Below are 57,671 nucleotides of genomic sequence, written 5' to 3'. Positions count from 1 at the left end.
GGGTGTTGCTGCGCGTGTACTTACAAACTTGGGGGTAAGCCTAAATAAGGCCAGACAGCAGGTATTGCAATTACTAGGCAGTAATGAATCCCAAGCAGGCAGACAAAACCGTGGACAGGTACCAAATGCAAATACGCCAACATTGGATTCTTTGGCTAGAGATTTAACAGCCAGTGCAAAAGAGGGCAATGTGGATCCGGTAATAGGTCGCAGCAAGGAAATTGAACGCGTTATTCAAGTATTAAGCCGACGTACGAAAAACAATCCCGTTTTAATCGGTGAGCCTGGTGTCGGTAAAACGGCTGTTGCTGAGGGTCTTGCACAGCAGGTTGTCCATAACGAAGTACCTGAAATCCTACGAGATAAACGAGTGATGACTTTAGATATGGGGACGGTCGTTGCAGGCACGAAATACCGGGGTGAGTTTGAGGATCGTCTTAAAAAAGTAATGGAAGAAATTCGCCAAGCAGGAAATATCATCTTATTCATTGATGAGCTTCATACATTGATTGGTGCAGGTGGTGCAGAGGGTGCGATTGATGCGTCCAATATTTTAAAACCATCCCTTGCACGAGGCGAGCTGCAATGTATTGGGGCAACAACGTTAGATGAGTATCGTAAATACATTGAAAAAGATGCAGCACTTGAACGACGCTTCCAACCCATCCAAGTGGATGAACCATCAATTGAGGAGACCATTTTAATCTTAAAAGGGTTACGTGATCGTTATGAAGCACATCATCGTGTAACGATAACTGATGATGCCATCGATGCTGCGGCTAATTTATCGAGCCGATATATTACGGACCGCTTTTTGCCAGATAAAGCAATAGATTTAATTGATGAAGCTGGCTCTAAAGTGCGATTAAAATCTTATACGATTCCACCAAATTTAAAGGAATTGGAGCATAAATTAGAAGAGGTTCGTAAAGAAAAGGATGCAGCTGTCCAAGGACAGGAATTTGAAAAAGCGGCAGCATTACGTGATTCTGAGCAACGTCTTCGGGAGCAGCTGGAAACAACGAAAAATGAGTGGAAAGAAAAGCAGGGACAAGAGGATTCCCGTGTGACTGTTGAGGACATTGCGAGTGTCGTATCAGCTTGGACTGGTGTTCCTGTGTCGAAGCTGACAAAGGATGAAAGTAATCGTTTGCTGAATATGGAAGAAATTCTTCATAAACGAGTCATTGGTCAAAAAGAGGCAGTCAATGCCGTTTCGAAAGCAATCCGTCGTGCACGAGCAGGATTGAAGGATCCGAAGCGACCAATTGGTTCTTTTATCTTCTTAGGTCCAACAGGTGTTGGTAAAACAGAATTAGCTCGCGCGCTAGCAGAGGCAATGTTTGCTGATGAGGATGCGATGATACGAATTGATATGTCCGAATACATGGAGAAGCATTCCACTTCACGTCTTGTTGGCTCTCCTCCGGGCTATGTCGGCTTTGAAGAAGGTGGTCAATTAACTGAAAAAGTCCGTCGTAAGCCTTATTCTGTTGTTTTACTGGATGAGGTAGAAAAGGCGCATCCAGATGTCTTTAATATTTTACTGCAAGTGTTGGAGGATGGTCGATTAACCGATTCTAAAGGCCGTTTAGTAGATTTTCGTAATACGGTCTTGATCATGACCTCAAACGTAGGTGCAAGTGAATTGCGTCGAAACAAATATGTTGGCTTCAATCTTGGTGAAGAGGGCCAGGAATACACGGATATGAAGGATAAGGTAACGGCAGAAATGAAAAAAGCATTTCGACCTGAATTCCTCAATCGGATTGATGAAACGATTGTATTCCACTCCTTAGAGAAAAAGCATATGAAAGAAATTGTCGTGCTGATGGTGAATCAACTGAAACAACGTCTGCAAGAGCAGGAGATAGATTTCTCACTAACAGATAAGGCGTTGGAAAAGATTGCTGATGAAGGCTTCGAGCCCGAGTATGGCGCAAGGCCATTACGCCGGTCCATTCAGAAGCATGTAGAAGATTTACTTTCTGAAGCCTTATTAAAGGGTACCATTTCAAAAGGTCAAAAAGTAAAAATAGGGCTAAACAATAAAGGAGAATTCATTGTTTTACCTTAACAAAAAACAATTTTTCTATCATTTTGAACCGAAGAGCACCTGCTTTTCGGTTTTTCCTTATCTTCATTCTCCATGATAAAATAACAATTGTGGCATAAAGATGGAAAAACTATTGTTAAATTGATAGAAACCTGTAACTTTACGGTTATTATTATCGTATACAATAGAGATAGTGAAAGGATAGGGTAGAATGGCCAAGCGCAAATCAAAATTTGTTTGTCAGGAATGTGGATATGAATCTCCGAGATGGATGGGGAAATGTCCCGGCTGCCATACGTGGAATACGATGGTAGAAGAGCTGGATGCTTCCAGCTCAAAAAATAGACATACATTTGTAACAGGAACAAAAAGTAATAAACCAGAAAAAATAACAGCCATTGCATCTCAGAAGGAACCCCGTATTACAACGAGTATGAAGGAATTTAATCGGGTTCTTGGGGGAGGTATTGTTCCGGGCTCCCTTGTATTAATTGGGGGCGATCCAGGGATTGGGAAATCGACTCTGTTACTGCAAATCTCATCTCAGCTGGCAGATAAGGATTTATCCGTTTTGTATATTTCCGGTGAGGAATCTACAAGGCAGACAAAGCTGCGTGCAGATCGGCTTGGTGTAACAGCAGATTCTCTCTATGTTCTTTCCGAAACCAATCTATTAGATATTTCGAATCAGATTGAGGCAATTAAGCCTTCGTTTATCGTCATTGACTCCATTCAAACGATTTATCGAGATGAGGTTACAAGTGCTCCTGGTAGTGTTGCACAAGTTCGCGAGTGTACAAGTGAATTAATGCGGCTGGCGAAAACACTCCATATCCCTATTTTTATTGTGGGGCATGTAACGAAGGAAGGCGCGATTGCCGGACCGCGTATGTTGGAGCATATGGTTGACGTTGTCTTATATTTTGAAGGGGAGCGGCACCATGCTTTTCGGATCCTGCGCGGGGTGAAAAATCGTTTTGGCAGCACCAATGAAATGGGTATCTTTGAAATGAAAGAAGAAGGCTTGCGTGAGGTGCTGAATCCGTCTGAAATCTTTCTGGAAGAACGTTCAGAGGGAGCAGCAGGTTCTACGATTGTTGCATCCATGGAAGGAACAAGACCTGTTTTAGTTGAAATACAAGCACTTATTTCACCTTCCAGCTTTGGCAACCCAAGAAGAATGGCTACAGGAATTGACCATAACCGTGTGCCGCTGCTGATGGCCGTTTTGGAGAAACGGGTTGGGTTAATGCTGCAAAATCAAGATGCATATATTAAAGTAGCGGGTGGCGTTAAACTGGATGAACCAGCAATTGATTTGGCGGTTGCAGTAAGTATTGCTTCGAGCTTCCGTGATCAGGCAACAAACGCAGAAGATATCTTCATTGGTGAGGTTGGCTTAACCGGAGAAGTACGCCGGGTATCGCGCATCGAACAACGGGTGCAGGAGGCGGCTAAGCTAGGCTTTAAGCGTGTTATTTGTCCACAAAAAAATATGGATGGTTGGACAGTGCCAAAAGGAATTACGGTAATTGGTGTAGATACGGTGCAAGAGGCATTGGAGATAGGCTTAACCAGATAGGTGAATTTCTTGTCTACAACGTTCGAGCATATTTGACATTCTACGCGCTGTATGATAAAATTTTATATTTTGAAAATTTGAATGTTTAGAATCGCTATGCTACTATTTATTGTAAGTATTTGTGTATTTTATAAAATCGGTTATCTTTTTTATGCTTTTGGCAATAATAATAGACAGGAGGTGATGCTGGTGCTAAAAAAGATTGTTCATCTATTTTTCATCATAACGGGTGGGACAGTAGGATACCTGTATATACCAGATCTGATTTCATTTTTTAATTTTACAGAAGCGAAATGGGTATTGTCCCCTTACTTTGGCTCCATTTTGGGTGCTATTATCTTTTTTCTTATTTCGTACTGGCTAGTAGATTATATCGTGGGGTTCTTAAAATGGATTGAGGAAGCTTTGATTAAGGTGCCTGTAGGTGATTTGTTTTTTGGTAGTCTTGGGCTGATTATTGGTTTGGTCATTGCATATTTAATCAATATTACCATTCAAGATATCAATATCAAATTTGTATCTCAGGTCATACCATTGTTCATTACCATTTTACTAGGTTATTTTGGTTTTCAGGTTGGTTTTAGGAGACGTGAGGAATTTGTTAATCTCCTGAATAAAAAAGACCGAGATAAAAAACGTGCGCATACAGCGGAAGCAGATGGCGTGGAACAAGGGCAACCAAAGGCAAAAATTTTGGACACGAGTGTTATTATTGATGGCAGAATAGCAGATATTTGCCAGACAAGCTTTTTGGAAGGAACCATTGTGATTCCGCAGTTTGTACTAGGTGAATTGCAGCATATAGCCGACTCATCTGATGCATTAAAGCGAAACCGTGGTCGTCGAGGGTTGGATGTGCTAAACAGAATCCAAAAGGAATTACCTGTTCATGTGGAAATTTATGAGGGTGATTTTGAGGATATTCCAGAGGTCGATAGTAAGCTGATTAAGCTTGCTAAAGTCATCCATGGTGTTGTGGTCACAAATGACTTTAACTTGAATAAGGTTTGTGATCTACAGGGTGTCCCTGTGTTAAATATTAATGACTTGGCAAATGCGGTGAAGCCGGTTGTGCTTCCTGGTGAAGAACTGATGGTTCAGGTGATTAAAGATGGGAAAGAACAGAATCAAGGGATTGCCTATTTAGATGATGGTACGATGATTGTTGTGGAAGAGGGACGCAATTATATTGGCAAAACCATCGAAGTACTCATTACGAGTGTACTGCAGACATCTGCGGGCAGAATGATTTTTGCCAAACCAAAGCTACTCGAAAAAGCTTTATGAAATAACCGGGATACGTAATAAAGATTGATTTCAGGCTGCCTATGTATGCAGCCTGATTGCCTTATCCCGTCGTAATTGATATAATTTCCAAGGATGGATTGAAAAGTGATAACGAAATTGGTTATCGCTTTTTGTTCTACTTGGAAAACTGGTAGTTCGGATGCTGCCTATTTATAATTTTTGATTCGAAATGAGAGGGGAACCATCATGACAAATGAAGTTCGTGTTCGTTACGCACCAAGCCCAACAGGTCATTTGCATATTGGCAACGCGCGTACGGCATTATTCAACTATTTATATGCAAAGCATTTTAACGGAAAATTTATTATTCGTATTGAAGACACGGATGACAAACGAAATGTTGCTGGCGGTGAAGAAAGTCAGTTGAAGTTTTTGAAATGGCTTGGAATCGAATGGGATGAAGGCGCTGACGTTGGTGGTTCCTATGGCCCGTACCGACAAATGGAACGCTTGGATTTATATCAAAAATACGTAGACGAGCTATTGGAGCGTAATCTTGCTTATAAATGTTATATGACTTCGGAAGAATTAGAGCAGGAGCGTGAGGAGCAGCGTGCAAAGGGACAGGTTCCTAAATACGCAGGTGCCCATAGTAATTTAACAGAAGAGGAAATCGCTGCATTTGAAAAAGAAGGTCGTAAACCGAGCATTCGTATGCGAGTGCCACAGGACACGACATTTACTTTTAATGATATTGTTCGCGGCGAAATCACCTTCGATTCCAGTGATTTTGGGGACTGGGTTATTGTCAAACAGAATGGTATTCCAACCTATAACTTTGCTGTTGCAGTAGATGATCATCATATGCAAATCACCCATGTGCTGCGCGGGGAAGAACATATTTCCAATACGCCGAGACAGATGATGGTATATCAAGCGTTTGGTTGGGAACCTCCAACATTTGGCCATATGACATTGATTTTGAATGAGCAACGGAAAAAACTGAGCAAACGCGATCAGCATATTTTGCAATTTATTGAGCAATATCATGACCTTGGCTATCTACCGGAAGCATTGTTTAATTTTATTACCTTGCTTGGATGGTCACCAGTCGGCGAAGAGGAAATTTTTGATAAGGAAACGTTAATTTCCATCTTTGATCCGGAGCGTTTGTCTACATCCGCAGCAATTTTTGATGCGCAAAAACTTAAATGGATGAACAACGAATATATTAAAGCGACAGATTTAGACAAAATTATTTCCCTGGCAATGCCATACTTAGTGGAGGCAGGTAAATTGCCAAAGGATATGGATGAACAAACACGGAATTGGGCAGAGCGCGTAATTGGCTTGTACCGCGAACAGCTCCGTTATGGTCAGGAAATTGTAGAACTAACAGATTTGTTCTTTAAACAATCGATTGTGTATGATGATGCGGCACTGGCTATTTTGGAAGAGGAGCAGGTTCCAGAAGTACTGCAGGTATTAACCGATAAGCTGATTCATTTGGATAGCTTTGATCAGGATTCTATTAAAGCGCAGATTAAAGCAACCCAAAAGGAAACAGGACATCGTGGGAAAAAGCTATTCATGCCAATTCGTGTAGCGACTACCGGCCAGGCACATGGTCCAGAGCTGCCGCTTGCGATTGAATTACTTGGTAAAGATGTTATCATTGCGCGTTTGGATGAAGTATTAAAGAAACTAAACGCATAATACCTTTTGGTTCACAATTCATGAAGAATATAATATAGTAGTAATACCATATAGAACGTTGATAAGGGAAAGTAGGAAGTGCACTGCCTACACAGAGAGAATTGCCATCGGCTGTAAGCAATTCTAGGCATCATTTGTGAAGTGCCCCTTGGAGTCTGACATGGAAGTAGAAGTACATGCCAGCGGTTTCGCTACCGTTAATAAGCTGAAGCTGGAGAGATTCATCTCTCAAACAGGGTGGAACCGCGCCAACCAAGCGTCTCTGTGTAATAATTTATTGCACAGGGACGCTTTGTTTATTTTTTACAAAAATCATCTGGATTGTCTTTGGATTCATGGCGATTATTTCAACCATTCATGTAGCGAAGGTTGTCCGTTTGAATACGTATCATAGAAGGGGGAGGCTGTAATGGGGTTTTTTAAACGGATGAAGGAAGATATGGATGTTGTATTTGAACAGGATCCTGCCGCGAGAACGTATATCGAAGTCTTTTTAACGTATTCCGGATTACATGCTATTTGGTGGCATCGAGTTGCACATGTGTTTTTTAAATGGAGACTTTTTTTCATTGCCCGGGCAATTTCGCAAATAAGTCGATTTTTGACAGGTATTGAAATTCATCCCGGCGCTAAAATAGGCAGACGCTTTTTCATTGATCATGGAATGGGCGTTGTTATTGGGGAAACCTGTGAGATTGGAAATGATGTGACTGTTTTCCAAGGCGTTACCTTAGGCGGTACAGGGAAGGAAAAGGGGAAACGGCATCCGACAATTAAAGATCATGCATTGATTGCGACTGGTGCAAAGGTACTTGGATCCATTACCATTGGGGAATACTCAAAAGTAGGAGCGGGATCTGTTGTCCTCAAGGATGTTCCGGATCATTCAACAGTAGTTGGCATACCAGGTAGAGTCGTTATTCAAAATGGTGAAAAAGTACAGCAACGACTAGATCACCATCGACTGCCAGACCCAATTGATGAGCGATGTAAGCAGCTACAAACAGAAATTGATGCTTTAAAACAAGAGCTTGCTCAGTATAAGGAGGAATCACCATGACGATAAAATTGTATAATACGCTAACGCGGCAAAAGGAAACCTTCCAGCCAATTGAAACGGGAAAGGTAAGCATGTATGTGTGCGGGCCAACCGTTTATAATTATATTCATATTGGTAACGCACGTCCGCCAATTGTCTTTGATACCGTTCGTCGTTATTTTGAATACAAAGGTTATGATGTCGATTATGTTCTGAACTTTACGGATGTGGACGATAAAATTATTCGTGTTGCTAAGGAGCTGGGAGAAGAAATTGGTGAAGTTTCCAACCGTTTTATCCAGGCTTATCAAGAGGATGTGCAGGCACTTGGTGTCAAAAAAGCAACCCATCATCCGCGTGTTACCGAAACAATGGAGGATATTATTACATTTATTGATTCGCTCATTGCCAAAGGATTTGCATATGAAGCGGATGGAGATGTTTATTTTAAACCACGTGCATTTGAAGGCTATGGAAAGCTATCGCATCAGTCCATTGATGAGCTGCGTTCCGGAGCTAGAATTCAGGTGGGAGAAAAGAAATCAGATCCACTGGATTTTGCACTTTGGAAGCGAGCGAAGGATGGCGAGATAAGCTGGGATTCACCATGGGGCAAAGGGCGACCGGGCTGGCATATTGAATGCTCAGCTATGGCAAAAAAGTATTTAGGTGAAACAATCGATATTCACGCTGGTGGTCAAGACCTTGCCTTTCCCCATCATGAAAATGAGATCGCCCAATCGGAAGCTAATAATGGAAAGACCTTTGCAAACTACTGGATGCATAATGGTTATATAAATATTAATAACGAAAAAATGTCCAAATCACTAGGAAACTTTGTTTTGACACGTGATTTAATTGCGGCTCATGATCCCCAGGTATTACGATTTTTTATGCTTAGCGTACATTATCGCCATCCAATCAATTTCTCGGAGGAGCTTTTGGAGGCAGCGAAAAACAGTTTGGACCGTGTACGGACAGCATATGAAAACCTAGCGCATCGTAAGGCGGCCAGCCTGGATTTACAGAATGATACATCCGAGTGGCTGGAAAAGATATCAGATTATCAACAACGTTTTGAAGCAGAAATGGATGATGATTTTAATACCGCAAATGCCATATCTGTGCTATTTGATTTAACGAAAGAGGCTAATACCTATATGCAGCAGGATCAAACATCCACTGCCGTTATTGAAGCATTCCAAGAAACAATCGGATTGCTTGCCGGTGTGTTAGGTATTGAGTTCAATCAGGATGCAACCTTATTGGATGAGGAGATAGAAGCCTTGATTGAGGAGCGGAATGAAGCACGGAAGAATCGTGATTTCGCACGGGCAGATGCCATTCGTGATCAGTTGAAGGATCAAGGGATTGTGCTCGAGGATACAGCACAAGGTGTCCGCTGGAAAAGAGGATAATGATGGATGTCAAACAGATGAAAAGTCTGGCCCTAGCGTATATGGGAGATGCTGTATATGAAGTGTTTGTTCGGGAGCATCTCCTAAAAACCGGGCAAGTGAAACCGAATGATCTCCACCAGCATGCCATTGCCTATGTTTCCGCGAAAGGACAAGCAGCGGTCATTCGCATGTGGCTGGAGGAAGATTTATTATCCGAGGAGGAACAACGGATTGTTTCTCGGGGGCGGAATGCAAAATCCGGTTCCGTCCCAAAAAATACGAGCATTCAAACGTATCGATATAGTACAGCTTTTGAAGCATTAATTGGCTACCACTATTTAATGAAGCATGAAGATAGATTGATGGAATTAATGTCGGCAGCCGTATCCGCATTGGAGAACGAATAAGGAACACAGGGAATGGCGGAAAATGCCGTTTAAGATGAAAGGAGGAAGGTTAACTATGGATCAAGAAATGATTATTGGAAAAAACCCAGTCATTGAGGCACTTCAGTCTGGACGTTCGATCAATAAATTATTGCTGCAGGAGCAGCTCAATCCACATACACTTCGACAGTTGCAACAGCTTGGAAAGAAGGCCGGTGCAGTAACCCAGCGCGTACCAAAAAGTAAATTGGATCAGCTTACAAAGCAAAATCATCAAGGGATTATTGCTTATGTGGCGGCTTATCAATATGCGTCACTGGAGGATTTGTTTGCAGCCGCTGCAGCAAAGGAGGAGGATCCTTTTTTTATTATTTTGGACGGACTGGAGGATCCACATAATTTAGGTTCCATTCTAAGAACCGCTGATGCAGTTGGTGCGCATGGTGTCATTATACCGAAGCATCGTTCCGTTGGCTTAACTGCAACAGTTGCCAAAACTGCCGCAGGAGCAATGGAGCACATCCCTGTTGTACGTGTTACCAATATTGCAGCTACAATAGAAGAATTAAAGGCAAGGAATGTATGGGTGGCTGGAACGGAGGCAGAAGGGTCTATCGATTACCGCAGCCTGGACGGAACGATGCCGCTTGCAATTGTGGTTGGCAATGAAGGAAAGGGAATAAGTCGCCTCGTTCGCGAAAAATGTGATTGGACGGTAAGTCTCCCGATGGCTGGTCAAGTATCCTCTCTCAATGCTTCCGTTGCATGCAGTTTACTTTTATATGAAGTTTTTCGTAAAAGGCATCCATTGGGAGAGTAGATATGAATGTACTTGTAGTCGATGGATACAATATTATCGGTGCATGGGATGACTTACAGCAGCTTAAAGAGATAGAAATGGGACAAGCACGCGATAAACTGATTGAAAAAATGTCCGAATACCAAGTTCATACAGGAAATCGTGTGATTATTGTTTTCGATGCTTATTATGTCCGCGGGATTGAAAGTAAGCTGAAACGAAGTAATTTAGAAATTATCTTTACGCGGGAAAAGGAAACAGCTGATGAATGCATTGAGCGCCTCGTAAAGGGATTGAAAAATGTCCGTAATCAAGTGTATGTCGCTACATCGGATTATGCAGAGCAACGGACGATATTTGGTCGAGGTGCCTTACGGATTTCTGCACGAGAATTGCAAATTGAGCTGGATAATATGCAGCGGGAAATAAGTGAAAGTATTGAAAATCATAAAAAAATAAAACCCCAACGTTCGATTATTTTAGATGAGGATGTGTTGGAGGTTTTTGAGAAATGGCGGAGAGGTCACTAATCTGGATGAATGCAGTGCTTTTCCGCCAAGCACTCTACATTAAAAAAATATGTAAAAATGTAAAATACGACTATATTTGACCCTCATAATGGCGAAATCCGCGTTAGAATTTTCAAAAATTAAATCGAAATACGCGCCACTACGCACTTTTAGCCTATTGAGTAATATCTATGACTGTTGTATAATGTTCTCTATATCGCTAGACATAGTCAGGGGGGCTTTCTGGGTGAACGTCAAGCAATTGGTAAAAGAAAATAATGACATACGCCTGCTTGATGATGACGAGATACTCGTCAGGATTCATCAGGGAGACAGCCAGGCATTAGATTATCTGATTCATAAATACAAGAATTTTGTTCGTGCCAAAGCACGCACCTATTTCTTGATTGGAGCTGATCGCGAGGATATTATTCAAGAAGGCATGATTGGTCTATACAAAGCTATTCGGGATTTTGATGGAGAAAAGCTTGCTTCCTTCAAAGCTTTTGCTGAGCTTTGTATTACGAGGCAAATTATTACAGCCATTAAAACCGCGACTAGACAAAAGCATATGCCGTTGAATTCCTATATTTCATTGGACAAGCCGATTTACGATGAAGAGTCTGATCGGACGTTATTGGATGTAATTGCAGGATCACGGGCGATTGATCCGCAAGAGATGCTTATCAATCGTGAAAAGTATGGTGATTTGGAATCCAAATTATCGGAATTATTAAGCGAATTAGAGAAAAAAGTACTAGCGCTTTACTTGGAAGGATGTAGCTATCAGGAGATTTCTGAAAAAATTAACCGCCACGTGAAGTCAATTGACAACGCTTTACAACGCGTGAAACGCAAATTGGAGCAGCTCATAGAATCGAAGCAGCTGACGATTTGAGTATATTCGCAAATGAAATCGAATATTGACATAAGATGGCAACCGTGCTACATTAAAATGAGGAAAAAATCGATAATGGTGTGATTGACATGAATAAAAAAGTTAGTTTAGCATGTTCGGTCTGTTCAAGTAGAAACTATACGACAACCAAAAACCTTTCGGCAAACCCGGAACGTATGGAGGTTCGTAAATATTGTAAAACATGTGGACAGCATACCATACATCGCGAAACAAAATAAAAAAACGTGCTTTCAAGATAGAGTGTAGGGTAGACTTTGGGGGGTACAAGGATGTTCAAGTTTTTTAAAAACGTATCACGTGAAATGAAAAAGGTTAGCTGGCCGAAACGTAAGGAATTAACGGGATATACCATTACAGTAGTTGCAACCGTTGCGTTTGTTACGATATTTTTCGCTGTGGTCGATCAGTTGATTACACTTGTTCTAAATCTACTATAAGGTTTTTATTGAATAATTTATGCGTACTTATGCTATAATGAAAATAATAGAAATGAGCCAAAAAAACCCGGATACCACGGGTTTTTTAATATTGATTAAAATAAATGATCAAAGAAAACACCATTCTTTACCATATAATGAATGAAAGGGAGGGAAAGGGCAGCTTAATTGTCCGGTTTAAATGGAGAAAAATTGGTATGTTGTTCATACGTATTCAGGGTATGAAAACAAAGTAAAAACAAATTTAGAAAAACGTGTAGAAACGATGCGTATGGAGGACAAAATTTTTCGGGTGTTGGTTCCGGAAGATGAGGAAACAGAAATCAAGGATGGTAAGAAAAAAGTATCGAAAAAGAAATTTTTCCCAGGCTATGTGCTTGCAGAAATGATTATGACAGATGATTCTTGGTACGTTGTCCGTAATACACCAGGTGTAACAGGATTTATTGGTTCTAGCGGCGGTGGAACGAAGCCGACACCATTACTGCCTGAAGAAGTAGATGCCATCTTGAAACGTATGGGAATGGCAGACCGGGTCGTACAGATTGATTTTGAATTAAAGGAAAATGTTCGTGTTACTGACGGACCATTCTCGAACTTTACTGGAACCATTGAACATATTGATGTAGACAAGCAAAAGGTGAAGGTACATGTTAATATGTTTGGCCGTGATACCCCAGTAGAGCTTGATTTCTCACAAATTGAGAAGCTATAATTTCAATAAATATGTTTGTGTAGCTTGCAATTTACTTTAATACATGCTAAAATTCTTTTGTTATTCATGCACTCGAATAGAGTGGAATGGCAATAAAAGTGGGAGGGGAAAAATAACCCCTATTACCACATCACGGACTTAAGGAGGTGTGTCTCGTGGCTAAAAAAGTTATCAAAATGGTAAAATTGCAAATTCCAGCTGGAAAAGCGAACCCAGCACCACCGGTAGGACCGGCACTAGGTCAAGCGGGTGTCAACATCATGGGATTTTGTAAGGAGTTTAACGCGAAAACACAGGATCAGGCTGGTTTAATTATTCCGGTTGAAATTACCGTGTTTGAAGACCGTTCATTTACTTTTATTACAAAAACTCCACCGGCTGCAGTTCTTCTAAAGAAAGCAGCAGGTATTGACAAGGCTTCTGGTGAACCAAACAAAAACAAAGTTGCTACTGTGAAGCGTGATCAAGTAAAAGAAATCGCTGAAACAAAAATGCAAGACTTGAACGCAGCGGACGTGGAAGCGGCTATGCGTATGGTTGAAGGTACTGCAAGAAGCATGGGTATTGCAATCGAAGACTGATTCTAGTATGAATTTAATATGCAGGGTTGCGGAAGGTTCCATTATCTTTCGCAACCTTTTGGTATTATTAGTATACGGATTCCAGTGTATTGCCAATTAGCAGTTAACGACATGAATATGATGAATAAATAGGAATACCCTATAAATAAAATCATCATCGAATGCTTGTGTGAAAGCATGGTGCTTTTATAAGTGGGAGGTATTACCGTTATTACCACAATAGAGGAGGATATAAATTGGTTAAAAAAGGTAAAAAGTACGAAGAAGCTTTGAAGCTTGTTGATCGTACAAAAACGTATGATATTAAAGAAGCAATTGCGCTTTTAAAGCAAACAGCGAAAGCTAAATTTGATGAAACAGTTGAGGTTGCATATCGCCTTGGTGTTGATCCTAAGAAAGCAGACCAGCAAATCCGCGGTGCAATGGTATTACCGCACGGAACTGGTAAAACACAGCGTGTGCTTGTGTTTGCAAAAGGTGACAAGCTTAAAGAAGCAGAAGCTGCTGGAGCAGACTATGTTGGCGATCAGGATTTAATCAATAAAATCAACCAAGGCTGGTTTGATTTTGACGTAATCGTTGCAACTCCAGACATGATGGGAGAGGTTGGTAAGCTTGGTCGTGTGCTAGGACCAAAAGGACTTATGCCGAACCCGAAAACTGGTACGGTTACATTTGAAGTGGAGAAGGCAGTTAAAGATATTAAAGCCGGTAAGGTTGAATATCGCGTAGACAAGTCTTCCAACATCCACGTGCCAATTGGTAAAGTTTCATTCGACGATGCTAAGCTTGTTGAAAACTTTGAAGCTATTACAGATACATTGGTGCGCGTGAAGCCACAATCTTCAAAAGGAACTTATATGAAGAACGTTTCTGTTTCTTCAACAATGGGTCCTGGTATTAAAGTCGACACATCCAGCTTCGCACGTCGATAAAAATAACTTGACGAGCAGGGAACATTCCGCTATAATAAGTCACGTTATGGAATTGAATACGTTATACCGTAGACAGCAGGTGCCAGCAGGCTTAATATCCCGCCGAGGTGTTTTGAAACAAATATACGCTATTTGTGAAAAGCCTCCGTGTGTCTAATGGGGGCTTTTTTCTATCTCATAAAAACCCAACATGTTGAACGGTATGATGAATCTTACAGGAGGTGGAACCATGTCAGGTGTAATCGAGAAGAAACAACAGCTTGTAGAAGAAATTACAGAGAAATTCCGCGAAAGCCAAACAACTGTACTAGTTGACTATCGTGGATTAGACGTTGCTTCTGTTACAGAACTACGTAAACAACTTCGTGATGCAGGCATCGACTTCAAGGTATACAAAAACACCATGTCACGTCGTGCTGCTGAAGCTGCTGAGCTTAGTGAACTATCTGAGTCTCTTGTTGGTCCAACAGCAATTGCATTCAGCAAAGATGATGCTGTTGCACCGGCTAGAATTCTAAATGACTTCGCAAAAGAAAATGAAGCATTGGAAATCAAAGGCGGCGTTATCGAAGGAAAGATTGCTACACTAGAGCAAATCAAAGAGCTTGCTGGTCTTCCAAACTACGAAGGTATGCTTTCTATGCTGCTTAGCGTATTGCAAGCACCAGTTCGTAACTTTGCATATGCTGCAAAAGCAATCGCAGAACAAAAAGAAGAACAAGGCGCGTAAGGTAAATTGCCTCATTGCGACTTGATCGGTAGACGGTTGATAAAAACAATTAAAAATTAGGAGGAAACAATCATGACGAAGGAACAAATTATTGAAGCGATCAAAGAAATGTCCGTATTGGACCTAAATGATCTTGTTAAAGCAATTGAAGAAGAGTTTGGAGTAACAGCTGCAGCACCAGTTGCAGTAGCAGGTGGAGCAGGTGGCGGTGAAGCTGCTGAAGAAAAAACTGAATTTGACGTTGTGCTTGAAAATGCTGGCGCATCTAAAATCAAAGTTGTTAAAGCAGTTCGTGAAATCACTGGTCTTGGCTTAAAAGACGCTAAAGACATGGTAGATAACGCTCCTAAAGCAATCAAAGAAGGCGTTTCTAAAGACGAAGCTGAAGAAGTTAAAGCGAAGTTGGAAGAAGCTGGAGCTACAGTAGAAGTAAAATAATAAGCTTTTAAAAAAATATGAGCTCGTCGTGAATTTATAACGACGGGCTCTTATTTACACAATTTTATACCGTTTTCGCGTAGATTACTGTATAAACTTCTTATCACTAGTTAAAAAGTAGGTGCCAAATGACAGAGCATTACTTTTCAAATAAACCCCAATCTGAAAGTTCTCCCAAGACATGGAAATACCGACTCCGTCAGAAAGAATATACATTTACAAGTGATGTCGGTGTATTTTCCAAGCATGAAGTTGATTTTGGGTCTAAGTTACTCATCGAACAGTTCTCCGCCCCGGATGTGGATGGTGGAATCCTGGACGTTGGATGTGGCTATGGACCGATTGGAATTGTGCTAGCGGATCAGTTTCCGGAACGTCAGATATTGATGATTGATGTAAACGAACGAGCCGTGAAGCTGGCTGAAAAGAACGCAGCACAAAATGCAGTGCATAACGTGGCCTTTCAAGAAAGCAATTTATTTTCTGGAATTAAGGAGAAACAATTTGCAGCAATTGTTACCAATCCCCCCATTCGAGCCGGCAAAAAAATTGTGCATGCAATTTTGGATGAAAGCTATCATGCGCTATTAGAAGGCGGAGCGCTATGGGTTGTCATTCAAAAAAAACAAGGCGCACCCTCGGCAAAAGAAAAGCTAAAAGAACGGTTTGGTCACGTGGACATCATTGCCCGAAACAAGGGCTATTATCTATTGCGGTCAGTTAAATATAGTTGACCTGTATTTTTGGTTGTGGTAGTATAATATAATGCTAAGATGGGATTTCTTTTGTCAAGAGGAAGTTTTAGGAGAGAAATGTATATTTCATCTGCAAACGGTAAGAATGTTAAAATGAGGTAATATGGCTGTTTCTGAGTATGTATTCCATTTTAATCAAGTAGGACGGATTTGAAAGGGGATGCTTTTATTTTCATCTGAAAAAACCTCAGATACCACATCATTTGCAGTTTGAAAAAATAAGCGAGGAAGGTTTGTTAAAAACCTTTTTTCTATTCATCATCGCGCTGGAAACAAGCAAGTAAAAGGTGTACCAGGCGGCTTTGTCATGTCTTGTCGAAGTGAGTTGTATTTTGCCAACTTTTCTTTAAAAATGATAACCTATTATCTTTAAGATGGCAAGTGCTGAAATGATTTATTCAGGAAACATCTGGGAAGGGCTAGTAACCCAAGATTTCACCGGAAGAGATTGAAAAATCAGCTGGCTCGTTCCTCGTATGACAACAGGAAATTATCTTAGATTGTACGATCCATATAGTCATGGAAGACTATATACAGTTAGTGGATAAGAAAAACAAAGGATATGTAGGCAAACTGGGTCTGCGTTGCCTTCGTTTTTCTGATATAGCATTACATTCCCCATGTGAAACATCCGATTTCACAAATAAAAATGTTTGAGATTTGAGAGGTGAAGCAGTTGACAGGTCAACTAGTTCAGTATGGACGGCACCGCCAACGCAGAAGTTATGCTCGCATCAGCGAAGTATTGGAATTGCCAAATCTAATCGAAATTCAAACCGCTTCTTACCAATGGTTTTTAGAAGAAGGTTTGAAAGAGATGTTTCAGGACATTTCACCAATTGAGGATTTCACAGGTAATCTATCGTTAGAGTTTGTAGATTATAGTCTCAGCGAACCGAAGTACCCTGTGGATGAGTCGAAAGAAAGGGACGTAACCTATAATGCTCCCCTTCGCGTGAAAGTTCGTTTAATCAATAATGAGACTGGTGAAGTAAAAGAGCAGGAAGTATTCATGGGTGATTTCCCGCTGATGACAGATACGGGAACCTTTATCATCAATGGTGCAGAGCGTGTTATCGTATCACAGCTTGTTCGTTCACCAAGTGTTTATTATAACGAGAAAATCGATAAAAATGGTAAAAGAGGTGTAACTGCTACTGTTATTCCTAACCGTGGTGCATGGCTTGAGTTTGAAACGGATGCGAGGGACGTTGTCTATGTCCGTATCGACCGCACACGTAAATTACCAATTACCGTGCTATTGCGCGCTCTGGGTTTTGGCTCAGATCAGGAAATTATTGATCTCCTTGGAGAAAACGAATACCTGACAAATACATTGGAAAAAGACAATACAGAAACAACTGAAAAAGCATTGTTGGAAATTTACGAGCGTTTGCGTCCAGGTGAACCACCAACCGTTGACAACGCAAAAAGCCTCCTGATTTCCCGCTTTTTCGATCCGAAGCGTTATGACTTAGCACATGTTGGACGCTATAAAATGAATAAAAAATTAAACATCAAAAACCGCTTGTTTAACCAAGTTCTGGCCGAGTCAGTCGTTGATCCGGAAACAGGTGAAGTTTTGGCTCAAAAAGGGGATAAATTAGAACGTAAAGTGCTTAATCGCCTTATCCCTTATTTAGAAAAAGAAACAAACAAGCTTGGCGAAAATTATTTGGAGCTGGATGAAGGTATTCTGGAAGAACCGATCAAGCTACAAACGATTAAGATTATGGACCCTACAGATCCAGAGGGTGAAAGGGTATTACACGTAACTGGAAATGCAGAGGTAGATTCCAACATTAAAAACGTAACACCTTCTGATATTTTGTCATCCATTAGTTATTTCTTTAATTTATTACATCGTGTGGGTAACACGGATGACATCGATCACTTAGGAAATAGAAGACTTCGTTCCGTTGGTGAGCTTTTGCAAAACCAGTTCCGTATCGGTCTTTCCCGTATGGAACGAGTTGTGCGTGAACGGATGTCCATTCAGGATACATCTAGTATTACCCCACAACAGTTGATAAACATTCGACCAGTGATTGCGTCGATTAAAGAATTTTTTGGAAGCTCACAGCTTTCACAATTTATGGATCAGACGAATCCATTAGCAGAATTAACGCATAAGCGCCGTCTATCAGCGCTTGGACCTGGTGGTTTAACAAGGGAACGTGCAGGGATGGAAGTGCGTGACGTACACTATTCCCACTATGGAAGAATGTGTCCGATTGAAACACCGGAAGGCCCGAACATTGGATTGATTAACTCCTTGTCGAGCTTTGCGAAAGTAAATAAATTTGGATTTATTGAAACACCATATCGTCGAGTCGATCCAGATACTGGTAAAGTAACGACACAAATTGATTACTTGACTGCTGACGAAGAAGATAACTATGTAGTGGCTCAGGCAAATGCTAGATTAAGCGATGATGGAAGCTTTATTGATGATGAAGTTATTGCACGCTTCCGTGGAGAGAACACCATTGTACCTCGTGCGCAATTGGATTACATGGATGTATCTCCTAAACAGGTTGTTTCTGCTGCTACAGCTTGTATTCCGTTCTTGGAGAATGATGACTCTAACCGTGCGCTTATGGGAGCAAACATGCAGCGTCAAGCAGTACCGTTGATGAACCCGGAAGCACCAATAGTTGGTACGGGAATGGAGTATGTATCTGGTAAAGATTCCGGTGCAGCGATTATTTGCCGTAACGAAGGAATCGTGGAACGCGTCGAAGCAAAAGAAATCTTGGTTCGACGTATTTCAGAAGTAGATGGTAAAGAAGTAGAAGGTGACTTGGATCGCTATCGCATGCAAAAGTTTGTCCGTTCCAACCAAGGAACTTGCTATAACCAGCGTCCAATTGTTAGCAAAGGTGATCGCGTTACAAAAGGTGAAATCCTTGCTGATGGACCTTCCATGGAAAATGGCGAGTTGGCATTAGGGCGTAACGTATTGATTGGCTTTATGACTTGGGAAGGCTTTAACTATGAGGATGCAATCATCATGAGTGAGCGTCTCGTCAAGGATGATGTGTATACATCTATCCATATTGAAGAGTATGAGGCGGAAGCGCGGGATACGAAGCTTGGACCGGAAGAAATCACGAGAGATATTCCAAACGTTGGGGAAGAAGCATTGAAAAACCTGAATGAACATGGAATTATTCGTATCGGTGCAGAAGTGAAAGATGGCGATATTCTTGTTGGTAAAGTAACTCCAAAAGGTGTAACAGAGCTGTCGGCAGAAGAACGTTTACTACATGCGATTTTCGGTGAGAAAGCACGTGAAGTACGTGATACATCCCTACGAGTACCGCATGGTGCGGGTGGAATTGTTCTGGATGTTAAAATCTTTAACCGAGAAGATGGAGATGAACTACCTCCAGGTGTGAACCAGCTTGTTCGTGCTTATATTGTCCAAAAACGGAAAATTTCCGAAGGGGACAAAATGGCGGGACGTCATGGTAACAAAGGTGTTATTTCAAAAATCCTTCCGGAAGAGGATATGCCATTCCTTCCAGATGGTACGCCAATTGATATCATGCTGAACCCATTGGGTGTTCCGTCACGTATGAATATCGGACAGGTATTTGAATTGCATCTTGGTATGGCTGCAAGACAACTCGGCCTCCATGTGGCATCACCTGTGTTTGATGGTGCGACTGAGCAGGACGTATGGGACACGTTAGAAGAAGCTGGCATGCCAAGAGATGCGAAAACAGTATTGTACGACGGAAGAACGGGAGAGCCGTTTGATAACCGTGTGTCTGTTGGAATTATGTATATGATTAAACTGGCGCACATGGTAGATGACAAGCTCCACGCACGTTCTACTGGTCCATACTCACTTGTTACACAGCAGCCATTAGGTGGTAAAGCACAGTTTGGTGGACAGCGTTTCGGTGAGATGGAGGTTTGGGCACTAGAAGCCTACGGTGCGGCGTATACACTTCAGGAAATCCTGACCGTGAAGTCGGATGACGTTGTTGGACGTGTGAAGACATACGAAGCCATCGTTAAAGGTGATAATGTACCAGAACCAGGTGTACCAGAATCATTTAAGGTACTCATTAAGGAATTGCAAAGTCTTGGTATGGATGTAAAAATCCTTTCCAGTGACGAAACGGAGATTGAAATGCGCGACTTGGAGAATGAGGAAACACAAGCCGCAAGCAAACTCAATTTAGAGATTGAAGAAAGTGAATAATGGGGAAGGCCGGTGTGAACACTGGCTTCACCCCTTTAATATATTTTTTCAGCCCTCACAGCTGAAGAAGCAGCTAGGTGCATGAACAGCAAAATCGCACATTAAAAAGGGAGGTAGACCCTTGTTAGATGTAAATAATTTTGAGTCTATGAAAATCGGTTTAGCTTCACCGGAAAAAATCCGCTCGTGGTCATATGGAGAAGTAAAAAAACCGGAAACGATAAACTATCGTACGCTGAAGCCTGAAAAAGATGGTTTATTCTGTGAACGTATTTTTGGTCCACAAAAGGACTGGGAATGTCATTGTGGAAAATACAAGCGTGTCCGTTATAAAGGGGTCGTTTGTGATCGATGCGGTGTTGAAGTAACAAAGGCGAAGGTTCGTCGTGAACGCATGGGACATATTGAGCTGGCAGCTCCAGTTTCCCATATTTGGTACTTCAAAGGAATTCCATCCAGAATGGGTCTTGTTTTGGATATGTCACCACGTGCATTGGAGGAAGTAATCTACTTCGCTGCTTATATTGTGACAGAGCCAGGAAGTACGCCGCTTGAAAAGAAACAATTGTTATCTGAAAAAGAATATCGTGCTTACTATGACAAGTACGGAAATACGTTTAAAGCACAAATGGGTGCAGAAGCAATTCGTAAGCTCTTGCAGGATATTGATCTCGAAAAAGAGGTTGAAGCACTGAAAGAGGAATTGAAAACAGCACAAGGTCAGCGCAGAACCCGCGCGATTAGAAGATTGGAAGTCATGGAAGCATTCCGTAATTCCGGAAATGATACATCATGGATGGTGTTGGATGTTCTTCCAGTTATCCCACCGGAAATCAGACCAATGGTTCAGTTGGATGGTGGACGATTCGCAACTTCAGATTTAAATGATCTTTACCGTCGTGTAATTAACCGTAACAACCGTTTGAAGCGTCTGCTTGATTTAGGTGCACCAAGTATTATTGTTCAAAACGAAAAGCGGATGCTGCAAGAAGCAGTTGATGCATTAATTGATAATGGTCGTCGCGGACGTCCAGTAACCGGTCCGGGTAACCGTCCATTAAAGTCACTATCCCATATGCTGAAAGGTAAGCAAGGTCGCTTCCGTCAAAACTTGCTTGGAAAGCGTGTTGACTACTCCGGACGTTCTGTTATCGTCGTAGGTCCGAACTTAAAAATGTACCAGTGCGGTTTACCGAAAGAAATGGCATTGGAATTGTTCAAGCCTTTCATTATGAAAGAGCTGGTTGAGAAAGGTATTTCTCATAATATCAAGTCTGCAAAACGTAAAATTGAAAGATTGCACCCGGAAGTGTGGGACGTTCTGGAAGAAGTGATTAAGGAGCATCCGGTACTATTAAACCGGGCACCGACATTGCACCGCTTGGGTATTCAAGCTTTCGAACCAACGTTGGTAGAGGGACGTGCGATTCGTCTGCACCCACTTGTGTGTACAGCATATAACGCTGACTTTGACGGTGACCAAATGGCTGTTCACGTGCCGCTTTCAGCAGAAGCACAAGCAGAAGCACGCATTTTAATGCTGGCAGCGCAAAATATTCTTAACCCGAAAGACGGTAAACCAGTTGTAACACCTTCACAGGATATGGTTCTAGGTAACTATTACCTAACGATGGAACGTGATGGTGCGGTTGGAGAAGGCAGCGTCTTTAAGGATGTTAATGAAGCATTGATTGCCTATCAAAATGGCTATGTGCATTTACACACACGTGTAGCAGTGCAAGCATCTGGTTTGCATAATCAAACATTTACAGAGGAAGAGCAGGGACAACTGCTGCTAACTACTGTTGGAAAACTCGTTTTCAACGAAATACTTCCGGATTCATTCCCGTATATCAATGAACCGACTCGTGTGAATCTGGAAAGTCATACGCCTAAAACTTATTTCGTTGATCATGGTACAGATATTAAAGCAGAAATTGAAAAGCGAGAGCTTGGCAAACCATTCCGTAAAGGATTCCTTGGAGATATTATTGCAGAGGTATTTAAACGATTTAAAATCAGTGAAACCTCTAAAATGCTAGACCGTATGAAGGATCTAGGTTTCAAATACTCCACAAAAGCTGGTATGACAGTTGGTATTTCCGACATTGTTGTATTGGCTGAGAAGGAACAAATTTTAGAAGAAGCACAGCATAAAGTGGATAACGTTCTGAAGCAATTCCGCCGCGGTTTAATTACCGAAGAAGAACGCTATGACCGAGTGATTGCTATTTGGTCAGCAGCAAAAGACGATATCCAAGATAAGCTGATGGAATCACTGGATAACCGCAACCCAATCTTCATGATGAGTGATTCGGGAGCACGTGGTAACGCATCTAACTTTACCCAGCTTGCTGGTATGCGTGGGCTAATGGCCAATCCGGCTGGACGTATTATTGAACTACCAATCAAGTCCAGCTTCCGTGAAGGATTAACGGTATTGGAGTACTTTATCTCCACACACGGTGCACGTAAAGGACTTGCGGATACTGCGCTGAAAACAGCAGACTCAGGATACTTGACCAGAAGACTTGTAGATGTGGCGCAGGACGTTATCGTTAGAGAAACGGATTGCGGTACAGATCGTGGCCTAACCGTCTCCGCATTAATGGATGGTACTGAAATGATTGAGCCGTTGCTGGATCGTCTTGTTGGTCGTACCGTTTTCGAAACGGTTAAACATCCAGAGACTGAAGCAATCATTATTGAAGCAGATCAGGTTATTTCCGAAGATCAGGCAAAAACAATTGTTGATGCAGGTATCGAAAGTGTAACGATTCGTACGGTGTTTACGTGTAATACGAAGCACGGCGTATGTAAGAAGTGCTATGGTCGTAACCTAGCTACTGGTGATGAAGTAGAAGTGGGCGAAGCGGTTGGAATTATTGCCGCTCAGTCTATTGGTGAGCCAGGAACACAGTTAACCATGCGTACATTCCACACAGGTGGGGTAGCGGGTGATGATATTACACAAGGTTTGCCTCGTATTCAAGAGCTATTTGAAGCACGTAATCCGAAAGGGCAAGCAGTCATTAGTGAATTGCCTGGTAAAGTAGTTGAAGTTAGAGAAGTGAAGGATAAACAAGAAATTGTTGTCCAGGGTGAAGTGGAACAAAAAGCTTATGCAGTACCATATAATGCCCGCCTGAAGGTCGCAGTAGATGATGAAGTTATTGCTGGTCAAGAACTGACCGAGGGTTCTGTTGATCCAAAAGAATTACTACGCGTCCAAGGCGTTCAAGGCGTTCAGGACTACCTGCTTCGCGAAGTACAACGCGTATATCGTTTGCAAGGTGTTGAAATTGGTGACAAGCACGTTGAAGTGATGGTTCGCCAAATGCTGCGCAAGATTCGCGTCATTGATTCTGGTGACACAGATGTACTTCCAGGTTCATTGCTGGAAATTCACCAATTCCGCGATGCAAACCAGAAAGTACTTTCCGAAGGGCTGCAGCCAGCGGTTGGTAAACCAATCCTACTCGGAATTACTAAAGCGTCACTTGAGACGGATTCATTCCTATCAGCAGCTTCCTTCCAGGAAACAACACGTGTCCTTACAGATGCAGCTATCAAAGGTAAACGTGATGACTTACTTGGTCTGAAGGAAAACGTCATTATCGGTAAGCTTGTACCGGCAGGAACTGGTATGCAGCGTTACCGCAAGATTCAAGCACCTGCCCCTGAGGTAGAAGAAACAGAAGAACTGGAAGAAGAAACGGTTCAATGAATCGTTTAAAAAACAAGTAAAAAGAAGGGTGAGCCAAAAGCCCTTCCGGTTATAACTTTCTCGTCTGAAAATGGGCTTATCAAGCTGCCATTTTCAGACGGAAGCTTATGCCGAAAAAAATCTGAAGCGAATGAAAAAAATCATCGATTCCAGTTGACATTAAAAAGCGGGAATGATAATATATTCAAGGTGCTTCTGATTTACTTGTTACTTTGGAGGATATGGGAATGTCTTATGATAAGGTGACACAGGTTAAATCACGAATAATTATCGGAATGAAGCAAGCACTCAAAGCTATGAAAAATGGTGAAGTGAGTGAAGTGTATGTTGCAGCTGATGCAGATCAGTACATTATACACAAAGTTGAGGAACTGGCAAAATTGCTGGAAGTACCTTATCATCGGGTAGATTCTATGAAAAAACTCGGTGCCGCATGTGGCATTGATGTTGGTGCATCCACGGTTGCAATAAAGAAAGAATAGCTAGGTATTTTCTATAAAAATGCCGAAGCTTTGTTTTTTTACCTAAAGATGAACCGCCTGGATGTGTGGACTTATAAAAGGTGGTTTCCAGTTCTTTATGTATGCTTGAAAAAGAAATTGGAAGGGAGGACAATTATAATGCCTACAATTAACCAGCTTGTACGTAAAGGTCGCGTAAGCAAGCCTAAAAAATCTGACTCACCAGCACTTAATAGAGGATACAACAGCTTTAAGAAAAAGTTTACTAACGTGAACTCACCTCAAAAGCGTGGTGTATGTACTCGTGTTGGTACGTTGACACCGAAGAAACCGAACTCAGCGCTTCGTAAATATGCGCGTGTACGTTTGTCCAACAACATGGAAGTAACTGCATATATCCCAGGAATTGGTCACAACTTGCAGGAGCACAGTGTTGTATTGCTTCGCGGTGGACGTGTGAAAGACTTACCGGGTGTTCGTTACCATATTGTACGTGGTGCGCTAGACACTGCAGGTGTTGAAGGACGAGGACAAGGACGTTCTAAATACGGTACCAAAAAGCCAAAACAAAAATAATCATACAGCAACTTAGATATTAGATAAAGGAAAGGAGGAGGACATATGCCACGTAAAGGACCAGTACCTAAGCGCGATGTCTTACCGGATCCGCTTTATAATTCAAAACTAGTTACACGCTTGATCAACCAAATCATGATTGATGGTAAGCGTGGAAAAGCAGAAAAAATCTTGTACAAAGCTTTTGAACTTGTCGGCGAAAGAAGCGGACAAAACGCAATGGAAGTATTTGAACAAGCAATGAAAAATGTAATGCCTGTACTTGAAGTACGTGCACGCCGTGTCGGTGGATCGAACTACCAAGTACCTATGGAGGTTCGCCCTGAGCGACGTCAAGCATTGGGTCTTCGCTATATTGTAAATTATTCTCGTCTACGCGGTGAAAAAACAATGGAAGAACGTCTTGCAAATGAAATTCTTGATGCTTCCAATAACACTGGAGCTGCAGTAAAACGACGCGAAGAAATGCATAAAATGGCTGAAGCTAACAAAGCTTTCGCACATTATCGTTGGTAAGCTTTTCATATGGATACAAAAGACGGATAAACGGATTCGACAAATTGCCGATATCGTTTTTCCGGACTTTTGCAACATCACATATATAACTATTAAAGTTTAGGAAGGAGAAGAATACATGGCTAGAGAGTTCTCCTTGGAAAAGACACGTAACATTGGTATTATGGCACACATTGATGCAGGTAAAACCACTACTACGGAACGTATTCTTTTCTACACAGGACGCATTCATAAAATTGGTGAAACACATGAAGGTGCTTCACAGATGGACTGGATGGAGCAGGAGCAAGAACGTGGAATTACAATCACGTCTGCTGCTACAACCGCTCAGTGGAAAAACCATCGAATCAACATTATTGATACACCTGGACACGTAGACTTCACAGTTGAAGTTGAACGTTCTCTACGCGTACTGGATGGTGCGGTAACTGTACTTGATGCTCAATCAGGTGTTGAACCACAAACCGAAACAGTATGGCGTCAAGCAACAACCTATGGCGTACCAAGAGCTGTATTCATTAATAAAATGGATAAAATTGGCGCGGACTTCTTGTATGCGACAAACACACTACGTGAACGCTTAGGTGCAAATGCACGCCCGGTGCAGCTGCCAATCGGTGCGGAAGATAATTTTGAAGGAATTATTGACTTAATCGAGATGGAAGCACATTTTTATTTAGATGATCTTGGAACACGTGATGAAGCACGTGAAATCCCTGAAGAATACCGTGAAAAAGCTGAAGAGCTTCGTGCGGAATTGGTTGAGGCTGTTTCTGAATTGGATGAAGATCTAATGATGAAATACCTTGAGGGAGAAGAGATCTCCAATGATGAACTAAGAAAAGCAATTCGTAAAGCTACACTAAATGTAGAGCTTTACCCTGTATTCTGTGGTTCAGCATTTAAAAACAAAGGTGTTCAGTTACTTCTTGACGGTGTATTGGAATACTTGCCAGCTCCAACTGATGTTGCAGCTATCGAAGGTATTGTTCCAGGTACGGAAGAAGAAACAAAGCGTGTTGCAGATGATAAAGAACCATTTGCTGCACTTGCATTTAAAGTAATGACTGACCCATATGTTGGTAAGCTTACATTCTTCCGTGTATATTCTGGTACATTGAACGCAGGTTCTTACGTACTAAACTCTGTGAAGAACAAACGCGAACGTATTGGTCGTATTCTACAGATGCATGCTAACTCTCGTGAAGAGATCTCTGTTATTCACTGCGGAGATATCGCTGCGGCAGTTGGTTTGAAAGATACGTCTACTGGTGATACACTATGTGACGAAAAGAGCCCAGTTATTTTGGAATCCATGGAATTCCCAGAGCCGGTTATCGGTGTTGCTATTGAGCCGAAAACAAAGGCAGACCAGGATAAAATGGGTATCGCATTGGGTAAGCTTGCTGAAGAGGATCCAACCTTTACAGCAGAAACGAATCCCGAGACTGGTCAAACGATCATCTCTGGTATGGGTGAGCTTCACCTGGATGTAATTGTTGACCGTCTGAAGCGTGAATTTAAAGTGGAAGCTAACGTTGGTGCGCCACAGGTTGCATATCGTGAAACTTTCCGTTCTTCTGCAGAGGTAGAAGGTAAGTTCATTCGTCAGTCTGGTGGACGCGGTCAGTACGGACACGTTTGGGTTAAATTTGAGCCAAACGAAGAAGGCGCTGGCTTTGAATTTGAAAATAAAATTGTTGGTGGGGTAGTACCACGCGAATACATTCCTTCTGTTGAAAATGGAATTCGTGAAGCATTGGAAAACGGTGTACTTGCCGGCTATCCACTAATTGACGTGAAAGCTGCTCTATATGATGGTAGCTACCACGACGTTGACTCCAACGAGATGGCATTTAAGATTGCCGGATCTATGGCTTTAAGAGCTGCAAAGGATAAATGTAATCCAGTTCTGCTTGAGCCTATGATGAAGGTTGAAATCACAATTCCTGAAGAATACATGGGCGATATCATGGGTGATGTTACTTCACGCCGTGGCCGTGTTGAAGGAATGGAAGCTCGCGGTAATGCACAGGTAGTAAGAGGATTTGTACCACTAGCAGAAATGTTTGGTTATGCAACCTCCCTGCGTTCTAACACGCAAGGCCGTGGTACATTCACAATGTTCTTTGATCACTATGAAGAAGTGCCAAAAAGCATTTCTGAAGAAATTATCCAAAAAAATGCTGGTGAATAATTGATTTTTTCATCAAACTCAAGTATAACTTTAATTGACTGCTAAGAAAAAACTTTCCTAGTTGAATCTTGGCTGTGAATACAAAAATAATCTTTTATTTATTCAAAGGAGGAACTATAAATGGGTAAAGAGAAATTTGACCGCTCCAAAGCGCACGTAAATATTGGTACAATTGGACACGTTGACCATGGTAAAACTACTTTGACTGCTGCTATCACTACTGTAATGCACAAGCATTATGGTTCTGGTGAAGCAATGGCATACGATCAAATCGACGGTGCTCCAGAAGAGAAAGAACGTGGAATTACAATTGCAACTTCACACGTTGAGTATGAAACTGCAAACCGTCACTATGCACACGTTGACTGCCCAGGTCACGCTGACTACGTTAAGAACATGATCACTGGTGCTGCTCAAATGGACGGTGCTATTCTAGTTGTATCATCTGCTGATGGTCCAATGCCACAAACTCGTGAGCACATCTTGCTTTCACGTAACGTTGGTGTACCATCTATCGTAGTATTCTTGAACAAAGTTGACATGGTTGACGACGAAGAGCTTCTAGAGCTTGTTGAAATGGAAGTTCGTGACCTATTGACTGAATATGATTTCCCTGGTGATGACGTACCAGTTGTAAAAGGTTCTGCATTGAAAGCACTTGAAGGTGATGCAGACTACGAAGCTAAAATCATTGAATTGATGGAAGCTGTTGATGAGTACGTTCCAACTCCAGAACGTGACACTGACAAGCCATTCATGATGCCAGTTGAGGACGTATTCTCAATTACTGGTCGTGGTACTGTTGCTACAGGTCGTGTTGAGCGTGGTCAAGTTAAAGTCGGTGAAGAAGTTGAAATCATTGGCTTAAACGAAGCTGCTGTTAAAACAACTGTAACAGGTGTAGAAATGTTCCGTAAGCTTCTTGACTATGCTGAAGCTGGTGACAACATTGGTGCATTGCTTCGTGGTGTAGCTCGTGAAGACATCGCTCGTGGTCAGGTACTTGCTAAGCCAGGTACAATTACACCACACACAAACTTCAAAGCTGAAGTTTATGTTCTATCTAAAGAAGAAGGTGGACGTCATACTCCATTCTTCGCTAACTACCGCCCGCAGTTCTACTTCCGTACAACTGATGTTACAGGCGTAATCCAACTTCCAGAAGGCGTTGAAATGGTTATGCCTGGCGATAACATTGAAATGGACGTTGAGTTGATTTCACCAATCGCTATCGAAGAAGGTACACGTTTCTCTATCCGTGAGGGTGGACGTACAGTAGGATCTGGCGTAGTATCATCTATCGCTAAATAATTGAACTTAATGATAAAAAACAGGCAGTGTGCACGCTGCCTGTTTTTTCTGTTTAATGATCAACTTAAATCATCCATTCACAAATATAGTGCCAGAATGATTTTCAAAGGAAAACCTATTTATGCTACATAGATGATTTCTTGAAAGAGCTATAATTATGGTTTGCTATTTGGAATTAGGTATGATAAACTAACACCCAATACGTTATAAAATAAATGCTGTTTTAGGAGGAGTCTGTCACCAAGGGGTTTCTATGCCTTGGTAGATGGGCTCTTTTTGCGTTTTTTTGCCCATCTATTTTGGTAGTAAAAAAAGAATAAACACTTTTTTTACTACACAAGTGCAGCTAATATGACTACCAAGAAGCTTGGTGACGGCCAAGTTTTCTAAACAGTATAAGCTTGTGGGAAAAAGAGAGGGGAAATGTAAATGATTGTTGGTTTATCGATTATTCTAGTGCTTGTACTATTGCTTCCTTTTACGAAGCTAGTAGAGCGAAACTTGGAAGTGTTTCTATTTATCATGGGGGTTCTGTCTGTCATTGTCAGCGGTGTATTTAGCCGTGATTTATTAATAGAAGCATTAACCCATCCAATTAATATTACCTTGGCGGTTCTGGTTGCAGGATTATTGTTTAGATGGTTTCAATCCCCGATTGAGAAAGGGATTATTGGTATTTCGAACGCCATGCCATATCGTTTATTTATTGCATTAATGGTCATTGTGCTTGGTCTATTATCCAGTATCATTACAGCTATTGTTGCAGCTGTTATTTTGGTGGCAATAGTTAGCGTGCTGCAACTGGATCGGAAGTCGGAAATACGTTTAATCATCCTTGCTTGTTATGCTATTGGACTTGGTGCGGTGCTGACACCAATAGGTGAGCCATTGTCCACAATTGTGGTTGGCAGCCTAAATGAAAGCTTTCTCTATCTATTAAAGTTAGTGGGTATTTATGTCATACCTGGAGTCATCGTATTCGGTGTGTTATCTGCCTTGTTTATTCGTCCACGTAAGCAACAACAACAAGAGACGGATAAAACAGAAAGAAAAACGGAAACAGAATCCTATATGGAAATCGTAATGCGAAGCATCAAGATATATTTATTCGTCATGGCATTGACCTTTTTAGGTGCTGGATTTCAGCCATTCATCGAACGTTTCTTACTGGATCTCAATCCACTGATTTTATATTGGATCAATATGATTTCAGCTGTACTTGATAATGCAACCCTTGCTGCAGCTGAGGTTAGCCCAGCAATGGCAGAAGGTACGATTAAAGCTTTGCTTCTAGGCTTGCTGGTCAGTGGCGGTATGTTGATCCCTGGAAATATTCCGAATATCATCGCAGCAGGAAAATTAAAAATTACAAGCTGGGAATATGCTAAGTTTGCATTTCCTATTGGCTTGATTGCGATGGGAATATATTTCGTTGTCGTCATTTTTGTAATATAATATAGGAAGAAAAAAATACAATATAAAAAATACGGCTCCAGTATGCTTATAAAAGGCAGGCTGGAGCCAAGTTATTTTTATAGGAAGAAGTTACTCCTTTTGTGAAAAAGGTTGATTTTTATATTTAAATAGCTAGATAAAAGTTTAATATACAACGCTACATATTTCCCATAAAAAAAGTTCACTACAACCCTTGCAATCATTGAAAAAAGTATGTATAATACATTGATGTGCAACGAATGAATGGATTAAAAAAAGGTTGCATTGACCATAGACATTCTATATAATAAGAATGTTGGTCACTCGAAGGCGATGAAGTGAGAGGTTGTTGGCACACCCGGCCCCTTTGCCATGGCTGGCTGCCAAGAAATTTTCACGGAGTATGTCTATAATGATATGGGCGAAAAGGAGGGAAAATAATGGCAAAAGAAAAGATTAGAATTCGTTTGAAAGCTTATGATCACCGTATCTTGGATCAATCATCCGAGAAAATTGTAGAGACTGCGAAACGTTCAGGTGCTGCTGTATCTGGTCCGATTCCACTACCTACAGAAAAAGTTGTTTACACAGTATTGCGTGCGGTGCACAAATACAAAGATTCACGTGAACAATTCGAAATGCGCACACATAAGCGTTTAATCGATATCGTCAATCCAACGCCACAAACAGTTGATTCGTTAATGCGTCTTGACTTGCCATCTGGTGTTGACATTGAAATCAAATTATAAAAAATTATCTTTTTTACTATAGGAGGTGTAACGGATGGCGAAAGGAATCTTAGGTCGTAAAATCGGCATGACTCAGCTTTTTTCCGAAGACGGTGAGCTAATCCCAGTAACGGTTATCCAGGCTGAGCCAAACGTAGTTCTACAAAAAAGAACATTAGAAAATGATGGTTATGAAGCACTACAAATCGGTTTTGCAGATGTAAAGGAATCACGTTCAAACAAAGCGGAAAAAGGTCATGCTGAAAAAGCAAACACAGCCCCTAAGCGCTACGTTCGTGAAATCCGTAACGCTAATCTTGATGAGTATGAAGTAGGTCAAGAATTGAGCGTTGAAATATTTCAAGCAGGAGACAAGGTTGATGTAACAGGAACATCCAAAGGGAAAGGTTTCCAAGGCGCAATTAAGCGTCATAACCAATCTCGCGGACCAATGACACACGGTTCACGCTATCATCGCGGACCTGGTTCAATGGGTTCTGTTGACGGAAGTCGTGTTTTCAAAGGTAAAAAACTCGCAGGACATATGGGCTCTGAAACAGTAACAATCCAGAACCTGGAAATTGTTAATGTGGATGCAGAACGTAACCTGTTGCTCGTTAAAGGGAATGTTCCCGGACCAAAAAAATCAGTCGTGAAAGTTAGTACTGCTATAAAGGCTAACTGATTATTGACACGAAAGGAGGATATGTCATGCCTAAGGTAACATTATTTAAACAAGACGGTTCACAGGCTGGAGAATTGGAATTGAATGATTCCGTATTCGGCATTGAGCCAAACATTCATGTGCTGCACGAAGCAGTAGTGATGCAACAAGCGTCTCTACGCCAAGGTACACATGCAGTAAAAAATCGTTCTGAAGTACGTGGCGGCGGACGTAAGCCGTGGCGTCAAAAAGGAACAGGACGTGCGCGTCAAGGTTCCATTCGTTCACCACAATGGGTAGGTGGTGGCGTTGTCTTTGGACCGACTCCACGCAGCTACAGCTACAAGCTACCTAAGAAAGTACGTCGTTTAGCGCTTAAATCAGCACTTTCATCCAAGGTAAAAGAAGAAAACCTGGTTGTATTGGAAGGACTGGCATTTGATGCGCCTAAAACAAAGGACTTTGTTAACATGCTTGCAAGCTTGAACGTTGATGAAAAAGTATTGGTTGTAACAACAGATCATAACGAAAATGTTGCACGATCTGCTAACAATCTAAAGGCAGTTAAAGTAATCACTGTCGACCAAGTCAATGTTTTGGATTTGATGTCGCATGACAAGCTGATCCTTACGAAAGAGGCAGCTGAAAAAGCAGGGGAGGTGCTTTCATAATGAAAGATGCACGTGATGTTATTAAGCGCCCTGTCATTACAGAGAACTCTGCTGATTTGATGGCAGAAAAGAAATATACTTTCGAAGTAAACCCGAAAGCGAATAAAACAGAGATTAAAGATGCTGTTGAAGTCATCTTCGGTGTGAAGGTCGAAAAAGTAAACACAATGAACCTTAAAGGTAAATTTAAGCGGATGGGCCGTTATGGCGGATATAGATCCGATCGCAAGAAAGCAATCGTACAGCTTTCAGAAGACAGCAAAGACCTGGACTTCTTTGAAGGCTAAGAAAAATCGTAAGTGAAGGAGGGAAAAAAGATGGCGATTAAAAAATTCAGACCTACTTCAAATGGTCGTCGTAATATGTCTGTACTAGATTATGCAGAAATCACAACAGACAAACCAGAAAAATCCCTATTAAGCCCTTTGCATAGCCGCGGAGGTCGTAACAACCAAGGGAGAATCACTACTCGTCATCAAGGCGGTGGCCATAAGCGCCAGTACCGTATTATCGACTTTAAGCGCGATAAGGACGCAGTACCAGGACGTGTTGCAACTATCGAATACGATCCAAACCGCTCTGCAAATATTGCATTAATTCATTATGTTGATGGTGAAAAACGTTATATCCTAGCTCCAAAAGGCTTGCAGGTTGGTCAAATGATCGAATCTGGTACAGAAGCTGACATCAAGCTTGGAAATGCATTGCCACTAGGAAATATTCCAGTTGGTACAATTATTCATAACGTAGAATTGAAGCCTGGTAACGGTGGACAGCTTGCTCGTTCTGCTGGTGCTGAAGCACAAATTCTAGGACGTGAAGGAAAATATACACTTGTACGCCTTGCATCAGGTGAAGTTCGCTTGATTCTAACTACTTGCCGTGCAACAGTTGGTCAAGTTGGAAACATTGAACATGAGCTTGTACGCGTTGGTAAAGCAGGTCGCTCACGCTGGTTAGGTAAGCGCCCGGCAGTTCGTGGTTCTGCTATGAACCCAATCGATCACCCACACGGTGGAGGGGAAGGACGTTCTCCAATCGGACGTAAGTCTCCAATGTCACCATGGGGCAAACCAACTCTTGGTTACAAAACACGCAAGCGCAATAAACCATCCAATCAATATATCGTACGTGAACGTAAGAGATAATAAGAATTTAGGGCGGGCATCAAGCCCCGTCTCTCAATTGCGAAGGGAGGTTTATCCATGGGTCGTAGCTTAAAAAAGGGACCTTTTGCAGATGAACATCTATTGAAGAAGGTTGATAGCTTGAATGAGTCTGACAAGAAGAGAGTTGTTAAAACTTGGTCACGCCGTTCAACTATTTTTCCAACGTTTGTAGGACACACAATTGCAGTTCATGATGGACGTAAACACGTTCCAGTATATATCACCGAAGATATGGTAGGTCATAAACTAGGTGAATTCGCCCCAACCCGTACGTTTAAGGGTCATGCCGGCGATGATAAGAAAACAAAACGCTAATGAGAGGAGGCACTCCAAATGCAAGCTAAAGCCGTTGCGAAATCAGTTCGTATTGCTCCTCGTAAAGTCCGTCTTGTAATTGATTTAATTCGAGGAAAAAATGTTGGCGAAGCAGTTGCTATTCTGCGCAACACACAACGCAGTGCTTCTCCAGTCGTAGAAAAAGTTCTAAATTCCGCTATTGCAAATGCAGAGCATAACTACGAAATGGACACGGATAATCTAGTTGTTTCCGAAGCATTTGTAAATGAAGGTGCTACATTAAAACGTTTCCGTCCACGTGCACAAGGAAGCGCAAGTAAAATAAACAAACGCACGAGCCATATTACAGTTGTTGTAACAGAAAAGAAGGAGGGATAGTCAGTGGGTCAAAAAGTAAATCCAACCGGTCTTCGTGTCGGTATCATTAAGGATTGGGAATCCAAGTGGTATGCTGACAAAGACTATGCAGACTTGCTGCATGAAGATATCAAAATTAGAGAATATCTTGAGAACCGCTTGAGCACAGCTGCTGTTTCTTCTATCGAAATCGAACGTGCAGCAAACCGTGTAAACATTACTGTTCATACTGGTAAGCCAGGAATGGTAATTGGTAAAGGCGGATCTGAAGTTGAAGCATTACGTAAATCATTGAACAGCTTGACTGGCAAGCGAGTTCATATCAATATCGTTGAAATTAAGAAAGTCGATGTCAATGCAAAATTGGTTGCTGACAACATCGCACGTCAATTGGAAAACCGTATTTCATTCCGTCGTGCTCAAAAGCAAGCTATTCAACGTGCTATGCGTGGAGGAGCAAAAGGAATTAAGACACAGGTTTCCGGACGTCTAGGCGGAGCAGACATCGCTCGCGCGGAACATTATAGTGAAGGAACAGTACCACTACACACATTGCGTGCTGATATCGACTATGGTACAGCAGAAGCAGATACAACCTACGGAAAATTGGGCGTTAAAGTGTGGATCTACCGTGGAGAAGTCCTTCCAGCTAAACCTAAAAAATAAGGAAGGGGGCAACGCATTATGTTAATGCCTAAACGTGTTAAATATCGTAGACAACATAGAGGACGCATGAAAGGGCAAGCGAAAGGCGGCACAACTGTTGCATTTGGCGAATACGGCCTACAAGCAACAGAAGCAACTTGGATTACGAGTCGTCAGATTGAAGCTGCTCGTATTGCAATGACTCGTTATATGAAACGTGGCGGTAAGGTGTGGATTAAAATCTTCCCTGATAAGCCATATACTGCAAAACCCCTTGAAGTTCGAATGGGTTCCGGTAAAGGTGCTCCTGAAGGATGGGTTGCAGTAGTTAAACCTGGAAAGATTATGTTTGAAATCGCTGGAGTATCAGAAGAGGTTGCACGTGAAGCGCTGCGTCTTGCTTCTCATAAACTACCGATCAAAACTAAATTCGTAAAACGTGAAGAAATTGGTGGTGAAATCAATGAAGGCTAATGAAATCAGAGAACTAACCACTGCCGAAATTGAACAAAAAGCAAAAACACTTAAAGAAGAACTATTTAATTTGCGCTTCCAGCTAGCAACTGGCCAATTGGAAAACACCGCACGCATTCGTGAAGTGAAAAAATCCATTGCCCGTATGAAAACTGTTGTACGTCAACGTGAAAAAAGCGTAAATAACTAGAAACCGAGAGGAGGCTAGCCTCAAATGACTGAACGAAATAATCGTAAAGTATACACAGGCCGTGTTGTTTCGGATAAAATGGACAAAACCATCACTGTATTGGTTGAAACATACAAATTCCACAAGCTTTATGGCAAGCGTGTAAAATACTCTAAAAAGTTCAAGACTCATGATGAAAATAACCAAGCGAAAATCGGTGACGTTGTTCGCATCATGGAAACTCGTCCACTCTCAGCTACGAAGCGTTTCCGCCTTGTAGAAGTTGTGGAAGAAGCAGTAATTATATAATTAAAGTTCGCTCGGAAGGTATCCGAAGGGAGGTCTCAAGCGTATGATTCAACAAGAAAGTCGTTTAAAGGTCGCAGATAACTCAGGCGCACGTGAAGTGCTAACCATTAAAGTGCTGGGTGGATCTGGACGTAAAACTGCTAATATTGGTGATGTAATCGTCTGCTCAGTAAAACAAGCAACACCCGGTGGCGTTGTCAAAAAAGGTGAAGTAGTAAAAGCTGTCATCGTTCGCTCCAAGACTGGTGTTCGTCGTAAAGATGGTTCATATATTCGTTTTGATGAAAATGCTGCCGTAATTATTCGTGACGACAAAAGTCCAAGAGGTACTCGTATCTTTGGACCAGTTGCTAGAGAATTGCGTGACGCTAAATTTATGAAAATTGTTTCACTAGCACCAGAAGTATTGTAAGTAATGAAAAGCCTTGTAAGGAGGTGCGTCAAGCATGCATGTAAAAAAAGGTGATAAAGTCAAAGTAATTTCCGGAAAAGACCGTGGTAAGCAAGGGACTATTTTAGAAGCATATCCAAAGAAAGACCGCGTTTTAGTCGAAGGTGTAAACATGATTAAAAAACACGCGAAGCCTTCTCAGGATAACCCACAAGGTGGAATCCTAACTCAAGAGGCACCAGTACATGTTTCCAATGTAATGCCGATTGACCCTAAAACCGGTGAACCAACCCGTGTTGGATATGAAGTACGTGATGGAAAGAAAGTCCGTATCGCTAAAAAATCCGGTGAAGCTCTAGATAAATAATTTAGCGACGAAAGGAGGGCGACATGATGAATCAACTAAAACAAAAATATCAAGAAGAAGTTCTACCATCTCTGATGGAAAAATTCGAATATAAATCTGTTATGCAGGCTCCTGCAATCGAGAAAATCGTAATCAACATGGGTGTTGGTGACGCTGTACAAAACTCGAAAGCATTGGATAGTGCTGTAGAAGAACTATCATTAATTTCTGGACAAAAGCCAGTTGTTACTCGTGCGAAGAAGTCCATTGCTGGATTCCGTCTACGTGAAGGAATGCCAATTGGTGCAAAAGTTACCTTGCGTGGAGAGCGCATGTATGAGTTTTTGCAAAAGCTGATTGCAGTTTCACTTCCACGTGTTCGCGACTTCCGTGGGATTTCCAAAAAAGCATTTGACGGCCGTGGAAACTACACATTGGGCGTGAAAGAACAATTGATTTTCCCGGAAATTAATTATGATAAAGTAAGTAAAATTCGCGGTATGGACATTGTTATTGTAACAACATCCAACACAGACGAAGAAGCACGCGAACTGTTGGCTCAACTAGGCATGCCTTTCCAGAAATAAGCTCGGAGGGGTAGTTCAAGACCGCCCATCTCATGATGGACGATATTGTTTTGGATCAGCCTGGTCTATGTATCCGGATTGGATCCACTTGAGCTCGCTGCTTCAAACATGCGACATCATCTGATGGACATTGAACGTAGTACAAGAGCTAATACAAGGAGGGTAAATTGTGGCTAAAAAATCAATGATTGCGAAGCAAAAACGCCCACAAAAATTCAAAGTACGTGAATATACACGTTGTGAACGCTGTGGACGCCCGCATTCCGTAATTCGTAAATTTAAACTATGCCGTATTTGTTTCCGTGAACTTGCCTATAAAGGTCAAATTCCTGGTGTCAAAAAAGCAAGCTGGTAAACCCCGATTTGGGAAGGAGGTAATTATGAATGGTTATGACTGATCCTATCGCAGATATGCTAACTCGTATCCGCAATGCCAACATGGTTAAACATGAAAAGCTGGAGCTTCCAGCATCCAAAATTAAACAGGATATTGCTGATATTCTAAAACGTGAAGGTTTTGTTCGTGATTATGAATTCATTCAAGATAACAAGCAAGGTGTTCTGCGTATTTTCCTAAAATACGGTGCGAACAGCGAAAAAGTAATCACAGGAATTAAACGTATTAGTAAGCCTGGACTTCGCGTCTATGCAAAAGCAGATGAGGTGCCTCGCGTATTGAACGGTCTAGGTATCGCAATTGTTTCAACATCCAAAGGATTGCTTTCTGACAAAGAAGCACGTTCTCAGGCTGTTGGCGGCGAAGTACTTGCATACGTATGGTAATTAACATTTTTTGATGAGGAGGTGCATGTAATGTCTCGTATCGGACTTAAACCAATACAAATTCCAGAAGGTGTGGAAGTAAAGCTTGACGGCAACAAAGTTACCGTTAAAGGACCTAAAGGTGAATTATCCAGAACACTTCATCATGACATGAAGGTTGCTGTTAAAGATAATGAAGTCACAATTGAACGTCCAAGTGAACAGAAAGAGCATCGTTCCCTACATGGAACAACTCGCAGCCTGATCGCCAACATGGTTGAAGGAGTTCACAAGGGCTTTGAAAAACATCTAGAAATTATCGGTGTTGGTTATCGTGCACAAAAACAGGGAAATAAACTTGTAGTTAATGCAGGATATTCACATCCGGTTGAAATCGATCCAGATAAAGGCATCGAAATTGAAGTTCCAAAAAACACACAAATTATTGTAAAAGGTATCGATAAAGAAGCAGTTGGTGCAATTGCTGCCAACATTCGTGCTATCAGATCCCCAGAGCCATATAAAGGTAAAGGTATCCGTTATGCAAACGAATATGTACGCCGCAAGGAAGGTAAGACTGCTAAATAAGATTCGTTAGGGAGCAGAAAGGAGTGACCTAGATGATCACAAAGCCTGACAGAAATATTGCACGTAAGAGAAGACATGCACGTGTACGTAAAAACCTTTTCGGAACACAAGAGCGTCCTCGTCTAAACGTGTTTCGTTCCAATAAACACATTTATGCACAGCTAATTGATGACACAAATGGTGTTACATTGGCGAGCGCATCCACACAGGATAAAGATTTGTCAGTTGAGTCTACTGGTACAGTTGAAGCTGCGAAGCAGGTCGGAGAATTGATCGCTAAGCGTGCAGCAGACAAAGGCTATAAATCAATCGTATTTGATCGTGGAGGCTACATTTATCATGGACGTGTGAAAGCATTGGCAGATGCAGCCCGTGAAGCAGGTCTTGAATTTTAATCGATAAAGGAGGGACATAATGAATACCAACATTGATGCGAATAAATTAGAACTAGAAGAACGTGTTGTAACAGTTAACCGCGTAGCTAAAGTTGTAAAAGGTGGACGTCGTTTCCGCTTTGCTGCTTTGGTTGTTGTAGGTGATAAAAACGGTCATGTAGGCTTTGGAACAGGTAAAGCTCTAGAAGTACCGGAAGCAATTAAAAAAGCAATTGATGATGCAAAGAAAAATATGATCGAAGTGCCGATTGTTGGAACTACTATTCCACATGAAATTCATGGTCGCTTTGGCTCAGGCAACGTATTGATGAAGCCAGCTGCAGAAGGTACTGGAGTTATCTCCGGTGGTCCGGTTCGTGCGGTATTAGAGCTTGCTGGTGTAGGTGACATCCTTACAAAATCACTAGGATCCAACACACCAATCAATATGATTCGTGCTACATTGAACGGTCTGACAAATCTAAAGCGTGCTGAAGAGGTAGCTAAGCTACGAGGCAAATCTGTAGAAGAACTGTTAGGATAAGGAGGGATATACTATGTCTAAAAAATTAGAAATCACCCTCAAGCGCAGTGTTATTGGCTCTAAAGATGGTCAACGCAAAACTGTTCAAGCACTGGGACTTAAAAAAATCCGTCAAACCGTAGTATGTGAGGATACACCAGTTGTTCGCGGTATGATCAATAAAGTATCTCACCTAGTATCGGTAGAGGAAGTTTAAATACACATTAGCGTAAAGAGGAGGTGCTCGCATGAAACTTCATGAGTTGAAATCAGCGGAAGGTAGCCGTAAGTCACGTAATCGTGTCGGACGTGGAACATCATCTGGTAACGGAAAAACTTCAGGCCGTGGACATAAAGGACAAAAAGCACGCTCAGGCGGCGGTACTCGTCCAGGATTTGAAGGGGGTCAAACACCTCTATTCCAACGTTTACCAAAACGTGGATTTACGAATATTAACCGTAAAGAATATGCTGTTGTAAATCTGGATAAATTAAATCAATTTGAAGACGGCACAGAAATCACCCCAGAGCTATTACTTGAAACAGGTGTCGTAAGCAACCAAAAAGCAGGTATTAAAGTACTTGGTAATGGTTCTATCGAAAATAAATATACCGTAAAAGCTCATAAATTTTCTGCTTCTGCAAAGGAAGCAATTGAAGCAGCAGGCGGTAAAGCTGAGGTGATTTAATGTTCCGTACAATCTCCAATTTTATGCGCGTAGGTGATATTAGACGGAAGATTATTTTCACGCTGTTGATGCTGATTGTATTCCGTCTAGGCACATTTATTCCAGTGCCGTTCACTGATAAACAAGCAATTGACTTTATGAACCAACAAAATGTTTTTGGCTTTTTAAATACATTTGGTGGTGGGGCATTACAGAACTTCTCTATCTTTGCGATGGGAATTATGCCTTACATTACAGCATCTATTATCATGCAGCTATTGCAGATGGATGTTGTGCCAAAGTTTGCTGAGTGGAAGAAGCAGGGAGAAATGGGCCGTAAAAAGCTAGCCCAAGTAACCCGTTATGGTACAGTTGTACTCGCATTTGTTCAAGCAATTGCCATGTCCATTGGTTTTAACGCCATGGCTGGTGGTCAACTTATTGCGAATCCAAGCTTTACGAAGTTTCTTGTAATAGCAATTGTGTTAACGAGTGGAACAACATTTTTAATGTGGTTGGGTGAACAGATCACTGCAAATGGAGTTGGAAACGGAATTTCCATTTTAATTTTTGCAGGTATCGTTGCAGCAATTCCAAATGGTGTCAAGCAGCTGTACGTCACTTATTTTGATAACCCAGGTGATGCACTGTTCTTGAACATTGTTATTGTCGCATTGATTGTATTGGTAGTTATCGCAGTAACTGTTGGTGTTATCTTCATTCAACAAGCATTGCGTAAAATTCCAGTTCAATATGCAAAAAAATTAGTGAATCGTTCTCCAGTTGGTGGGCATTCCACGCATTTACCATTAAAAGTAAACGCAGCAGGAGTTATTCCGGTCATCTTCGCGATTGCATTTATTGTTGCACCGCGTACAGTTGCTGGATTCTTCGAAGGGAATAGCGTTGCATCAACAATTGAAATGATTTTTGACTATACACAACCAATTGGTATGGTCATTTATGTAGCGCTCATTATTGCATTTACGTATTTCTATACATTTGTTCAGGTTAACCCGGAACAGATGGCTGAAAATTTACAAAAACAAGGTGGCTACATTCCGGGAATTCGTCCTGGAAAGAATACAGAAACTTACTTAACACGTGTCATGTATCGATTGACATTTGTTGGCTCGATCTTCCTAGCAGCTGTGTCTGTACTTCCGATTGTTTTAGGGAAACTTGCAGATCTACCACAAGCAGTACAAATCGGCGGCACAAGCCTGTTGATTGTTGTAGGGGTAGCATTACAGACAATGAAGCAGCTTGAAAGCCAGCTAGTGAAGCGACACTATAAAGGTTTTATCAAGTAAGACACCTGCTGCCAATGAGAGCGAGGGGAATGGCTTGAATTTAATTTTGATGGGTCTACCTGGTGCTGGCAAAGGCACGCAGGCAGAGAAGATTAATGAAGAATATAACATCCCTCATATTTCAACTGGAGACATGTTCCGGTTGGCAATTAAAGAGGGAACACCGCTTGGAAAAAAAGCGAAGGAATTCATGGATCAAGGTGCACTTGTTCCTGACGAGGTCACAATCGGAATTGTTAAGGAAAGACTGAGCAAGGACGATTGCAAGCAAGGATTTCTATTAGATGGATTTCCACGGACGATTGCCCAGGCTGAAGCATTAGATGAATTGTTATCTGAGCTGGGCACTTCCATTGACCATGTCATTCATGTCGATGTTCCGGAAAATGTTTTGGTGGATCGCTTGACAGGACGCCGTGTGTGTCCAACTTGTGGAGCAACCTACCATGTCATGTATAACCCACCGAAGCAAGAAGGAATTTGCGATCGCGATGGCTCCAAGCTAATCCAGCGAGATGACGATACAGCAGAAACCGTTAAAAATCGTTTAGCTGTTAATATCGAACAAAGTCAGCCGCTGCTTGATTTTTACCAGAACAAAGGATATCTCGTTACGGTCGATGGGAACAAGGACATTGACGTAGTGTTTAAAGATATTCAATCCAAAATTGAAAATTAAGCATTGCAAATGTATGTCCAGCATGGATTAGATGCATTTCCATGAATAAAAAGTTATAATGAATGTCGTAGTGTTTACAGTATGGTGTGACACAAACAAAGCTGTGAAAACAAGTAGCCTTTTAAGAAGGCATGCAAATTATAGCCTAAGTGAAGGTGATCGTTGTTGAGCGAAGAGGATTCCATTCCGCGAATAGGTCAAGTTGTTCGTATTAAACAAGGACGTGAAGCAGGACAATACGCCATCATTTTGAAAATAGTTGATGAACGTTATGTTTTGTTAGCGGACGGGGAAAAACGAAAATATGATCGACCGAAGAAAAAGAATCTTAACCATATGGAAATCATGGATTACATTTCCCCAGAAGTCCAAGACAGCCTTCTAAAAACTGGTCGTGTCACAAATGGTAAATTACGATTTGCTATAGCTAAATTTGTTGATGAGGTTGTGACTGATGATTTAAAGAAGGGAGATCCACACGATGGCGAAAGAAGATGTAATTGAAGTTGAAGGTACCGTAACAGAAACATTGCCTAACGCAATGTTTAATGTAGAGCTTGAAAATGGCCATACGGTCTTAGCACATGTATCTGGTAAAATTCGTATGCACTTTATCCGCATTTTACCGGGTGACAAAGTAACGGTAGAGCTTTCCCCATATGATTTAACACGGGGAAGAATCACATATCGTTATAAATAAGCGAAAGAGCTCCGATATAAAAGGAGGTATAGATGATGAAGGTTAGAGCATCTGTAAAACCAATTTGTGAAAAATGTAAGATTATCAAACGAAAAGGTAAAGTTATGGTGATTTGTGAAAATCCCAAGCATAAACAAAAACAAGGTTAAATTCCAAGGAGGTGCAACACACACATGGCACGTATTGCAGGTATAGATATTCCACGTGATAAGCGTGTAGTAATTTCCCTCACATACATTTATGGAATTGGAAAAACTACTGCACAGAAGATTCTTCAAGAAGCAGGTGTTTCTGAAGATACTCGTGTACGTGATTTAACAGAGGATGAACTAGGTAAAATCCGTAAAGCAGTTGATGCTTACACAATCGAAGGGGATCTTCGTCGTGAAGTTTCTTTAAACATCAAGCGCTTGGTTGAAATCGGATCTTACAGAGGCGTTCGTCATCGTCGTGGTTTACCAGTTCGCGGACAGAAGACGAAGAACAACTCCCGTACGCGTAAAGGTCCACGTCACGCTATCGCAGGCAAGAAAAAGTAAGTAAAGGAGGTAAACTAAATTATGGCACGTACTAAATCCAATACACGTAAACGTCGTGTGAAAAAGAATATTGATACTGGAGTGGCACATATCCGCTCTACGTTTAACAATACAATTGTGACCATTACAGATGTACAGGGCAACGTAATCGGCTGGAGTTCTTCTGGCGCACTAGGATTCAAAGGCTCTCGTAAATCTACTCCATTTGCTGCACAGATGGCTGCTGAAACAGCTGCTAAATCAGCAACGGATAATGGCATGAAAACTTTAGAAGTAACCGTAAAAGGTCCTGGTGCAGGTCGTGAAGCTGCAATTCGTTCTTTACAGGCTGCAGGCTTGGAAATTACAGCAATTCGTGATTTGACTCCAGTCCCACACAACGGTTGCCGCCCACCAAAACGTCGTCGTGTATAATTTTAGCGTATAGAATTTGTCACCCTGTCTATAATGGGTTATGATGGCTTAAAGTATATGGGTACAGCGTTTTAACCTTTGTTCTAAAGTGATTTGATTAAAGGCAAATGCATGACATCTTCATTATTTGATGAAGACCGTTGCGTTCATCTGAAAAAACCTTACTAGACAGCAATGTTAAGACAAAAGGTACGAAAGATTGACAATAGCGCAGAAACGCCAACTGCCTATTTGGGGAATTTCGGTTAGACAGGGAGTCTAACCGGGGTTTCGACGTTTTAAAGGAGGGCTTGATGGAATGATTGAAATTGAAAAACCAAAAATTGAAACGGTAGAGATAAGTGATGATGCCACATTTGGCAAATTTGTGGTAGAACCACTTGAACGTGGATATGGTACAACTCTTGGAAACTCCTTGCGTCGTATCCTTCTGTCCTCACTTCCAGGGGCTGCGGTAACATCTGTTCAAATCGAAGGGGCACTTCATGAGTTTTCAACAATCGACGGGGTTGTTGAGGATGTCACAACAATCATTTTGAACCTTAAAAAACTAGCATTAAAGATATACTCCGATGAAGAGAAAACATTGGAGCTCGATGCCCAGGGAGAAGGAACAGTGACAGCTGCTGACTTGACCTATGACAGTGACGTGGAGGTTTTGAATCCAGAACTTCCAATTGCGACATTGAACAGCAAGGGCAGCCTACACATGAAAATAACTGCAGAACGCGGCCGTGGCTATCGTCCAGCTGATGAAAATAAGCATGAAGATCAGCCAATCGGTGTGATTCCAGTTGATTCTATTTTCACCCCTGTATCACGTGTGACCTATCAAGTAGAAAATACTCGTGTCGGTCAAAGCGCCAACTATGACAAATTAACTTTGGACGTATGGACTGATGGAAGCATCCGTCCAGAGGAAGCAGTTTCTCTGGGTGCAAAAGTCTATACCGAGCATCTAAATATTTTTGTGAGTTTAACAGATGAAGCACAAAATGTCGAGATTATGGTTGAGAAAGAAGAAGACCAAAAAGAAAAGGTTATGGAAATGACCATCGAAGAACTCGATTTATCTGTTCGCTCCTATAACTGCTTGAAGCGTGCTGGAATTAATACAGTACAAGAGCTTTCAAATAAAACAGAAGAAGATATGATGAAAGTCCGTAATCTGGGACGAAAATCCCTGGAGGAAGTCAAAGCGAAGCTCGATGATTTGGGCTTGAGTCTGCGCAAGGATGATTAATCGATTAAAACAATGACACCTTTAGATTTTCGAGAAAGGGAGGGATAGTCCATGGCTAGAAAATTAGGACGTACAACGGATGCCCGCATGGCACTACTTCGCAATCTTGCATCTGATTTAATTATTCATGAACGGATTGAAACTACAGAAGCAAAAGCGAAGGACCTAAGATCCGTAGTAGAAAAAATGATTACACTTGGCAAGCGTGGGGATATTCATGCTCGTCGTCAAGCTGCAGCATTTTTATATAACCAAAAAGCAAATGAAAACGAAACAGTTATTCAAAAACTTTTCGATGACGTTGCAAAGCGCTACGAGGATCGACAAGGTGGTTATACACGCGTTCTTAAACTTGGTGAACGTCAGGGTGACGGCGCTAAAATGGCAATCATTGAATTAGTTTAATGATAACAGACGCGTTAAGGGCAGGACTGAATCTCTTCCACGAGGTGAATCCAGGCCCTTTTTTGCTATTTATAGATAAAAGGGAACGGGTCGTGCAAGTGGCGACCCTCCCCGCATGCCGGGGCGCAACTTTTTATACATATATTGTACGTCTGCCCAGGTGTATGGTGCAGAGAGGAGAATGATTCATGCGAGAAGCCTTAGTAGAGTTTAGAAATGTATCCTTTCGATATGGAGAAGACCAGCCCTGGGTATTGAAACAAGTATCTTTTACCATCTATAAGAACGAATGGATTGCGATTATTGGTCATAATGGTTCCGGTAAATCGACAATTGCAAAGCTGATGAACGGTCTGCTGTTTCCACAGGAAGGCACCATTCTTATTAATAATGTACCGGTGAACGAAGAAACGATTTGGGACATTCGTAAAGAGGTAGGCATGGTATTTCAAAATCCGGATAACCAGTTCGTTGGCACAACTGTCCAGGACGATGTTGCCTTTGGTATGGAAAACCGTGGTATCCCTAGAGAAGAAATGGTAAAGCGTATTGATGAGACATTAACAGCTGTTGGCATGGAAAGCTATCGTTTAACAGAGCCGCATCGATTATCTGGTGGGCAAAAACAACGTGTCGCGATTGCTAGTGTACTCGCTATATCACCTGAATTATTGATCTTGGATGAGGCTACTGCAATGCTGGATCCAAAAGGAAGAATGGAAATCATGCAAACCGTTTCCAATGTAAGAGAACGATTGCAGCTTACCTTATTAACAATTACCCATGATCTGCAAGAGGTTGTACAAGCAGAACGTGTCATTGTCATGAACGAGGGTGAAAAGTGGAAAGAAGCATCTCCAAGGGAAATTTTTGCGGAAAAGAAGGAATTACAACGCATTGGCTTAGATGTACCGTTTATCGCTACGTTAGCAGAAGAGCTGAAACAGCAAGGTATGCCAATTACAAATGAGCCATTGAATCATGAGGAGCTACTGGAGGACCTATGGACATTACATTCAAAAATGTGAGCTATATTTATCAACAAAACACCCCATTTGCTCATCGGGCAATTGATAACATCTCCTTTCATATTCCATCAGGAACCTTTGTCGCCATTATTGGCCATACAGGTTCAGGCAAGTCTACTTTATTGCAGCATTTGAATGGATTGGTCCGCCCTAGTGAAGGTGAAGTGAAGATTGGTGATTTTCTTCTAAGTCATGAACATAAGCCAAAAAACTTAATGGAGCTGCGCAGTCGTGTCGGAGTTGTGTTCCAATATCCGGAGCATCAACTATTTGAAGAAACAGTGGCAAAGGATATTGCCTTTGGCCCGGAAAACTTCGGTGTCGAACAAGCAGAAATAGAGCAGCGGATAAAAGAAATTGTCCCAGCCGTTGGACTGTCAGAAGCATTACTTGCGCGTTCCCCATTTGAACTAAGTGGCGGTCAAATGCGCCGGGCAGCCATAGCTGGTGTACTCGCAGTAAAACCGGAAATCCTTGTCTTAGACGAGCCTACTGCAGGTTTGGACCCACGTGGCCAAAAAGAAATCATGGACATGTTCTATGATTTGCATCAGCAGCAGAAGCTTACCACTGTGCTTGTCACACACAGCATGGAGGATGCTGTGAAATATGCCGACCATGTCATTATTTTAAATAAAGGTACCAAATATATGGAAGGTAAGCCAGAAGAAGTCTTTATTCAGCAGGAAGCATTGAATCAAGTGCAGCTTGATATGCCGGAAATGATTCAATTCATGCAAGCCTTCCAAGCACGGTTTGGCACAGAAATACCTTTTATGCGCCAAACCGTGGAGGATCTAGCTGTACAAATCCAAGAGGCGCTGAAAGGGGTGGACGTACATGAATAACGCGTTCATCATTGGTCAGTATGTCCCGGGCAATTCATTGGTACATCGATTAGATCCAAGAACAAAAATTACCGTGATTTTCTTTTTTGTCTTTATCGTATTTTTTGCGAACTCATTAGCTAGCTATAGCATTTTAACTGCTTTTTCTTTAGCAAGTATGCTTACAACCCGTATACCAGTGCGTTATATACTAAAGGGCTTAACACCGGTCTGGTTTTTAATCATCTTTACTTTTACCTTGCATATCTTTGTTACAAAGCAGGGGACGGTGTTGGTGGAGATTTTTAATCTGAAAATATATTCAGGTGGTGTGATTCAAGGGTTCGCTATTTCTATGCGGTTTTTCTTGCTTATCTTGGTTACTTCTTTACTCACGTTAACGACCACACCAATTGAAATTACAGACGCAATTGAGGATATGCTGCACCCATTGAAAAAAATTAAGTTTCCCGTTCATGAGCTTGCACTCATGATGTCGATATCCTTGCGTTTTATCCCAACACTGATGCAGGAAACGGATAAAATTTCGAAAGCACAAGCATCACGAGGTGTTGATTTTAAAACAGGTTCGATTAAGGATCGTGTCAAAGCAGTTGTACCGTTGCTCGTACCTTTATTTGTCAGTGCCTTTAAACGGGCTGAGGAATTGGCCATGGCAATGGAAGCAAGGGGATATCGCGGTGGTGAGGGAAGAACGAAGCTGCGCGAGCTAAAAATCATGAAGCTGGATATCGCTATTTTTATTTTATTTGCAGCTGTTGCAGCAGGATTATTTTTAACACGTGTTTACTAGGTTAGGAGCTATAGGATGGCAAAGTATAAATGTATGCTCAGCTATGATGGTACCCATTTTTCCGGTTTTCAAATCCAAACGAATAAACGTACCATCCAAGGAGAATTAGAACAAGCACTTGCGAAGATTCATAAGGGTAGCCCGATTCGTATACATCCTTCCGGTAGAACGGATACAGGTGTTCACGCGTTGGAGCAAACCATTCATTTTGAATCACCATTGGAGCTATCCTCCTACAATTGGTGCCAAGCGATGAATACGCTGCTTCCTGACGATATTGTCGTGAAACAGGTAGTTTCGGTGCCAGATAGCTTTCACGCTCGATATGATGCGGAAACGAAAGAATATCGCTATTATGTTTGGAATGAGAAGGAAATAGATGTATTTAAGCGGAATTATGCCTATCAGTTTCGTTATCCGCTTGATGTCGCAGCGATGCAGGAGGCGTGTCATTATTTTAAAGGCACACATGATTTTACAACCTTTTCATCAGCCAAAGCAACGATCCGCGGCAGTAAAACCCGTACCTTGCATCATGTTGCCTGTCATCAACAGGAAAGCCAAATAGAATTTATATTTCATGGGAGCGGATTTTTGTATAATATGGTCCGAATTATCGTCGGAACGCTCCTGGATATTGGACAGGGAAAACGCAAGGCCGTCGATATTCCTTGGCTATTGGAGCAAAAGGATCGCCGCCTATTAGGGATGACCGTTCCACCGCAAGGTCTATACTTATGGAAAGTAACCTATGGACAGGCGGAACCTCATAACCCGGATACTTTGGATAGCTGAACTATTAAATCACCTTGAAAGAGACCTTAGGAGGTGCTGTATATTCTACGTGTCCTATGTTTCATTTTCGTATCGTTGCTTGCTGCATGTACCAGTATGGAAGAAGACGAACGGGAGCAGGAAGCATTACAAATGGCAGAAGAATTCATAGAACTGCACTATACCGTCTCGGATTATCAAGAAATGGACAAAATGGAATATAGCCTGGAATTGCTGGAGAAAATGGAGCCCTATGTAACAGAAGCAGAATTAACAAAGCTGAAAAAGGAAAGGGAAGAGATGTATCCGCTCGATTTAGCGAAGCGGTTAAAATATAATATCCATGTAGAGCAGGTTGATTTTCAAACGACTACAGAAACAAATCATGGGCAAACACTGGAGCTTTCCTTTGAATTAGGATTAAACTTTTCGGATCATCCAAGTAAGCCGGATCAAAGCCTGGATATGAAGGGCGAAATGACATTCGAGGATTGGAATGGGGAATGGAAAATTTCCCGATATTGGGTACAAGAAATCGACCCAAATGATTTGGAATAACGTCTAACGAAAGCTTTAAAGGGATGAAGGATGTTGTTTTTCAGGATACAAGATATGCCTGTCCAATTCCATTGAATTTCCGGGAAAAACATCTGGCAACCCCTTGACAATTACCCCTAATTTGGTATATGATGATTTATGGCTTTTTATTTCTAATACCACGATTAGCCCCGAAACTAATTGTGTTAGAATAACGGATTAGCAACTTAAAACAATGAAATTTTGAAATAACGGAGGGAAATAATCATGCGCACAACTTTCATGGCGAATGAAGCGAATATTGAACGCAAATGGCTTGTTGTGGATGCAGAAGGTCAACGTCTTGGACGCTTGTCAAGCGAGGTTGCAGCAATTCTTCGCGGTAAGCATAAGCCGACTTATACACCACATGCAGACACTGGTGATAATGTAATCATTATCAATGCAGACAAGATTGAACTAACAGGAAACAAATTGCAGGACAAAATGTACTACAAACACTCTAACCACCCAGGTGGATTAAAAGAAACAAATGCTGCGGAAATGCTTGCAAAATATCCAGAGCGTATGCTAGAACAAGCTATCAAAGGCATGCTTCCTAAAGGTCCATTGGGCCGTAAAATGGGCAAGAAATTGCATGTTTACACTGGATCCGATCATAAGCATCAGGCACAAAAACCAGAAGTTTACGAGCTTCGTGGATAATTAAAGGGAGGTTAATCAATTGGCACAAGTACAATACTATGGCACTGGCCGTCGCAAACGTTCAACTGCACGTGTTCGTCTCGTTCCAGGAACAGGCGTTATCACAATCAATGGCCGTGAAGCCAAAGAATATTTTCCATATGAAACACAATTGCTTATTTTAAACCAACCACTAGTAACTACTGAAACACAAGGAACATACGATGTTTTGGTAAATGTACACGGTGGTGGATACACTGGTCAAGCTGGCGCAATCCGTCACGGTATCGCCCGTGCATTGCTGGAAGCAAACCCAGAATTCCGTGCATCTTTGAAGCGTGAAGGATTCCTTACACGTGACGCAAGAGCGAAAGAACGTAAGAAATACGGTCTTAAAGGCGCTCGTCGTGCACCACAGTTCTCAAAACGTTAATAAATCAACACTTGCAAATCCCTCAACCACCTATGGTTGGGGGATTTTACTGTATATACGGTGCTTTAAAAACAGGAGAAAATTCACACGTAGCATACACGGAACATACAAGTAGCAGACAAATAATTTAGAGAAAAAGAAGCTGTGATTTTGAAATTAAGTTTGATACAATTACATTGATAAGATGGATTGGGATAGTGCAACAAACGGGCCATTTTGTCGAAGAGAGTTTTTACGTATTTATGTAGAAGAATCGGATTACGTACCCCGATTCTTCTTTTTATTTTCATTCAACTATTCGCTTGAATGATAAACGTAAAATGGTTACACTATATTCAAGTGTAGGCTTGAATGAAAAAGGAGTGAGAAAATGAATAAAGATTCTTGTGAAATTTATTGTTATGACGAAGAAAAAGTTAATCGAATACAAGGAGAACTAGAAAAAGAAGACATTTTTAGTGTTGCCCAATTATTTAAGGCTATTGCTGATGAAAATAGGGCAAAAATTACCTTTGCTTTGTATAAAGGTGAAGAGTTATGTGTTTGTGATATAGCAAATATTATTGGTGTCACGGTTGCAAATGCTTCCCACCACTTACGCACACTCCATAAGCAAGGAGTTGTAAAATTTAGAAAAGAAGGGAAATTAGCATTTTATTCGCTTGATGATGAGCATGTTGAACAGTTATTTGTTATCGGATTAACGCATATGAAAGAGGTGCAAGTAAATGTCTGATCAACAAGCTAAATTATCTGAACAAGAAATGAAAACATATCGCGTTCAAGGATTTACCTGTGCAAACTGTGCAGGGAAATTTGAGAATAATGTAAAACAGCTTTCTGGCGTTGAGGATGCAACAGTAAATTTTGGTGCTTCTAAAATTTCTGTCTACGGTCATGCAACAATTGAAGAACTAGAAAAAGCCGGTGCATTTGAGAATCTTAAAGTAACTCCTGAAAAGTCTGCCCACAATGTTTCGCAAGAGGCAACTGATGATACGAAAGAAGAAAAAGTTCCATTTTATAAAAAGTATAGTATACTGCTTTATTCAACTTCGTTCCTTGTTTTCGGTTATCTCTCTTACTTTGTAAATGGAGAAGAGAATCTTCTTACAACCCTATTATTTTTAGCATCAATGGTGGTAGGTGGATTGTCGCTTTTTAAAGTAGGTTTGCAAAACTTATTACGCTTTGAATTTGACATGAGAACCCTTATGACAGTAGCTGTTATAGGTGGAGCCATTATTGGTGAATGGGGTGAAGTTGCTCTTGTTGTCATTCTCTTTGCTATCAGTGAAGAGCTTGAACGATTCTCCATGGATCGGGCAAGAAATTCGATTCGTTCTCTTATGGGTATCGCCCCTAAAGAAGCACTCGTTAGACGTAATGGGCAAGAAATAATGATTCATGTCGATGATATTGCTGTTGGGGATATCATGATTGTAAAGCCTGGTGAAAAGATTGCGATGGATGGTGTAGTCGTAAATGGCTACTCTGCTGTCAACCAAGCAGCGATTACAGGTGAATCAGTACCCGTTGGAAAAACGGTTGATGATGAAGTATTTGCAGGTACTTTAAACGAAGAAGGATTACTTGAAGTAAAAATAACAAAACTTGTAGAAGATACAACAATTTCTAAAATTATTCATCTTGTAGAGGAAGCACAAGGAGAACGTGCTCCAGCGCAAGCATTTGTCGATAAATTCGCGAAATATTACACACCGATCATTATGATCATTGCAGCATTAGTCGTTGTAGCCCCTCCTTTACTCTTTGGTGGCAGTTGGGAAACATGGATCTATCAAGGATTAGCTGTTCTAGTTGTTGGTTGTCCTTGTGCGTTGGTCATATCGACTCCGATTTCTATCGTTTCAGCAATTGGGAATGCTGCGAAAAAAGGTGTTCTTATTAAAGGTGGGGTGTATTTAGAAGAAATGGGTGCCTTAAAGGCAATCGCATTCGATAAAACAGGGACATTAACAAAAGGTGTTCCAGTTGTAACTGATTTTACTGTATTAAATAATCAAATGAATGAAAAAGAATTATTGGCAATCATCACTGCATTAGAATATCGTTCCCAGCATCCTCTTGCTTCGGCCATCATGAAAAAAGCAGAAGAAGAAAATATTTCATATTCTGATATGGTTGTTGAGGATTTCTCTTCTATTACAGGTAAGGGAATCAAAGGTATTGTAAACGGAATGACTTATTACATCGGTAGCCCGAAACTCTTTAAAGAATTGTTGACTACTAATTTCGATAAAGACCTAGAACAAAACGTTACTACTCTTCAAAACCAAGGTAAAACAGCCATGATTATTGGAACTGAAAAAGAAATTCTTGGAATTATTGCAGTTGCTGATGAAGTTCGTGAATCAAGTAAGGAAATTATTCAAAAGTTACATCAACTTGGCATTAAAAAGACTATTATGCTCACAGGTGATAACAAAGGTACTGCGAATACAATAGGCAGTGATGTTGGGGTATCTGATATCCGAGCTAATCTGATGCCTCAGGACAAATTAGACTATATAAAACAATTAAGATCCGAATACGGAAACGTAGCTATGGTAGGAGATGGTGTCAATGATGCACCTGCATTGGCGGCCTCAACAGTGGGTATTGCAATGGGTGGAGCTGGTACAGACACGGCTTTGGAAACAGCAGACGTCGCTTTAATGGGAGACAATTTGAGAAAACTTCCGTTCACTGTAAAACTTAGTCGAAAAGCTTTAAATATAATTAAAGCTAACATTACTTTTGCAATTGCTATTAAATTTATTGCCTTATTACTAGTCATTCCGGGCTGGTTAACACTTTGGATTGCTATTCTCTCGGATATGGGTGCAACTCTTTTAGTAGCACTAAATGGTTTAAGGCTTATGCGCGTGGATGAAAATGAATAGGTTTAAGAGGTTTAAAACAGAACAATAAAGTCACGCTTGCGAATAACTTTTTAGTATATCTATATAGGGGTGCATAATTTAAGGGCTTTTCAATTTGAAGAAAAAGTCCTTATCCCAAAGCAAATCATGTAAGATAAACAATCGGTTTTCCGCAATCGGGCGCGTTTGTTGCAGGTCAACAGTAGAAAATGTTCAAACTTTATTCCAAAGCTACACTGGGTGATTATGAACAAGCTGAATTATTAAAACGATTTGTTTCAGAAGAATTAGAACCAGGAAATGTGCCCAGTAATATTAACTTTGATGAGGCTTTTGAAAACTGGAAAAAGAAACAGTTGCACAATGAGATTTATCAAGTTTCATCTGAGTGGGGTATTAATGATGTCATACTGGAAAAAGCAGTTGAGGCATATTCTGTTGCAAAACCAGATGAGATTCCGTATATTGATGATGATTTAACAAATAGTATCGACTTTGCGTCGATTGAAGATCCTAAGACTAGTAACTTACTCGAACACAACATAGCTTTATCGAAAGAATTACCAGAAATCGTTTCTAAATTGAAAAAGAAATATAAAAAAATTTAAACTTTTATTTAAGCTGCTTGTTAAGCATATGTATTTTATCCCTCTAGGGTTAGGTGAGAGGTTCAGGAAGATGTAGAGATTCTATTTAAGGAAAGTAACAATAATTAACAAATATACAATCCATTAGGAACCCACAACACCATTGAATTAACACCATTTCGCAATTTAGAAAAGCACAAAAAACAACACAAGACACCGGCCAATGATGTTATGTATGATAAATGAGAGAATCCAATAATTAGTTATCCATTTAACTATTTTATAAAACTTGTGGATAATTCCACGTAACATACAAGTAGTATACAAAAGTGCCTGCAAGCCTTGATTTTACTGCCTCCCTCAGTTCTCAAAACGTTAATTTTATATTTTCGTTTATCAAACCCTTTCTCACTTTGGTGGGAGAGGGTTTTGTGTTTAAAGTGAGAATTTATAATGGAATTATTAGTAACATCTTATAGATTCAATAGGAATTGACCCTCATTTGAGTATATGAGAAAGGAATTGATTGGTGATACTAATATATACAGACTAGGTGCTTGTTTTTAGTCATCTCAGTATTATGATAATATGGAATTAAATATAAAAAAGTGTTCAACAATCAGACCAGATAGTCTAATAAAATTAATACAAAAATAATTAAAGAATGGGATTAATATGGAGTTAAAAGTTATCGGAAAAATTAGGACAAATAATTTTAATGATGAGCATGTCATGCAAAAGATTACAGATATGTGGAAAAATGCATCAAATGTTTTACCTGATAAAAATGAGAATGTATATGGTTTATATCACGAATATGAATCTGATTATAAAGGGGATTATACGCTGTGTGTTGCGGTTGAGGACAGAGATAAATCGTCCATAGCCATTCCCGATGATACGAAATACGAAGTTTTCAAAGTTAATACCAATGATGAACAAGGTATTTTTAATACATGGAATGAAATATGGAAAAAGGAAGATGAAAATCAGTTAAATAGGGCATATACTTATGATTTTGAAAAATATTATCCAGATGGAAATATTGATATTTATATTGCTGTAAAGAAAAAGTAAGTCTATTCAAGAATTGGGTGCGATTGTTGAATAAAAAGTTAAGCATTTTACTTACAATCATCTTTATAATGATGCAGAAAGATGGAAGCCAAAAGAATATGAGTCCAACTACATCCTTACCTATTCATTTAAAATAAATGAAGATATTGATACAACTGGATTTGCCTAGACTGACTATCCATAAATCCTAGTCTGCTAAAACCAAAACGATAATCTTATATTATCGTATATCAACCCCCTTTCTTGCTTGGCTAGGAGAGGATTTTTCTGTTAAACGTGAGAAGTTATATGGGGGAATCATAAGTTATAGGTTCGATGGAAATTGACATCGACCATGATATGTAGAAATAATTGATCAATATATTTTTTCATCATTTTTATATTGTAATAGTATGAAAATAAGCATGAATAATTGTTTGATAAACATGAAAAAATATTTGAAATGAAAAGGTGTAAAAGGTGATAACAAATCAACAATTGGTACAAAGTAATTTTGAAGAAAAAATAAAAGTATTTACTCATGCAGTTGGTGGAGAGTTTAATAGTGACGAGACTTTTTCCATAGCAAATACAGGAGTTCCTACTGATACGTTTAATACGATATTGGTAAAGTCCAGAAAAATTAAAGATTCATTCAAATTTAAGCAAAAGCTCGATTTTTTTATTGAGAAGCGATATCCTTTTAGCGTTTGGATGGATGCCCGCCATATGAATGCAAATTGGGTAAACATTTTGCAAAAATATAATTTAAAAGAAGCAGAACGTAATGTGATGATGAAACGTGAAAATACACTTCATGTAGGTGAAAGAATCTCCAATCAACTTACCATTACCCAAATAAAAAGCAATGAAGAGCTTTTAAAATATGTAGATGTATTTATAAGCCTGTTTGAAGGATCAACAGAACAAGATGCATTAGATAATTATTTTAATAAGTTTTCGCAAATAAAATTAGGATCAAACGTACAAATGTTTGTTGGATGCATAGATGATATGGCTGTAACTACCGGTTTATTAATAGAAAGCAAGGATAGCTACGGGATTTATGATGTGATGACAAAAGAAACAGTGAGAGGTAAAGGATATGGTAGTGAAATGTTTCAATTTCTCTTAAGCCAAACAAAAGATAAACAAAAACCAGTCGTATTACAGGCTTCAGACAAAGGAGAAAATATCTATAAGCAATTTGGATTTACCGGTGTTGGAGAAATTGTTGTATTTGAATAAGTACTCCTCTAAATTAAGTTAACGGATACGATTTTTTTAATCAAAGCTCAGTATCTAACTAACCACTATTTGTATTGATGCAAAAAGATGGAAGTCAAACGGAGATGAGTCCATTTACATCCGCATCTATCCAATTTAATTAATTGAAAATATTGATATAACAGGATTCAGATGGATAGACTATCCATAAATTGAAGCCCGATAAAACTCAAAACGTTAATTGTATATTACCGTTTATCAAACCCTTTCTCACTTTGGAGGGAGAGGGTTTTTGTGTTTTAAAGTGAGAAACTATACAACATAGAGATTTTAGTCATTTTAGTATTGTGATAATATAAAATTAGACATCAAAAAGCGTTATTCCACTTTAATTTATCAATCACAATAAATCGTTGCAATGACATAGCAATTGGATAAAAAGTATTTCTTTTTCCTTTTCCGCTCTCCTAATTGTAATCTCCTACTGTGTCCGTAGAGTATTGACGTATTATCGCTTATGTAAAGTCTTCGTTCTTCGGATATAAAGGCAAAGTCAAGTGGATAAGAGTGCGTAATAAAGCAAATAACGCTTTAAAGCACTCTAATTTATTGGGTTTTACTCATTACATTTACGAATTACTTGATAGCTGTCGCTACTTATGCCACTTGTCATTAATCGATGCGGAGATTGATCGAGATGGAAACCATGTACGTATCGAACAAATTATTTGTGAAGCTTAGAAGGGTGTAAATTATATGATAAAAGGTCCAAAAAATGGAGCAGAAAATGCTTCTCTATTTATTGGACGTGATGACCGTGAAGTATTCTTTGTTATGTGTTTAAATACGAAGAATCATGTTGTAGCGGTTCATCGTTGTCATATTGGTTCGTTAATTGTTTCCATAGTACATCCACGTGAGGTGTTTAAATCAGCGATACTTAATAATGCAGCAAGAAGTTATTGTTGCGCATCAGCATCCAAGTCGTGATATTTTAAACATAGTATCCTAAACTAGAGTACTCTAAGTACTCGAAGTTTAGGATTTTTTAATTACAGTGCTTTAACTATTAAATATATAAGGGTATTATTAATAGTAGTTAAAGTATTTAAAGGTGGTGG

68 protein-coding genes, 1 pseudogene and 2 other annotated features (1 of these 71 running past the window's edge) are annotated in these 57,671 nt (G+C 40.7%); all 69 genes and pseudogenes read left to right on the top strand.

Going from position 1 to position 57,671, the window contains the following annotated elements; all coding sequences use genetic code 11:
• On the top strand, nt 1–2,077 hold the 3' portion of the coding sequence (gene clpC / locus DX933_RS03330) for an ATP-dependent protease ATP-binding subunit ClpC (RefSeq protein ID WP_123315067.1). It extends 350 nt beyond the left edge of the window; the window shows 2,077 of its 2,427 coding nt (coding positions 351–2,427); its start codon lies off the left edge, out of view; the stop codon is at nt 2,075–2,077.
• 190 nt (nt 2,078–2,267) lie between these two features.
• A complete protein-coding gene (gene radA / locus DX933_RS03325; protein WP_123315066.1) occupies nt 2,268–3,638 on the top strand; it encodes a DNA repair protein RadA in 1,371 nt (456 codons plus the stop codon).
• A gap of 189 nt (nt 3,639–3,827) precedes the next feature.
• A complete protein-coding gene (locus DX933_RS03320) occupies nt 3,828–4,925 on the top strand; it encodes a PIN/TRAM domain-containing protein (RefSeq protein ID WP_123315065.1) in 1,098 nt (365 codons plus the stop codon).
• Between the two features lie 207 nt (nt 4,926–5,132).
• Nucleotides 5,133–6,602, top strand: a complete 1,470-nt coding sequence (gene gltX, locus DX933_RS03315) for a glutamate--tRNA ligase (protein WP_123315064.1) — start codon at nt 5,133–5,135, stop codon at nt 6,600–6,602.
• Nucleotides 6,603–6,651: 49 nt separating this feature from the next.
• Nucleotides 6,652–6,869, top strand: a binding site (T-box leader).
• A 142-nt stretch (nt 6,870–7,011) separates the two neighbouring features.
• A complete protein-coding gene (cysE, locus tag DX933_RS03310) occupies nt 7,012–7,662 on the top strand; it encodes a serine O-acetyltransferase (RefSeq protein WP_123315063.1) in 651 nt (216 codons plus the stop codon).
• Complete coding sequence (cysS, locus tag DX933_RS03305) at nt 7,659–9,059, top strand: cysteine--tRNA ligase (RefSeq protein ID WP_123315062.1); 1,401 nt, start codon at nt 7,659–7,661, stop codon at nt 9,057–9,059. Before cysE ends, cysS begins: the two co-directional genes overlap by 4 nt.
• Complete coding sequence (locus DX933_RS03300) at nt 9,059–9,448, top strand: Mini-ribonuclease 3 (protein WP_123315061.1); 390 nt, start codon at nt 9,059–9,061, stop codon at nt 9,446–9,448. The genes cysS and DX933_RS03300 overlap by 1 nt, the downstream gene beginning before the upstream one ends.
• Before the next feature lie 55 nt (nt 9,449–9,503).
• On the top strand, nt 9,504–10,247 hold the full coding sequence (gene rlmB, locus DX933_RS03295) for a 23S rRNA (guanosine(2251)-2'-O)-methyltransferase RlmB (protein WP_123315060.1): 744 nt from the start codon (nt 9,504–9,506) through the stop codon (nt 10,245–10,247).
• Nucleotides 10,248–10,249: 2 nt separating this feature from the next.
• Nucleotides 10,250–10,756, top strand: coding sequence for an NYN domain-containing protein (locus DX933_RS03290; protein ID WP_123315059.1), 507 nt, complete (start codon nt 10,250–10,252; stop codon nt 10,754–10,756).
• 226 nt (nt 10,757–10,982) lie between these two features.
• Nucleotides 10,983–11,633 carry an RNA polymerase sporulation sigma factor SigH gene (gene sigH, locus DX933_RS03285; RefSeq protein ID WP_123315058.1) on the top strand — a complete coding sequence of 217 codons (651 nt, stop codon included), beginning with the start codon at nt 10,983–10,985 and terminating at the stop codon, nt 11,631–11,633.
• An 89-nt stretch (nt 11,634–11,722) separates the two neighbouring features.
• Nucleotides 11,723–11,872: a 50S ribosomal protein L33 gene (rpmG, locus tag DX933_RS03280; protein WP_123315057.1), complete on the top strand. Its 150-nt coding sequence runs from the start codon at nt 11,723–11,725 to the stop codon at nt 11,870–11,872.
• 51 nt (nt 11,873–11,923) lie between these two features.
• Entirely contained in the window at nt 11,924–12,091 is a 168-nt protein-coding gene (secE, locus tag DX933_RS03275) for a preprotein translocase subunit SecE (RefSeq protein ID WP_123315056.1), read from the top strand.
• Nucleotides 12,092–12,272: 181 nt separating this feature from the next.
• A complete protein-coding gene (gene nusG, locus DX933_RS03270) occupies nt 12,273–12,806 on the top strand; it encodes a transcription termination/antitermination protein NusG (protein WP_123315055.1) in 534 nt (177 codons plus the stop codon).
• Between the two features lie 155 nt (nt 12,807–12,961).
• Nucleotides 12,962–13,387, top strand: a complete 426-nt coding sequence (gene rplK / locus DX933_RS03265) for a 50S ribosomal protein L11 (protein WP_145962261.1) — start codon at nt 12,962–12,964, stop codon at nt 13,385–13,387.
• Nucleotides 13,388–13,623: 236 nt separating this feature from the next.
• Nucleotides 13,624–14,322, top strand: a complete 699-nt coding sequence (gene rplA / locus DX933_RS03260; protein ID WP_123315053.1) for a 50S ribosomal protein L1 — start codon at nt 13,624–13,626, stop codon at nt 14,320–14,322.
• A 48-nt stretch (nt 14,323–14,370) separates the two neighbouring features.
• Nucleotides 14,371–14,502, top strand: a sequence feature (ribosomal protein L10 leader region).
• A 49-nt stretch (nt 14,503–14,551) separates the two neighbouring features.
• The gene (rplJ, locus tag DX933_RS03255; protein WP_123315052.1) at nt 14,552–15,052 is read left to right on the top strand and encodes a 50S ribosomal protein L10; all 501 of its coding nucleotides are present in this window, start codon (nt 14,552–14,554) and stop codon (nt 15,050–15,052) included.
• A 72-nt stretch (nt 15,053–15,124) separates the two neighbouring features.
• On the top strand, nt 15,125–15,490 hold the full coding sequence (gene rplL / locus DX933_RS03250) for a 50S ribosomal protein L7/L12 (protein WP_123315051.1): 366 nt from the start codon (nt 15,125–15,127) through the stop codon (nt 15,488–15,490).
• 128 nt (nt 15,491–15,618) lie between these two features.
• Nucleotides 15,619–16,224 carry a class I SAM-dependent methyltransferase gene (locus tag DX933_RS03245; RefSeq protein ID WP_123315050.1) on the top strand — a complete coding sequence of 202 codons (606 nt, stop codon included), beginning with the start codon at nt 15,619–15,621 and terminating at the stop codon, nt 16,222–16,224.
• Between the two features lie 688 nt (nt 16,225–16,912).
• Nucleotides 16,913–20,461 carry a DNA-directed RNA polymerase subunit beta gene (rpoB, locus tag DX933_RS03240; protein ID WP_190279391.1) on the top strand — a complete coding sequence of 1,183 codons (3,549 nt, stop codon included), beginning with the start codon at nt 16,913–16,915 and terminating at the stop codon, nt 20,459–20,461.
• Between the two features lie 121 nt (nt 20,462–20,582).
• Nucleotides 20,583–24,188, top strand: coding sequence for a DNA-directed RNA polymerase subunit beta' (gene rpoC / locus DX933_RS03235; protein WP_123315048.1), 3,606 nt, complete (start codon nt 20,583–20,585; stop codon nt 24,186–24,188).
• 227 nt (nt 24,189–24,415) lie between these two features.
• Nucleotides 24,416–24,670 (top strand): ribosomal L7Ae/L30e/S12e/Gadd45 family protein, encoded by a 255-nt coding sequence (locus DX933_RS03230; RefSeq protein WP_123315047.1) that lies wholly within the window; start codon nt 24,416–24,418, stop codon nt 24,668–24,670.
• Between the two features lie 138 nt (nt 24,671–24,808).
• Nucleotides 24,809–25,225 carry a 30S ribosomal protein S12 gene (gene rpsL, locus DX933_RS03225; RefSeq protein ID WP_123315046.1) on the top strand — a complete coding sequence of 139 codons (417 nt, stop codon included), beginning with the start codon at nt 24,809–24,811 and terminating at the stop codon, nt 25,223–25,225.
• Between the two features lie 45 nt (nt 25,226–25,270).
• A complete protein-coding gene (gene rpsG / locus DX933_RS03220; protein WP_123315045.1) occupies nt 25,271–25,741 on the top strand; it encodes a 30S ribosomal protein S7 in 471 nt (156 codons plus the stop codon).
• Between the two features lie 118 nt (nt 25,742–25,859).
• Nucleotides 25,860–27,938: an elongation factor G gene (gene fusA, locus DX933_RS03215; RefSeq protein ID WP_123315044.1), complete on the top strand. Its 2,079-nt coding sequence runs from the start codon at nt 25,860–25,862 to the stop codon at nt 27,936–27,938.
• Between the two features lie 120 nt (nt 27,939–28,058).
• Nucleotides 28,059–29,249, top strand: coding sequence for an elongation factor Tu (gene tuf, locus DX933_RS03210; protein ID WP_123315043.1), 1,191 nt, complete (start codon nt 28,059–28,061; stop codon nt 29,247–29,249).
• A gap of 429 nt (nt 29,250–29,678) precedes the next feature.
• Nucleotides 29,679–30,704 (top strand): DUF1646 family protein, encoded by a 1,026-nt coding sequence (locus DX933_RS03205; protein ID WP_123315042.1) that lies wholly within the window; start codon nt 29,679–29,681, stop codon nt 30,702–30,704.
• 419 nt (nt 30,705–31,123) lie between these two features.
• Nucleotides 31,124–31,432 (top strand): 30S ribosomal protein S10, encoded by a 309-nt coding sequence (gene rpsJ / locus DX933_RS03200; protein ID WP_123315041.1) that lies wholly within the window; start codon nt 31,124–31,126, stop codon nt 31,430–31,432.
• A 34-nt stretch (nt 31,433–31,466) separates the two neighbouring features.
• Nucleotides 31,467–32,096 carry a 50S ribosomal protein L3 gene (gene rplC, locus DX933_RS03195; RefSeq protein ID WP_123315040.1) on the top strand — a complete coding sequence of 210 codons (630 nt, stop codon included), beginning with the start codon at nt 31,467–31,469 and terminating at the stop codon, nt 32,094–32,096.
• Between the two features lie 26 nt (nt 32,097–32,122).
• A complete protein-coding gene (rplD, locus tag DX933_RS03190; RefSeq protein WP_123315039.1) occupies nt 32,123–32,746 on the top strand; it encodes a 50S ribosomal protein L4 in 624 nt (207 codons plus the stop codon).
• Nucleotides 32,746–33,033 (top strand): 50S ribosomal protein L23, encoded by a 288-nt coding sequence (rplW, locus tag DX933_RS03185; RefSeq protein WP_123315038.1) that lies wholly within the window; start codon nt 32,746–32,748, stop codon nt 33,031–33,033. Before rplD ends, rplW begins: the two co-directional genes overlap by 1 nt.
• Nucleotides 33,034–33,063: 30 nt before the next feature.
• Nucleotides 33,064–33,894 (top strand): 50S ribosomal protein L2, encoded by an 831-nt coding sequence (gene rplB / locus DX933_RS03180; protein ID WP_123315037.1) that lies wholly within the window; start codon nt 33,064–33,066, stop codon nt 33,892–33,894.
• Between the two features lie 57 nt (nt 33,895–33,951).
• Nucleotides 33,952–34,230, top strand: coding sequence for a 30S ribosomal protein S19 (gene rpsS / locus DX933_RS03175; protein WP_123315036.1), 279 nt, complete (start codon nt 33,952–33,954; stop codon nt 34,228–34,230).
• 18 nt (nt 34,231–34,248) lie between these two features.
• A complete protein-coding gene (rplV, locus tag DX933_RS03170) occupies nt 34,249–34,590 on the top strand; it encodes a 50S ribosomal protein L22 (RefSeq protein ID WP_123315035.1) in 342 nt (113 codons plus the stop codon).
• A 3-nt stretch (nt 34,591–34,593) separates the two neighbouring features.
• Complete coding sequence (gene rpsC, locus DX933_RS03165; protein ID WP_123315034.1) at nt 34,594–35,235, top strand: 30S ribosomal protein S3; 642 nt, start codon at nt 34,594–34,596, stop codon at nt 35,233–35,235.
• Between the two features lie 18 nt (nt 35,236–35,253).
• A complete protein-coding gene (gene rplP / locus DX933_RS03160; RefSeq protein ID WP_123315033.1) occupies nt 35,254–35,688 on the top strand; it encodes a 50S ribosomal protein L16 in 435 nt (144 codons plus the stop codon).
• The gene (gene rpmC / locus DX933_RS03155; RefSeq protein WP_123315032.1) at nt 35,678–35,878 is read left to right on the top strand and encodes a 50S ribosomal protein L29; all 201 of its coding nucleotides are present in this window, start codon (nt 35,678–35,680) and stop codon (nt 35,876–35,878) included. Before rplP ends, rpmC begins: the two co-directional genes overlap by 11 nt.
• Before the next feature lie 24 nt (nt 35,879–35,902).
• On the top strand, nt 35,903–36,166 hold the full coding sequence (gene rpsQ / locus DX933_RS03150) for a 30S ribosomal protein S17 (RefSeq protein WP_123315031.1): 264 nt from the start codon (nt 35,903–35,905) through the stop codon (nt 36,164–36,166).
• A 43-nt stretch (nt 36,167–36,209) separates the two neighbouring features.
• Nucleotides 36,210–36,578, top strand: coding sequence for a 50S ribosomal protein L14 (gene rplN / locus DX933_RS03145; RefSeq protein WP_123315030.1), 369 nt, complete (start codon nt 36,210–36,212; stop codon nt 36,576–36,578).
• Between the two features lie 34 nt (nt 36,579–36,612).
• On the top strand, nt 36,613–36,924 hold the full coding sequence (rplX, locus tag DX933_RS03140; protein WP_123315029.1) for a 50S ribosomal protein L24: 312 nt from the start codon (nt 36,613–36,615) through the stop codon (nt 36,922–36,924).
• A gap of 26 nt (nt 36,925–36,950) precedes the next feature.
• Nucleotides 36,951–37,490 carry a 50S ribosomal protein L5 gene (rplE, locus tag DX933_RS03135; protein WP_123315028.1) on the top strand — a complete coding sequence of 180 codons (540 nt, stop codon included), beginning with the start codon at nt 36,951–36,953 and terminating at the stop codon, nt 37,488–37,490.
• Nucleotides 37,491–37,659: 169 nt separating this feature from the next.
• A complete protein-coding gene (locus tag DX933_RS03130; RefSeq protein WP_077324032.1) occupies nt 37,660–37,845 on the top strand; it encodes a type Z 30S ribosomal protein S14 in 186 nt (61 codons plus the stop codon).
• Between the two features lie 29 nt (nt 37,846–37,874).
• Entirely contained in the window at nt 37,875–38,273 is a 399-nt protein-coding gene (gene rpsH / locus DX933_RS03125; protein ID WP_123315027.1) for a 30S ribosomal protein S8, read from the top strand.
• 30 nt (nt 38,274–38,303) lie between these two features.
• Nucleotides 38,304–38,840 carry a 50S ribosomal protein L6 gene (gene rplF, locus DX933_RS03120; RefSeq protein WP_123315026.1) on the top strand — a complete coding sequence of 179 codons (537 nt, stop codon included), beginning with the start codon at nt 38,304–38,306 and terminating at the stop codon, nt 38,838–38,840.
• Nucleotides 38,841–38,872: 32 nt separating this feature from the next.
• Nucleotides 38,873–39,235, top strand: coding sequence for a 50S ribosomal protein L18 (gene rplR, locus DX933_RS03115; protein ID WP_123315025.1), 363 nt, complete (start codon nt 38,873–38,875; stop codon nt 39,233–39,235).
• A 19-nt stretch (nt 39,236–39,254) separates the two neighbouring features.
• Nucleotides 39,255–39,758 carry a 30S ribosomal protein S5 gene (gene rpsE / locus DX933_RS03110; protein WP_123315024.1) on the top strand — a complete coding sequence of 168 codons (504 nt, stop codon included), beginning with the start codon at nt 39,255–39,257 and terminating at the stop codon, nt 39,756–39,758.
• A gap of 13 nt (nt 39,759–39,771) precedes the next feature.
• Nucleotides 39,772–39,954, top strand: a complete 183-nt coding sequence (gene rpmD, locus DX933_RS03105; RefSeq protein WP_123315023.1) for a 50S ribosomal protein L30 — start codon at nt 39,772–39,774, stop codon at nt 39,952–39,954.
• A 31-nt stretch (nt 39,955–39,985) separates the two neighbouring features.
• Nucleotides 39,986–40,426: a 50S ribosomal protein L15 gene (gene rplO, locus DX933_RS03100; protein ID WP_123315022.1), complete on the top strand. Its 441-nt coding sequence runs from the start codon at nt 39,986–39,988 to the stop codon at nt 40,424–40,426.
• A complete protein-coding gene (secY, locus tag DX933_RS03095) occupies nt 40,426–41,718 on the top strand; it encodes a preprotein translocase subunit SecY (RefSeq protein WP_123315021.1) in 1,293 nt (430 codons plus the stop codon). The genes rplO and secY overlap by 1 nt, the downstream gene beginning before the upstream one ends.
• A 34-nt stretch (nt 41,719–41,752) precedes the next feature.
• A complete protein-coding gene (locus DX933_RS03090; protein ID WP_123315020.1) occupies nt 41,753–42,397 on the top strand; it encodes an adenylate kinase in 645 nt (214 codons plus the stop codon).
• A 165-nt stretch (nt 42,398–42,562) separates the two neighbouring features.
• A complete protein-coding gene (locus DX933_RS03085; RefSeq protein ID WP_123315019.1) occupies nt 42,563–42,901 on the top strand; it encodes a KOW domain-containing RNA-binding protein in 339 nt (112 codons plus the stop codon).
• Nucleotides 42,879–43,097, top strand: coding sequence for a translation initiation factor IF-1 (infA, locus tag DX933_RS03080; RefSeq protein ID WP_123315018.1), 219 nt, complete (start codon nt 42,879–42,881; stop codon nt 43,095–43,097). The genes DX933_RS03085 and infA overlap by 23 nt, the downstream gene beginning before the upstream one ends.
• 35 nt (nt 43,098–43,132) lie before the next feature.
• Nucleotides 43,133–43,246, top strand: a complete 114-nt coding sequence (gene rpmJ / locus DX933_RS03075) for a 50S ribosomal protein L36 (RefSeq protein WP_029267374.1) — start codon at nt 43,133–43,135, stop codon at nt 43,244–43,246.
• A gap of 24 nt (nt 43,247–43,270) precedes the next feature.
• The gene (gene rpsM, locus DX933_RS03070; protein WP_123315017.1) at nt 43,271–43,636 is read left to right on the top strand and encodes a 30S ribosomal protein S13; all 366 of its coding nucleotides are present in this window, start codon (nt 43,271–43,273) and stop codon (nt 43,634–43,636) included.
• A 21-nt stretch (nt 43,637–43,657) separates the two neighbouring features.
• Nucleotides 43,658–44,050 carry a 30S ribosomal protein S11 gene (gene rpsK / locus DX933_RS03065; protein WP_123315016.1) on the top strand — a complete coding sequence of 131 codons (393 nt, stop codon included), beginning with the start codon at nt 43,658–43,660 and terminating at the stop codon, nt 44,048–44,050.
• Between the two features lie 298 nt (nt 44,051–44,348).
• Nucleotides 44,349–45,293 (top strand): DNA-directed RNA polymerase subunit alpha, encoded by a 945-nt coding sequence (locus DX933_RS03060; RefSeq protein ID WP_123315015.1) that lies wholly within the window; start codon nt 44,349–44,351, stop codon nt 45,291–45,293.
• Between the two features lie 51 nt (nt 45,294–45,344).
• On the top strand, nt 45,345–45,698 hold the full coding sequence (gene rplQ, locus DX933_RS03055) for a 50S ribosomal protein L17 (protein WP_123315014.1): 354 nt from the start codon (nt 45,345–45,347) through the stop codon (nt 45,696–45,698).
• Between the two features lie 188 nt (nt 45,699–45,886).
• Nucleotides 45,887–46,726 (top strand): energy-coupling factor ABC transporter ATP-binding protein, encoded by an 840-nt coding sequence (locus tag DX933_RS03050; protein ID WP_123315013.1) that lies wholly within the window; start codon nt 45,887–45,889, stop codon nt 46,724–46,726.
• Nucleotides 46,702–47,574 (top strand): energy-coupling factor ABC transporter ATP-binding protein, encoded by an 873-nt coding sequence (locus DX933_RS03045; protein WP_123315012.1) that lies wholly within the window; start codon nt 46,702–46,704, stop codon nt 47,572–47,574. Before DX933_RS03050 ends, DX933_RS03045 begins: the two co-directional genes overlap by 25 nt.
• Entirely contained in the window at nt 47,567–48,367 is an 801-nt protein-coding gene (locus DX933_RS03040; RefSeq protein ID WP_123315011.1) for an energy-coupling factor transporter transmembrane component T family protein, read from the top strand. The genes DX933_RS03045 and DX933_RS03040 overlap by 8 nt, the downstream gene beginning before the upstream one ends.
• Before the next feature lie 15 nt (nt 48,368–48,382).
• Nucleotides 48,383–49,162: a tRNA pseudouridine(38-40) synthase TruA gene (gene truA / locus DX933_RS03035; RefSeq protein WP_123315010.1), complete on the top strand. Its 780-nt coding sequence runs from the start codon at nt 48,383–48,385 to the stop codon at nt 49,160–49,162.
• A gap of 33 nt (nt 49,163–49,195) precedes the next feature.
• Complete coding sequence (locus DX933_RS03030) at nt 49,196–49,699, top strand: hypothetical protein (RefSeq protein WP_123315009.1); 504 nt, start codon at nt 49,196–49,198, stop codon at nt 49,697–49,699.
• A gap of 246 nt (nt 49,700–49,945) precedes the next feature.
• The gene (gene rplM, locus DX933_RS03025) at nt 49,946–50,383 is read left to right on the top strand and encodes a 50S ribosomal protein L13 (RefSeq protein WP_123315008.1); all 438 of its coding nucleotides are present in this window, start codon (nt 49,946–49,948) and stop codon (nt 50,381–50,383) included.
• Between the two features lie 19 nt (nt 50,384–50,402).
• The gene (gene rpsI, locus DX933_RS03020) at nt 50,403–50,795 is read left to right on the top strand and encodes a 30S ribosomal protein S9 (RefSeq protein ID WP_123315007.1); all 393 of its coding nucleotides are present in this window, start codon (nt 50,403–50,405) and stop codon (nt 50,793–50,795) included.
• Between the two features lie 370 nt (nt 50,796–51,165).
• Nucleotides 51,166–51,531: an ArsR/SmtB family transcription factor gene (locus tag DX933_RS03015; RefSeq protein ID WP_123315006.1), complete on the top strand. Its 366-nt coding sequence runs from the start codon at nt 51,166–51,168 to the stop codon at nt 51,529–51,531.
• A complete protein-coding gene (locus DX933_RS03010; protein ID WP_123315005.1) occupies nt 51,524–53,701 on the top strand; it encodes a heavy metal translocating P-type ATPase in 2,178 nt (725 codons plus the stop codon). The genes DX933_RS03015 and DX933_RS03010 overlap by 8 nt, the downstream gene beginning before the upstream one ends.
• A 188-nt stretch (nt 53,702–53,889) precedes the next feature.
• Nucleotides 53,890–54,288 carry a hypothetical protein gene (locus DX933_RS03005; protein ID WP_190279390.1) on the top strand — a complete coding sequence of 133 codons (399 nt, stop codon included), beginning with the start codon at nt 53,890–53,892 and terminating at the stop codon, nt 54,286–54,288.
• 654 nt (nt 54,289–54,942) lie between these two features.
• Nucleotides 54,943–55,344, top strand: coding sequence for a GyrI-like domain-containing protein (locus DX933_RS03000; RefSeq protein ID WP_123315004.1), 402 nt, complete (start codon nt 54,943–54,945; stop codon nt 55,342–55,344).
• 459 nt (nt 55,345–55,803) lie between these two features.
• On the top strand, nt 55,804–56,571 hold the full coding sequence (locus tag DX933_RS02995) for a GNAT family N-acetyltransferase (protein ID WP_123315003.1): 768 nt from the start codon (nt 55,804–55,806) through the stop codon (nt 56,569–56,571).
• A gap of 702 nt (nt 56,572–57,273) precedes the next feature.
• Nucleotides 57,274–57,544 (top strand): annotated as a pseudogene (locus DX933_RS02990) (JAB domain-containing protein); the annotation flags it as partial.
• Between the last annotated feature and the right edge of the window lie 127 nt (nt 57,545–57,671).

The organism is Ornithinibacillus gellani (assembly GCF_003730295.1).
Classification (GTDB): domain Bacteria; phylum Bacillota; class Bacilli; order Bacillales; family Amphibacillaceae; genus Ornithinibacillus_A; species Ornithinibacillus_A gellani.
This window is presented reverse-complemented; position numbering and strand designations above follow the sequence as displayed.

Coding starts and splice junctions, on each gene's coding strand:
- radA (WP_123315066.1), top strand. CDS start 2,268: ATGGCCAAGCGCAAATCAAAATTTGTTTGTCAGGAATGTGGATATGAA.
- gltX (WP_123315064.1), top strand. CDS start 5,133: ATGACAAATGAAGTTCGTGTTCGTTACGCACCAAGCCCAACAGGTCAT.
- cysE (WP_123315063.1), top strand. CDS start 7,012: ATGGGGTTTTTTAAACGGATGAAGGAAGATATGGATGTTGTATTTGAA.
- cysS (WP_123315062.1), top strand. CDS start 7,659: ATGACGATAAAATTGTATAATACGCTAACGCGGCAAAAGGAAACCTTC.
- DX933_RS03300 (WP_123315061.1), top strand. CDS start 9,059: ATGATGGATGTCAAACAGATGAAAAGTCTGGCCCTAGCGTATATGGGA.
- rlmB (WP_123315060.1), top strand. CDS start 9,504: ATGGATCAAGAAATGATTATTGGAAAAAACCCAGTCATTGAGGCACTT.
- DX933_RS03290 (WP_123315059.1), top strand. CDS start 10,250: ATGAATGTACTTGTAGTCGATGGATACAATATTATCGGTGCATGGGAT.
- rpmG (WP_123315057.1), top strand. CDS start 11,723: ATGAATAAAAAAGTTAGTTTAGCATGTTCGGTCTGTTCAAGTAGAAAC.
- secE (WP_123315056.1), top strand. CDS start 11,924: ATGTTCAAGTTTTTTAAAAACGTATCACGTGAAATGAAAAAGGTTAGC.
- nusG (WP_123315055.1), top strand. CDS start 12,273: ATGGAGAAAAATTGGTATGTTGTTCATACGTATTCAGGGTATGAAAAC.
- rplJ (WP_123315052.1), top strand. CDS start 14,552: ATGTCAGGTGTAATCGAGAAGAAACAACAGCTTGTAGAAGAAATTACA.
- rplL (WP_123315051.1), top strand. CDS start 15,125: ATGACGAAGGAACAAATTATTGAAGCGATCAAAGAAATGTCCGTATTG.
- DX933_RS03245 (WP_123315050.1), top strand. CDS start 15,619: ATGACAGAGCATTACTTTTCAAATAAACCCCAATCTGAAAGTTCTCCC.
- DX933_RS03230 (WP_123315047.1), top strand. CDS start 24,416: ATGTCTTATGATAAGGTGACACAGGTTAAATCACGAATAATTATCGGA.
- rpsL (WP_123315046.1), top strand. CDS start 24,809: ATGCCTACAATTAACCAGCTTGTACGTAAAGGTCGCGTAAGCAAGCCT.
- rpsG (WP_123315045.1), top strand. CDS start 25,271: ATGCCACGTAAAGGACCAGTACCTAAGCGCGATGTCTTACCGGATCCG.
- fusA (WP_123315044.1), top strand. CDS start 25,860: ATGGCTAGAGAGTTCTCCTTGGAAAAGACACGTAACATTGGTATTATG.
- tuf (WP_123315043.1), top strand. CDS start 28,059: ATGGGTAAAGAGAAATTTGACCGCTCCAAAGCGCACGTAAATATTGGT.
- DX933_RS03205 (WP_123315042.1), top strand. CDS start 29,679: ATGATTGTTGGTTTATCGATTATTCTAGTGCTTGTACTATTGCTTCCT.
- rpsJ (WP_123315041.1), top strand. CDS start 31,124: ATGGCAAAAGAAAAGATTAGAATTCGTTTGAAAGCTTATGATCACCGT.
- rplC (WP_123315040.1), top strand. CDS start 31,467: ATGGCGAAAGGAATCTTAGGTCGTAAAATCGGCATGACTCAGCTTTTT.
- rplD (WP_123315039.1), top strand. CDS start 32,123: ATGCCTAAGGTAACATTATTTAAACAAGACGGTTCACAGGCTGGAGAA.
- rplW (WP_123315038.1), top strand. CDS start 32,746: ATGAAAGATGCACGTGATGTTATTAAGCGCCCTGTCATTACAGAGAAC.
- rplB (WP_123315037.1), top strand. CDS start 33,064: ATGGCGATTAAAAAATTCAGACCTACTTCAAATGGTCGTCGTAATATG.
- rpsS (WP_123315036.1), top strand. CDS start 33,952: ATGGGTCGTAGCTTAAAAAAGGGACCTTTTGCAGATGAACATCTATTG.
- rplV (WP_123315035.1), top strand. CDS start 34,249: ATGCAAGCTAAAGCCGTTGCGAAATCAGTTCGTATTGCTCCTCGTAAA.
- rplP (WP_123315033.1), top strand. CDS start 35,254: ATGTTAATGCCTAAACGTGTTAAATATCGTAGACAACATAGAGGACGC.
- rpmC (WP_123315032.1), top strand. CDS start 35,678: ATGAAGGCTAATGAAATCAGAGAACTAACCACTGCCGAAATTGAACAA.
- rpsQ (WP_123315031.1), top strand. CDS start 35,903: ATGACTGAACGAAATAATCGTAAAGTATACACAGGCCGTGTTGTTTCG.
- rplN (WP_123315030.1), top strand. CDS start 36,210: ATGATTCAACAAGAAAGTCGTTTAAAGGTCGCAGATAACTCAGGCGCA.
- rplX (WP_123315029.1), top strand. CDS start 36,613: ATGCATGTAAAAAAAGGTGATAAAGTCAAAGTAATTTCCGGAAAAGAC.
- rplE (WP_123315028.1), top strand. CDS start 36,951: ATGAATCAACTAAAACAAAAATATCAAGAAGAAGTTCTACCATCTCTG.
- rpsH (WP_123315027.1), top strand. CDS start 37,875: ATGGTTATGACTGATCCTATCGCAGATATGCTAACTCGTATCCGCAAT.
- rplF (WP_123315026.1), top strand. CDS start 38,304: ATGTCTCGTATCGGACTTAAACCAATACAAATTCCAGAAGGTGTGGAA.
- rplR (WP_123315025.1), top strand. CDS start 38,873: ATGATCACAAAGCCTGACAGAAATATTGCACGTAAGAGAAGACATGCA.
- rpsE (WP_123315024.1), top strand. CDS start 39,255: ATGAATACCAACATTGATGCGAATAAATTAGAACTAGAAGAACGTGTT.
- rpmD (WP_123315023.1), top strand. CDS start 39,772: ATGTCTAAAAAATTAGAAATCACCCTCAAGCGCAGTGTTATTGGCTCT.
- rplO (WP_123315022.1), top strand. CDS start 39,986: ATGAAACTTCATGAGTTGAAATCAGCGGAAGGTAGCCGTAAGTCACGT.
- secY (WP_123315021.1), top strand. CDS start 40,426: ATGTTCCGTACAATCTCCAATTTTATGCGCGTAGGTGATATTAGACGG.
- infA (WP_123315018.1), top strand. CDS start 42,879: ATGGCGAAAGAAGATGTAATTGAAGTTGAAGGTACCGTAACAGAAACA.
- rpmJ (WP_029267374.1), top strand. CDS start 43,133: ATGAAGGTTAGAGCATCTGTAAAACCAATTTGTGAAAAATGTAAGATT.
- rpsM (WP_123315017.1), top strand. CDS start 43,271: ATGGCACGTATTGCAGGTATAGATATTCCACGTGATAAGCGTGTAGTA.
- rpsK (WP_123315016.1), top strand. CDS start 43,658: ATGGCACGTACTAAATCCAATACACGTAAACGTCGTGTGAAAAAGAAT.
- DX933_RS03060 (WP_123315015.1), top strand. CDS start 44,349: ATGATTGAAATTGAAAAACCAAAAATTGAAACGGTAGAGATAAGTGAT.
- rplQ (WP_123315014.1), top strand. CDS start 45,345: ATGGCTAGAAAATTAGGACGTACAACGGATGCCCGCATGGCACTACTT.
- DX933_RS03050 (WP_123315013.1), top strand. CDS start 45,887: ATGCGAGAAGCCTTAGTAGAGTTTAGAAATGTATCCTTTCGATATGGA.
- DX933_RS03045 (WP_123315012.1), top strand. CDS start 46,702: ATGGACATTACATTCAAAAATGTGAGCTATATTTATCAACAAAACACC.
- DX933_RS03040 (WP_123315011.1), top strand. CDS start 47,567: ATGAATAACGCGTTCATCATTGGTCAGTATGTCCCGGGCAATTCATTG.
- truA (WP_123315010.1), top strand. CDS start 48,383: ATGGCAAAGTATAAATGTATGCTCAGCTATGATGGTACCCATTTTTCC.
- rplM (WP_123315008.1), top strand. CDS start 49,946: ATGCGCACAACTTTCATGGCGAATGAAGCGAATATTGAACGCAAATGG.
- DX933_RS03015 (WP_123315006.1), top strand. CDS start 51,166: ATGAATAAAGATTCTTGTGAAATTTATTGTTATGACGAAGAAAAAGTT.
- DX933_RS03010 (WP_123315005.1), top strand. CDS start 51,524: ATGTCTGATCAACAAGCTAAATTATCTGAACAAGAAATGAAAACATAT.
- DX933_RS03005 (WP_190279390.1), top strand. CDS start 53,890: ATGTTCAAACTTTATTCCAAAGCTACACTGGGTGATTATGAACAAGCT.
- DX933_RS03000 (WP_123315004.1), top strand. CDS start 54,943: ATGGAGTTAAAAGTTATCGGAAAAATTAGGACAAATAATTTTAATGAT.